The 56,912-nt window shown below is 71.7% G+C and carries 49 protein-coding genes and 1 pseudogene; 31 read left to right on the forward strand and 19 right to left on the reverse strand.

Annotation, left to right across the window (positions count from 1 at the left end; genetic code table 11):
- The 6 genes and pseudogenes from ACWDVW_RS26165 to ACWDVW_RS26190 all read right to left on the reverse strand — a co-directional run.
- Positions 1-262 (reverse strand): annotated as a pseudogene (locus ACWDVW_RS26165) (site-specific integrase); the annotation flags it as partial.
- Positions 263-512: 250 nt separating this feature from the next.
- Positions 513-1,787 carry an ATP-binding protein gene (locus tag ACWDVW_RS26170; RefSeq protein ID WP_449953779.1) on the reverse strand — a complete coding sequence of 425 codons (1,275 nt, stop codon included), beginning with the start codon at positions 1,785-1,787 and terminating at the stop codon, positions 513-515.
- 230 nt (positions 1,788-2,017) lie between these two features.
- The gene (locus ACWDVW_RS26175; protein ID WP_449953782.1) at positions 2,018-2,542 is read right to left on the reverse strand and encodes an SMI1/KNR4 family protein; all 525 of its coding nucleotides are present in this window, start codon (positions 2,540-2,542) and stop codon (positions 2,018-2,020) included.
- Between the two features lie 50 nt (positions 2,543-2,592).
- A complete protein-coding gene (locus tag ACWDVW_RS26180) occupies positions 2,593-5,829 on the reverse strand; it encodes a helicase HerA domain-containing protein (RefSeq protein ID WP_449953785.1) in 3,237 nt (1,078 codons plus the stop codon).
- Complete coding sequence (locus ACWDVW_RS26185; RefSeq protein ID WP_449953788.1) at positions 5,829-6,521, reverse strand: hypothetical protein; 693 nt, start codon at positions 6,519-6,521, stop codon at positions 5,829-5,831. The genes ACWDVW_RS26180 and ACWDVW_RS26185 overlap by 1 nt, the downstream gene beginning before the upstream one ends.
- Positions 6,508-7,476, reverse strand: a complete 969-nt coding sequence (locus ACWDVW_RS26190) for an endonuclease domain-containing protein (RefSeq protein WP_449953790.1) — start codon at positions 7,474-7,476, stop codon at positions 6,508-6,510. Before ACWDVW_RS26190 ends, ACWDVW_RS26185 begins: the two co-directional genes overlap by 14 nt.
- A gap of 429 nt (positions 7,477-7,905) precedes the next feature.
- On the opposite strand from ACWDVW_RS26190, the gene ACWDVW_RS26195 reads away from it, so the two are divergent.
- Genes ACWDVW_RS26195 through ACWDVW_RS26270 form a run of 16 tightly spaced genes read left to right on the forward strand, consistent with a single transcriptional unit; the run spans position 7,906 to position 24,654 of the window.
- Positions 7,906-9,087 carry a cytochrome P450 gene (locus tag ACWDVW_RS26195; RefSeq protein WP_449953793.1) on the forward strand — a complete coding sequence of 394 codons (1,182 nt, stop codon included), beginning with the start codon at positions 7,906-7,908 and terminating at the stop codon, positions 9,085-9,087.
- Between the two features lie 4 nt (positions 9,088-9,091).
- Positions 9,092-9,310: a ferredoxin gene (locus ACWDVW_RS26200; RefSeq protein ID WP_449953796.1), complete on the forward strand. Its 219-nt coding sequence runs from the start codon at positions 9,092-9,094 to the stop codon at positions 9,308-9,310.
- Positions 9,307-11,079, forward strand: a complete 1,773-nt coding sequence (locus ACWDVW_RS26205) for a fatty acyl-AMP ligase (RefSeq protein WP_449953799.1) — start codon at positions 9,307-9,309, stop codon at positions 11,077-11,079. The genes ACWDVW_RS26200 and ACWDVW_RS26205 overlap by 4 nt, the downstream gene beginning before the upstream one ends.
- Positions 11,076-12,680, forward strand: coding sequence for an acyl-CoA dehydrogenase family protein (locus tag ACWDVW_RS26210; RefSeq protein ID WP_449953802.1), 1,605 nt, complete (start codon positions 11,076-11,078; stop codon positions 12,678-12,680). The genes ACWDVW_RS26205 and ACWDVW_RS26210 overlap by 4 nt, the downstream gene beginning before the upstream one ends.
- Positions 12,677-14,362, forward strand: a complete 1,686-nt coding sequence (locus ACWDVW_RS26215; RefSeq protein WP_449953805.1) for an acyl-CoA dehydrogenase — start codon at positions 12,677-12,679, stop codon at positions 14,360-14,362. The genes ACWDVW_RS26210 and ACWDVW_RS26215 overlap by 4 nt, the downstream gene beginning before the upstream one ends.
- A gap of 47 nt (positions 14,363-14,409) precedes the next feature.
- The gene (locus tag ACWDVW_RS26220; RefSeq protein ID WP_350697522.1) at positions 14,410-14,688 is read left to right on the forward strand and encodes an acyl carrier protein; all 279 of its coding nucleotides are present in this window, start codon (positions 14,410-14,412) and stop codon (positions 14,686-14,688) included.
- Positions 14,685-15,617 (forward strand): 3-oxoacyl-[acyl-carrier-protein] synthase III C-terminal domain-containing protein, encoded by a 933-nt coding sequence (locus ACWDVW_RS26225; protein ID WP_449953809.1) that lies wholly within the window; start codon positions 14,685-14,687, stop codon positions 15,615-15,617. The genes ACWDVW_RS26220 and ACWDVW_RS26225 overlap by 4 nt, the downstream gene beginning before the upstream one ends.
- 8 nt (positions 15,618-15,625) lie before the next feature.
- Complete coding sequence (locus tag ACWDVW_RS26230) at positions 15,626-16,996, forward strand: preATP grasp domain-containing protein (protein WP_449953812.1); 1,371 nt, start codon at positions 15,626-15,628, stop codon at positions 16,994-16,996.
- On the forward strand, positions 16,993-18,330 hold the full coding sequence (locus ACWDVW_RS26235) for a type III PLP-dependent enzyme (RefSeq protein ID WP_449953815.1): 1,338 nt from the start codon (positions 16,993-16,995) through the stop codon (positions 18,328-18,330). Before ACWDVW_RS26230 ends, ACWDVW_RS26235 begins: the two co-directional genes overlap by 4 nt.
- Positions 18,327-18,617: an acyl carrier protein gene (locus tag ACWDVW_RS26240; RefSeq protein WP_350697526.1), complete on the forward strand. Its 291-nt coding sequence runs from the start codon at positions 18,327-18,329 to the stop codon at positions 18,615-18,617. The genes ACWDVW_RS26235 and ACWDVW_RS26240 overlap by 4 nt, the downstream gene beginning before the upstream one ends.
- A gap of 2 nt (positions 18,618-18,619) precedes the next feature.
- On the forward strand, positions 18,620-19,492 hold the full coding sequence (locus ACWDVW_RS26245) for a hypothetical protein (RefSeq protein ID WP_449953818.1): 873 nt from the start codon (positions 18,620-18,622) through the stop codon (positions 19,490-19,492).
- Positions 19,486-20,055, forward strand: a complete 570-nt coding sequence (locus tag ACWDVW_RS26250; protein WP_449953821.1) for an acyl-CoA dehydrogenase family protein — start codon at positions 19,486-19,488, stop codon at positions 20,053-20,055. The genes ACWDVW_RS26245 and ACWDVW_RS26250 overlap by 7 nt, the downstream gene beginning before the upstream one ends.
- Positions 20,033-21,184, forward strand: a complete 1,152-nt coding sequence (locus tag ACWDVW_RS26255; protein ID WP_449953823.1) for an acyl-CoA dehydrogenase family protein — start codon at positions 20,033-20,035, stop codon at positions 21,182-21,184. The genes ACWDVW_RS26250 and ACWDVW_RS26255 overlap by 23 nt, the downstream gene beginning before the upstream one ends.
- Positions 21,177-22,535, forward strand: coding sequence for an MATE family efflux transporter (locus tag ACWDVW_RS26260; RefSeq protein WP_449953826.1), 1,359 nt, complete (start codon positions 21,177-21,179; stop codon positions 22,533-22,535). Before ACWDVW_RS26255 ends, ACWDVW_RS26260 begins: the two co-directional genes overlap by 8 nt.
- Positions 22,523-23,878 (forward strand): condensation domain-containing protein, encoded by a 1,356-nt coding sequence (locus tag ACWDVW_RS26265; RefSeq protein ID WP_449953829.1) that lies wholly within the window; start codon positions 22,523-22,525, stop codon positions 23,876-23,878. The genes ACWDVW_RS26260 and ACWDVW_RS26265 overlap by 13 nt, the downstream gene beginning before the upstream one ends.
- Complete coding sequence (locus ACWDVW_RS26270) at positions 23,878-24,654, forward strand: 4'-phosphopantetheinyl transferase family protein (protein WP_449953832.1); 777 nt, start codon at positions 23,878-23,880, stop codon at positions 24,652-24,654. The genes ACWDVW_RS26265 and ACWDVW_RS26270 overlap by 1 nt, the downstream gene beginning before the upstream one ends.
- Here ACWDVW_RS26270 and ACWDVW_RS26275 read toward each other — a convergent pair.
- The gene (locus ACWDVW_RS26275; RefSeq protein WP_449953835.1) at positions 24,586-25,248 is read right to left on the reverse strand and encodes a response regulator transcription factor; all 663 of its coding nucleotides are present in this window, start codon (positions 25,246-25,248) and stop codon (positions 24,586-24,588) included. The two genes, ACWDVW_RS26270 and ACWDVW_RS26275, sit on opposite strands and share 69 nt — an antisense overlap.
- A gap of 233 nt (positions 25,249-25,481) precedes the next feature.
- Between ACWDVW_RS26275 and ACWDVW_RS26280 the strand changes: the two genes are divergently transcribed.
- A complete protein-coding gene (locus ACWDVW_RS26280) occupies positions 25,482-26,393 on the forward strand; it encodes a UbiA family prenyltransferase (RefSeq protein ID WP_449953838.1) in 912 nt (303 codons plus the stop codon).
- 26 nt (positions 26,394-26,419) lie between these two features.
- Here the strand turns inward: ACWDVW_RS26280 and ACWDVW_RS26285 are convergent, their stop codons facing one another.
- Both ACWDVW_RS26285 and ACWDVW_RS26290 read right to left on the reverse strand, forming a co-directional pair.
- Entirely contained in the window at positions 26,420-27,094 is a 675-nt protein-coding gene (locus ACWDVW_RS26285) for a response regulator (RefSeq protein WP_449953840.1), read from the reverse strand.
- Complete coding sequence (locus tag ACWDVW_RS26290; RefSeq protein WP_449953843.1) at positions 27,091-28,176, reverse strand: sensor histidine kinase; 1,086 nt, start codon at positions 28,174-28,176, stop codon at positions 27,091-27,093. The genes ACWDVW_RS26285 and ACWDVW_RS26290 overlap by 4 nt, the downstream gene beginning before the upstream one ends.
- Before the next feature lie 500 nt (positions 28,177-28,676).
- Here ACWDVW_RS26290 and ACWDVW_RS26295 point away from each other — a divergent pair, with 500 nt between their 5' ends.
- A complete protein-coding gene (locus tag ACWDVW_RS26295; protein WP_449953846.1) occupies positions 28,677-29,435 on the forward strand; it encodes a hypothetical protein in 759 nt (252 codons plus the stop codon).
- A gap of 76 nt (positions 29,436-29,511) precedes the next feature.
- On the opposite strand, the gene ACWDVW_RS26300 is transcribed toward ACWDVW_RS26295, so the two are convergent.
- Positions 29,512-29,673, reverse strand: a complete 162-nt coding sequence (locus ACWDVW_RS26300) for a hypothetical protein (protein ID WP_449953848.1) — start codon at positions 29,671-29,673, stop codon at positions 29,512-29,514.
- Between the two features lie 14 nt (positions 29,674-29,687).
- Here ACWDVW_RS26300 and ACWDVW_RS26305 point away from each other — a divergent pair, with 14 nt between their 5' ends.
- Entirely contained in the window at positions 29,688-30,140 is a 453-nt protein-coding gene (locus tag ACWDVW_RS26305) for a hypothetical protein (protein ID WP_350697538.1), read from the forward strand.
- 99 nt (positions 30,141-30,239) lie between these two features.
- On the opposite strand, the gene ACWDVW_RS26310 is transcribed toward ACWDVW_RS26305, so the two are convergent.
- Positions 30,240-32,624 carry a glycoside hydrolase family 65 protein gene (locus ACWDVW_RS26310; protein WP_449953852.1) on the reverse strand — a complete coding sequence of 795 codons (2,385 nt, stop codon included), beginning with the start codon at positions 32,622-32,624 and terminating at the stop codon, positions 30,240-30,242.
- Between the two features lie 82 nt (positions 32,625-32,706).
- Positions 32,707-33,387 (reverse strand): prepilin peptidase, encoded by a 681-nt coding sequence (locus ACWDVW_RS26315; RefSeq protein ID WP_449953883.1) that lies wholly within the window; start codon positions 33,385-33,387, stop codon positions 32,707-32,709.
- 727 nt (positions 33,388-34,114) lie between these two features.
- Between ACWDVW_RS26315 and ACWDVW_RS26320 the strand changes: the two genes are divergently transcribed.
- Genes ACWDVW_RS26320 through ACWDVW_RS26375 form a run of 12 tightly spaced genes read left to right on the forward strand, consistent with a single transcriptional unit; the run spans position 34,115 to position 43,104 of the window.
- Positions 34,115-34,687 carry a hypothetical protein gene (locus tag ACWDVW_RS26320; protein ID WP_449953855.1) on the forward strand — a complete coding sequence of 191 codons (573 nt, stop codon included), beginning with the start codon at positions 34,115-34,117 and terminating at the stop codon, positions 34,685-34,687.
- A 29-nt stretch (positions 34,688-34,716) separates the two neighbouring features.
- Positions 34,717-35,652 (forward strand): hypothetical protein, encoded by a 936-nt coding sequence (locus tag ACWDVW_RS26325; RefSeq protein ID WP_449953857.1) that lies wholly within the window; start codon positions 34,717-34,719, stop codon positions 35,650-35,652.
- Complete coding sequence (locus ACWDVW_RS26330) at positions 35,649-36,317, forward strand: SAF domain-containing protein (RefSeq protein WP_350697541.1); 669 nt, start codon at positions 35,649-35,651, stop codon at positions 36,315-36,317. The genes ACWDVW_RS26325 and ACWDVW_RS26330 overlap by 4 nt, the downstream gene beginning before the upstream one ends.
- Before the next feature lie 2 nt (positions 36,318-36,319).
- Entirely contained in the window at positions 36,320-37,120 is an 801-nt protein-coding gene (locus ACWDVW_RS26335; protein ID WP_350697542.1) for a ParA family protein, read from the forward strand.
- Positions 37,110-38,639 carry a CpaF family protein gene (locus ACWDVW_RS26340; protein WP_396741357.1) on the forward strand — a complete coding sequence of 510 codons (1,530 nt, stop codon included), beginning with the start codon at positions 37,110-37,112 and terminating at the stop codon, positions 38,637-38,639. The genes ACWDVW_RS26335 and ACWDVW_RS26340 overlap by 11 nt, the downstream gene beginning before the upstream one ends.
- The gene (locus ACWDVW_RS26345) at positions 38,600-39,541 is read left to right on the forward strand and encodes a type II secretion system F family protein (RefSeq protein WP_396741359.1); all 942 of its coding nucleotides are present in this window, start codon (positions 38,600-38,602) and stop codon (positions 39,539-39,541) included. The genes ACWDVW_RS26340 and ACWDVW_RS26345 overlap by 40 nt, the downstream gene beginning before the upstream one ends.
- On the forward strand, positions 39,538-40,401 hold the full coding sequence (locus ACWDVW_RS26350; RefSeq protein ID WP_396741361.1) for a type II secretion system F family protein: 864 nt from the start codon (positions 39,538-39,540) through the stop codon (positions 40,399-40,401). Before ACWDVW_RS26345 ends, ACWDVW_RS26350 begins: the two co-directional genes overlap by 4 nt.
- A gap of 27 nt (positions 40,402-40,428) precedes the next feature.
- Positions 40,429-40,656 (forward strand): hypothetical protein, encoded by a 228-nt coding sequence (locus ACWDVW_RS26355; RefSeq protein ID WP_396741363.1) that lies wholly within the window; start codon positions 40,429-40,431, stop codon positions 40,654-40,656.
- Positions 40,657-40,688: 32 nt separating this feature from the next.
- Positions 40,689-41,099 (forward strand): TadE/TadG family type IV pilus assembly protein, encoded by a 411-nt coding sequence (locus ACWDVW_RS26360; RefSeq protein ID WP_396741522.1) that lies wholly within the window; start codon positions 40,689-40,691, stop codon positions 41,097-41,099.
- A complete protein-coding gene (locus tag ACWDVW_RS26365; protein WP_449953861.1) occupies positions 41,084-41,548 on the forward strand; it encodes a TadE/TadG family type IV pilus assembly protein in 465 nt (154 codons plus the stop codon). The genes ACWDVW_RS26360 and ACWDVW_RS26365 overlap by 16 nt, the downstream gene beginning before the upstream one ends.
- Entirely contained in the window at positions 41,545-41,970 is a 426-nt protein-coding gene (locus ACWDVW_RS26370) for a pilus assembly protein TadG-related protein (protein ID WP_449953864.1), read from the forward strand. Before ACWDVW_RS26365 ends, ACWDVW_RS26370 begins: the two co-directional genes overlap by 4 nt.
- A gap of 15 nt (positions 41,971-41,985) precedes the next feature.
- The gene (locus tag ACWDVW_RS26375) at positions 41,986-43,104 is read left to right on the forward strand and encodes a LysM peptidoglycan-binding domain-containing protein (protein ID WP_449953866.1); all 1,119 of its coding nucleotides are present in this window, start codon (positions 41,986-41,988) and stop codon (positions 43,102-43,104) included.
- A 67-nt stretch (positions 43,105-43,171) separates the two neighbouring features.
- On the opposite strand, the gene ACWDVW_RS26380 is transcribed toward ACWDVW_RS26375, so the two are convergent.
- The 7 genes from ACWDVW_RS26380 to ACWDVW_RS26410 all read right to left on the reverse strand — a co-directional run bounded on the left by ACWDVW_RS26380 (position 43,172) and on the right by ACWDVW_RS26410 (position 56,608).
- Positions 43,172-44,023: a Rieske 2Fe-2S domain-containing protein gene (locus tag ACWDVW_RS26380; protein WP_449953868.1), complete on the reverse strand. Its 852-nt coding sequence runs from the start codon at positions 44,021-44,023 to the stop codon at positions 43,172-43,174.
- A 196-nt stretch (positions 44,024-44,219) separates the two neighbouring features.
- The gene (locus ACWDVW_RS26385; protein WP_449953870.1) at positions 44,220-48,506 is read right to left on the reverse strand and encodes a galactose-binding domain-containing protein; all 4,287 of its coding nucleotides are present in this window, start codon (positions 48,504-48,506) and stop codon (positions 44,220-44,222) included.
- Positions 48,507-48,608: 102 nt separating this feature from the next.
- Positions 48,609-51,500, reverse strand: a complete 2,892-nt coding sequence (locus tag ACWDVW_RS26390; protein ID WP_449953873.1) for a discoidin domain-containing protein — start codon at positions 51,498-51,500, stop codon at positions 48,609-48,611.
- A 133-nt stretch (positions 51,501-51,633) separates the two neighbouring features.
- Positions 51,634-53,271, reverse strand: a complete 1,638-nt coding sequence (locus ACWDVW_RS26395; RefSeq protein ID WP_449953876.1) for a glycoside hydrolase family 13 protein — start codon at positions 53,269-53,271, stop codon at positions 51,634-51,636.
- Positions 53,272-53,298: 27 nt separating this feature from the next.
- Complete coding sequence (locus tag ACWDVW_RS26400) at positions 53,299-54,186, reverse strand: carbohydrate ABC transporter permease (RefSeq protein WP_396741377.1); 888 nt, start codon at positions 54,184-54,186, stop codon at positions 53,299-53,301.
- Between the two features lie 8 nt (positions 54,187-54,194).
- Positions 54,195-55,151 (reverse strand): carbohydrate ABC transporter permease, encoded by a 957-nt coding sequence (locus ACWDVW_RS26405; protein ID WP_449953878.1) that lies wholly within the window; start codon positions 55,149-55,151, stop codon positions 54,195-54,197.
- Positions 55,152-55,234: 83 nt separating this feature from the next.
- Positions 55,235-56,608: an ABC transporter substrate-binding protein gene (locus ACWDVW_RS26410; RefSeq protein ID WP_449953881.1), complete on the reverse strand. Its 1,374-nt coding sequence runs from the start codon at positions 56,606-56,608 to the stop codon at positions 55,235-55,237.
- Positions 56,609-56,912 lie beyond the last annotated feature (304 nt).

The following is a 56,912-nucleotide window of genomic DNA, read 5'->3' on the forward strand; positions in this document are numbered from 1 at the left end:
GCGTCGGAGGTGGCCGTTTTCGTCTCCCGGTGCAGCAGTTCGGCACCGACGCGCTGGAGCTGCCGATCGATGGTCAACTCCCCGCGTCGAGATCGGCGTCAGCCCAGGTGAGCCCCAACACCTCGCCCTTACGCAGACCGAGCACCAGGACCAGGACGTGCGCGGCGTAGAGCGGATCATCGTCGGCGCGGGCCGACTCCAGGAACCGTCGCGCCTCGTCGCTCGTCCACGCCTTCCGCTTGCGCTTGCGTACCGGGAGCAGACGCAACCCAGGCAAACCGACGCTAGCCATCGACTAGTGTCGGTTTTTTGTGATCGCGTGGTCACGCAGCGCCCCACACTGCACTTCGAAGATCGGTGTTGAGATCTCGTCAGGACCGGCCATGGCCAGGGATCTTTTCGACTGCGAGTGCTGACAGGGCGGTATGTGGAGCGCAAACAGTGTCGTACCGGGTGCCGGGCTGTGTCGCCAGATGCGGTCGTGCCGGTGTGCTGGCGGCACGCGCCGGTTGTCAGGGTTCGAGCAAGCAGAGCGGGATCACCGCGATCCCGTCAGCGCGGCGGTACGCCTCAGATCCGGTGGTGATGACCGCCGCATCGAGTAGGTCGTCGCCGAGTTGTCCACGTAGCCAGGTGAGGTGACGGACGTCGTCATCGCTCACCGACGGGGACAGCTTGACTTCGAGCGCCACGATTCGTTGATCGGCGCGCTGGATGATGAGATCCACCTCGTGCCGACTGTCCCAGGTACGTAGGTGATGAACCGTGGCTTCGGCTGCCTGCGCGTAGACCCGCACGCTGAGCGTCACCAGCGACTCGAACAAGGCGCCCAGCAGGGGCCCGGGCCGGCGGACGGGCGCGTCCGGTGCTGAATCGTCGAGCAGGGCGGGTACGTCCACGCCGAGGAGTCGGGCGGCGAGGGCCGGGTCGGCGAGGTGGTGTTTCGGTGCGGCGCCGAGTCTGCTGAAGGCGCTGCGGCTGGGCAACCAGCCGGGCACGGGATCGAGCAGCCACAGTTGGGACAGCACGTCGCGGTACACGGTCGTTGTCGTCTTGGCGGGCTTGTTGGTCTCGCCCGGGGTGGCCGCGTCCAGGATGGCGTTGTAGGAACTGGTGGTTGCCGTCGCGGCGGCGTACGCGGCCAGCCACCCGCGCAGGGTGTCGGGGCGGCGTACCAGGTGGCCTTGCTCGGGGAAGTCTCGTTCGACGATTCGGTTCAGGTAGCCGTCGAGCTGTGCCCTGCGAGCGCGCGGCGGCAGTTGGCGGATGGCGGGGAATCCGGAGCGCACGATCTCTTCGGCGTAGTCGACCAGGCCCAGCGCGGTGCTTCCGCTCACGGCCAGCCGCTGTCCGGTGAGCAACTTCCGAAGGCTGACCGTCGGCTCGGCCAGGGCCCGCTCGGCGATGCTCATCGGTCGCATCCGGAGCTGGACGATGCGTCCGGCCCCGGAATGTGTCGGCGCGGACGTGGGGGTGGCGCTGCCGGTCAACAGGAACCGGGCCGGTGCGGGATTACGGTCGACGCTGCGCCGCACAAAGTCCCAGACCGCCGGTTCGCGCTGCCACTCGTCGATGAGGACCGGCGCCGGGGCTCGGTCGAGGCGCTGCGGATCGGCGGTGAGCAGCTCCCGCTGTGTCGCGTCGTCCATGGCGAAGACGGTGGCGGCGCGACGCTGGGCCGTCGCGGTCTTCCCGACGCCCTTCGGCCCCTCGAGACTGATGGCAGGCAAACCGCCGAGCAGCTCATCCAGCTCTTGATCGACGGACCGCAGCTGATATGGCAGCATGCTGAAACACTACCGCAGACGCATCCCGAAGGCTACCGTTCACACATCTGCCACGCTGCCATACAGGCACGACTCCGAGACTCCCAGCGGTGGGGTCGGCTCCGCCCCAGGAGCGTGATGAGCGGCCAAGGCTGCGGCGACTTCTGGGCCGATCCGGGATGACGCGCTAACGGCCGCCGCCAGCAGCATCAGCACTGGCAGCAGCCGTGCTGGTTTCGGTGGAGACCTGGCTATCGACAGAGGGCGTCGATCTGCGTGTCGAAGTCGGGGAACTCCGCCCGCGCCGCCGCGACCACCTCACTCGCCGATCGGCGATGCTCAGGTGCGAAGCGCTGCGCGATCTCGGTGAGACGCGGGTCCGGCTGCGGCTCGTGCTCGTGCTCCGGGTGCTGCGCCGCCTCCCAGGGACCGAAGCCGTCCGCCAGCAGCCACAGGTAGTTCCCCAGGTCCTGCGCCACGACCCCGGTCTCGCCCTCGGAGCCGAGGAACACCACCGGCTGCCTCTCGATCGGCTCATCGGCGCGTACCAGCCAGAATGCGGCGAGGCCGCCGGTGCCGTCCTGCCCGAAGACGCGGAACTCGGACCCGTCCAACTCGGTGTTGCCGGTCCAGGACCGCCACCAGTCGGCGGTCTCGTCCCGGTCCAGGAACTGCGGGTACGGCTCGAAGTCGACGCCGGCTCCGTCGCGGTAGTCGAACTCTCCGGCATGGGCTTCGGCCAGCGCGGCCGGCAACGTACGACGGTCGTCATCCACGCCGGCACCCTAGCGAGCAGCACCGACACCGGTGAGGTGGCGGGGTGGACCTACTCGTCGTGCTCGGGCGGGGTGCGGTCGGTGCCGCGTGCGCGGGTCAGCACCTCCTCGACGGTCAGCGGGCTGCGCGGGTGGTGGCTCAGCGCGAGCGGGGTTCTGATCTTGCGCGGTGCGGCGCCTTCGGCGGCGAGGTAGAACTCGCCGACGGTGAGCCGGGAGATGTCGGGTACGTCCCCGCCCTTGGCGCGGGCCATCTCGCGGGCCGCCTCGATCTGGATCGGGCTGTTCATCAGTCCGTACAGTTGCGTCGCGGCGTTGCCGGGGATGCGGTTGTGCAGGCCCTTCGGCGCCTGGGTTGCGAAGATCAGCCCCAGTCCGTACTTCCGCGCCTGGGCGACCAGGGCCAGCGTGCTCTGGGTGCAGGCGGTCATCGCGCCGGACGGTGCGAACGTCTGTGCCTCGTCCATGATGAGCAGGCCCAACAGAGGCCGGTCGCCGGCCGGGTTCCGCTTGATCCAGGCGAAGAGCGCCATCTGGAGTTGGTTGACGAAGCTCTGGCGTACGTCGTCGGAGGGCAGGCCGACGAGGCTGACCACGGAGATCCGGGCCCGTTTGCCGGGCTCGGGGGTGAGCAGGACGCCGGGGTCCATCGGGGTGCCCTCGCCGCCGAAGAGCGGATCGTTGACCATGGCGGCGGTCAGCGTCTGGGCGAGACCGAGACCGATCTTGTCGGCGTCGTCGAGGTCGATGAGGCCGTCCGGCAGGTCGGCCAGGGTGTCGATGAGGCCCTTCAGGCGGGAGCCGCCGCGTCGGCCGTAGTGTTCGACGGCCTTACGCAGCACGGCCAGACCCAGGTGTGCCTTGGTGGCCCGGCCGGTGACCAGGGCGCGGGGCGCGAGGGACGCGACGGCCGCCTCCACCGCCTCGCCGAACTCGTCCGGGTCGTCGCGCACGCTGGTGAAGTCGGGCAGCGGTTGGAAACTGAGTGGGCGGCCCGAGGTACGCCGTGGCGTCCAGACGACGACGTCGGTGTGGGCGAGGTAGTCCTGCGCCTTGGCCTCGTCGCCGGGCCGCCACTGTGCCGGTGGGGTGGGCCACCCTTCGCCGAGGCGGGCCAGATCGTTGTTGGGGTCGAGGACGATGGCGGAGACGCCCTGGAGGGCGCACTCCTCGACGATGCGGCGGATGAGCACGGTCTTGCCCGAGCCCGAGCCGGCGAAGATCGTGGTGTGTTTGCGGAGTGCTTCGAGCGCCAGCGGCGCGGGCGCGTCGTCGTCGTACCCGTACCCGATGGTGAAAGCCGGCTCACCCGACGACCCGGCGGCGGCCCGCTGGTCACTGTCCGCCGGTGGGGCACCGCCGACCGGCTGGGCGATGGTGGCGGGCGGCGAGGTCGGCCCACCGTCCGAGCCGTCCGAAACGTCCGAGCCGTCTGTCGTCCAGTTGTCCACGTCGGCGAGCGCGTGTTGCAGGAACTTGAGGTCCCGGGTGGGTCGACGGTCGGCCAGCCATCCCTGGAGCTCCATGGTGGCCTCACCGAGCATGACCTGTAGCGCCGAGAGGGTACGCAGGTCCTCGTCGTCGATGCCGATGGTCTGCCCACCGGCCTCGGTGAAGGCGGTGGTGGCCTTCCGGGTGCCCGCGCTCGTCGACCATTCGCGGTTGCGCAGCAGGAACAGCTTGCGTTTGGGCAGGCCGCCGGTGAGGGCGGCGGAGACGCACGCCTTGCGGAGTCGGGCCAGCGCGGCGTTGCCGTGGTGCTCGTCGCTGATCGCCCGGAAGCACCAGTGCACCTGGTCCTCGGTGCGTTCGTCGAGCGTCAGCCGGAGTCGGGCGTGCAGCGGCGGGTTGGTGCTCGGGGGCGGGTCGACGCTGAACGCTTCTCCGGCGTCACCCCGTTCCAGGATCCACGCGGTCAGCCCGGCGGCGAGCAGCGGCGGCATCGCGGCGTCCTCGGACGTACGCGCCAGCGGGGCGGCGATGTCGGCGGCGGCCCTCAGTTCGGCGAACCGGGCGTCGTAGTGGTCCATCTCCCCGGGAGAGGCGGTGACCGGGGCGGGCCGGGGCGCGCGGGGTTCCGCGGCGGGCGGCTCACCGAGACTGACCAGTTCCCGGACCTCGTCGTCGGCGAGGCAGGCCCGGATGTGCTGGTCGATCTCGATGAGGAGCTGTCGGGGCGTGAAGTTCCCCGCCTCGGCGAAGGCACGCGGGGACACCGGCCAGGAGGGGTACGGCGGCGCGAAGCCGACCTCCTGGTAGCGGAGCGTGAAGCGCTTCTCGATGATCGCCCGGGCGAGGTCGGCGTCGTCGATCCGGCGCAGCGTCGGCATCTCCCGGAACCGGTCGGCCACCGTGTCGGCGGCGGTGGACTTGATGATCGTCCACGAGTTGGGGATGCAGGCCAGGACCGTCAGCGTCCGCCGCGTGGTCTGGCGCAGCGACATCAGGCCGTCCGCCATCCGGGCCAGCATCAGCGCCTGCTCGGGACTCATCGCGGCGGCGCCCACCACGCTCGGGTCGCTCTGGATCGCGAGTTGGGCGATCAGCGTGTCGACCTGGTCGATCGCCACCACCGACGGGCCGGTGAGGGCCAGCAGCCAGGAGAGTTCCTGCACGATCTGCTGGGCGGTACGCGGGGCGCGGCGCATGCCCCAGGCCGCGCGTTCACCGGGCGTCACCTCCTCGCCGCAGTTGAAGTAGTTCTCCGCGACGTCGCGCTGGTTGATGTCCTCGGAGCCGTTCAGCGCCAACGCTCGGGCGGTCTCCTGGCACGTCCGGGCCACGTGCCGGTCGAAGGCACCGAGCCCGTTGAGGAAGGCGTCCAACGCCGCCCGGGTCAGCTCGGTCTCGCCCATCACGGCTCGGCGGGCCGCACGAGGTGCGCCCACAAGCGTCGAGAGGCGGCGCAGCAGCAGCTTGAGCTGGGTCTCCCGGGTGCCGGGCACCGGTCGCTGGAGGCCGTCCATCATGGCGGCCAGCACGCTGTCCCAGAACGTACCGGCGTCCAGCAGGCTGACCAGGAAGAAGTAACCGCCCTCGTCCTGCACCTGCTGGCGTACCCAACCGAGCAGGTGGGTCTTGCCGGACCCGCGCTGGCCCTGCACGACCAGGCCGACCGGACTGCCGCCGGTGCCGCTGCCGGCCTCAGCCACGGCGGCGAGCACCTCCCGGAGGACCGGTTCGTGCAGCCCGTCGACGTGGAAGGGCAGCGGCCGCCACACGTCGTCGGGAACCGGTGCCCAGTTGAACCGCAGTGCCGCCAGCGCGGCGCGCTCCGCCTCGCGCATCACACGCCGATCGCCAAGAGGTGGTTGTCCTGCCCGCCGACCCGCAGGGCCGCCGCGATGTCCGCCTCGGTGAGCGTCTTCTGGTTGGACTCGGGGACCAGCGTGACGCCCTCCTCGCGGATGAGCCGGCGCAGCGCGTCGTCCAGGTCGTCCCGGTGCACGTCGGCGAAGAACGGGCGCAGCCGGCGCAGGCTCACCCAGGCACCGGGCTCGGCGGCGAGCGCACGGTAGGCGCTGACCACGCGGGCCCGCAGCGGCCCGACCGGCTCGGCTGGCCCGGCCGGGGTGGACGCCGACCCGACCGGCTCGGACGACGGGGTGGGTGCCGGAGCGCGGACGTCGCTGAGCGCGAAGAGTTCGGTCAGCGTGGCGCAGCCGCTGCGCTCCAGCACGCGGTCACGAAGGTTGCCGTGCAGGGCGGTCAGCGCCGCACCGAGCGCCGACGCCCCGCGCAGCGTGAAGTCGAGCTCGGTCTGCACCCGTACCCAGCCCTTGTCGTCGAGCTGGAGGGCGTAGGTCGAGCCGCTCTTCCGGCTGGCCACGTAGTGCAGGCGGGTGAGCTTGTCCCGTTGCGGCTTGCGGACGTCCAGGCCGTACCGCTGACGTAGTTCGGTGTTCAGCACCTCCCGCGCCTCGGCCATGAGCACGACGAGGATCGCGCTCTCGGATGCGGTCAGGTCATCGCCGGCCATGAAGAGGTCCTTCCGGTATGCCCCGGCGACGGTTCCGCAGATATTCACCGATCTGCTGGACCACGGCGCCGACGTCGTGGATTACTCGTGCGTTGGTGAAGCGCAGGACGGCGTACCCGTCCAGTTGGAGCTGGACGTCCCGTTGCCGGTCGGCCTCGAAGCGATCGGGCCGACAGTGCTCCGGACCGTCGATCTCGACCACGCACCGCTCGTCCGGCCACAGCAGGTCGAGCCGGACCGGTGCGCTCAGCGGATGGGACTGGTGGCTCTGGTTCCATCGCCGCCCGGCCGCCCAGCTCTCGGCGGCCAGGGCCGCTTCGAGCAGCTTCTCGACGTCGCTGGCGGGGTGCGGCTTCCCGACGACCGCCTGGCCCGCCTGGCCGGCCAGTGCGGGTGACGGCGGCGGCAGCTCGACCCGGTACGCCGGGAGTCCCTCGACCCGGGCAGCACCTTCTCCGGTCAGCCACACGGCCGGGCCGCCGTGGTGCACCAGCCACCCGGCCCCGGCCGCGACCACGGCCGCCTCGGCGGCGTCCGGTTCGACCAGCATCACCACCGTGCGCCGACCGAACGCGTCAGCGACGAGGCGGGTCAGCGCGGCGGCCCGGGTACGCAGTGGGAGCGTGGTGGGGGCTCGTCGGGCGCTCACCGCGAAGACGGCCAGGTCCGGCAGGAAGGTGCCCGGGTAGTGGTCACGACGTGCCCGTGCCCCGGCGGCGGCCCGGATCGCGGCCAGGCCGGCGGTGTCCGGCCGGGTGGTCTGCGCCGCTTCCGGCAGCCAGGCCGGCAGCAGCTCGACCGCGACCTGTTCGAGTCGGTCCACGGCCGTGTGCACGACGTCGGCCGGCATCGCGTGGCGCACCGAGGGACGGTGCACGACGGCGACCAGTTCCCTCTGATCACGGGCGATCACCGTGGCCAACGCGTCGATGCGCGCCTCGGGCAGGGCAATCACCCGATCCGAGGGGAGGTCGAAGGGATTCCGGCTCATCGCGTCGGGTCCGAAGAATCAGCGAGCGGGGTGGTGAACAGCGTTATCGACCCCTCCCACCATCGACCCCTGACGTCCGGGAACAGGGTACGAATCCGTTTCGGAAGGCGCTATAGCGCTCGGCACCAGTGAGGTGTCGCCTTCCGGACTTCGGAAGAATTCCCGCCCTCCGATAGCCGCGAACGCTGCGATTACCATTCAGGGCCGGCGCAAGACCGCCTCGGCGGTGGGTACGACCGACCGTCGACCGAACGGCCCATACCCGGTCGGGTATGCCCGGCCGGGCGCTCTTTCCGCCGCCCGGCGGTCTCTTATCGAAACTCTCTCACCTCCGCAGACTCGTCCTCGATGAGACAAGCGGGGGAGAGAGGGGCGGTACCGGTGAGCAGAGCCGTGGCCACGGAAGACATCACGCAGCTACCCGAGCTGCCCCTGGCACGCAGATGTCCGTACCAGCCGCCGGAGGAATACCGGGAGCTGCGGGAACGCGGGACGGTCACCCGGGCACGGCTGTACGACGGCCGTCCGGTCTGGGTGGTCACCGGGTACGCGGCGACCCGGACGATCCTGGCCAGCCCGGACACCAGTGTGGACGTACGGCAGCCGAACATGCCGCTGCCGGTGCCGGGAATGGCGGGGCTGCGGCAGAGCGGTTCGGCGACCATCGAGGCGTTGCTGCGGACCGATCCGCCGGAGCACTCGCGGCAGCGGCGGGCGGTGCTGCCCAGCCTGACCTTCAAGCGGATCAGCGCCTGGGAACCGGAGATCGTCCGGTACACCGACGCCTACCTGGACCGGATGCTGGCCGAGTCGCCGCCGGTGGACCTGCTCGACGTGTTCGCCAAGCCGCTGGTCGCGGAGGTCCTGGGCCGGCTGCTCGGGGTGCCGGAGGCGGACGTCGAGCACTTCCAGACGGTCACCTACAAGCGGTTCAACCCGGTCCGGTCGATGACCGGCTACCTGACCCACCTGCTCACCGACGGTCGGGACGACCTGCGGGACGGTCAACTGCGGGACCTCGCCGAGCGGATCGACGAGGGTGAGCTGACCGTCGAGGAGGCGGCCGGGCTGGGCATCGCCATCGTGCTGGCCGGACAGGACATCACCGTCAACACGCTGGGCATGAGCGTGCTCACGCTGCTCGCCGAGCGTACCCAGCTCGACCTGCTGCGGGCCGAGCCGGAACGCTGGCCGGACGCGGTCGAGGAGCTGCTGCGGTACCTGTCGCTCACCGGCGCCACGGTCCGCGTCGCCACCGCCGACCTGGAGGTGGACGGCGAGCTGATCCGGGCCGGTGAGGGCATCGTGCTGCTGCTGCCCGGAGCCAACCGGGACGCGGAGCGGTTCGCCGACCCCGACGTGCTGGACGTACGGCGGGCGGCGCGCGGCCACCTGACCTTCGGTTTCGGCATCCACCAGTGCGTCGGCCAGCACCTGGGACGGTTGGAGCTGCTGATCGCGCTGCGGGCCCTGTTCACCCGGATCCCCGGGCTGCACCTGGCCGTACCGGTCGAGCAGATCCCGGTCCGGCAGGGCGTGGTGTTCGGGCTCGGTCGGCTGCCGGTGCGGTGGTGATCCGATGACGCCCCTGCTCACCGTCGCGGCGGAGCGCTGTCTCGGTGCCGGGCACTGCGTCCGGCTCGCGCCGGAGGTGTTCGACGAGGACGACCACGGGACGGTCGTGCTGCTGGTGGCCGAGCCGGAGCCGGATCAGGTCCCGGCCGTCCGGGAGGCCGCACAACTGTGCCCCAACCGAGCGATCTCGATTCAGACGACTCAGCAGGAGCGTGAACGGTGACCAGCTTCAGTGCCCGGATGGAGGTCAACGCCGCGCAGTTCGGCGAGCGGACCGCGTTCACCTACGTGGCCGACCCGATGCGCGACGACGCCCCGATCAGCTACTCGTACGCCCAGATCCACGACGCGGCCCGTCGGGTCGGCGCGCTGCTCTCCGACCGGCTGGCCGCCGGTGACCGGGCGATGCTGCTCTACCCGCCGGGGCCACAGTTGGCCCTCGCCGTCCTCGGCTGCCTGTACTCCGGGGTGATCCCGATCGTGGTGCCGGTGCCGGACGGGCAGCAGCACCGCAGCCAGCGACTGACCGCGATCGTCCGCAACGCGCGGGCCGCCGCCCTGCTCACCGAGGAGCGGGTGGCCGGTGACGTGACCACCTGGGCGGAGGCGGCCGGGGTGGGCGACCTGCCGCGTCTGGTGACCGACGCGACCGCGCTGCCCGATGTCGGGCAGTTCCGCGCCCTGCCCGACGATCCGGACCGGATCGCCTTCCTCCAGTACACGTCCGGGTCCACCAGCCAGCCCCGGGGCGTGGTGGTGACGCACGGCAACCTGGCCGACAACGCGGGGGTCTACCAGCGCATCCTCGGCGCGCCGTCGGACGCCCGGCACGGCGGCTGGCTCCCGATGCACCACGACTTCGGCCTGATCGGGCTCTTCCTCTCCCCGCTGTACGTCGGCAGCACCACCGTGCACATGCCCGCCTCGGTGTTCCTGCGACACCCGCAGAGCTGGCTGTTCCTGGTCGACCGCTTCGACGTGCAGATCTCCCCGGCGCCCAACTTCGCCTACGAGATGTGCCTGAACCGGATCGCCGAGGAGAGGCTCGCCGGCCTGGACCTGTCCCGCTGGCGGGTGGCGGTCAACGGCGCCGAGCCGGTCCAGGCGAGCACGCTGACCCGCTTCCGCGACCGGTTCGCGCCCTACGGCCTGCGGCCGGAGGCGGTCGGCCCCGGCTACGGGCTGGCCGAGGCGACGCTTGCGGTCTCCTGCGCCGGGCAGTACCGCCTCCCCCGGATCACCCGGGTCGACGCCGAGCACCTGGGCCGGGGGCAGGCCCGACCGGTCGGGCCGGACGCCGACGAGGCAACCCGTGACCTGGTCGGCTGCGGCACGACGTCCGAGATGGACATCCGGATCGTCGACCCGGAGCGCCACGTGCTGCTCCCCGACGGCGAGGTGGGTGAGATCTGGTTGCGCGGCCCGAGCGTCGCGCGCGGGTACTGGGAGAACCCCGAGGCCACGGCCGCCGTCTTCGACGCGGAGACCGCCTGCGGCGAGCGCGGTTTCCTGCGCACCGGCGACCTCGGGGTACGCCTCGACGACGAGCTGTACATCTCCGGGCGGATCAAGGAGCTGCTGATCATTCGGGGGCGCAACCTGTACCCGCAGGACCTGGAGGCCGAGGCGCGCACGGTGCATCCCGCGCTGGCGCTCGGTGTCGGTGCCGCGTTCAGCGTGCCGGTGCCCGAGGAGCAGGTGGTCCTGGTGCACGAGGTACGGGCCGGCCGGGCGACGCCGGAGGAGTTGGCCCGGATCTCGGCGGCGGTGCGGCACCGGTTGTCCCGCGAGTTCGGGGTGGAGGCGAGCGTGCTGCTGGTCCGCCCGGGCGGGGTGTCCCGGACCACCAGCGGCAAGATCCAGCGGGTCGCGGTCCGTCGCGCCTTCCAGGAGGGCTCGCTCGCCGGCACGTACGCCGACCTCACGCCGGAGGTCCGGGCCCACCTCGACGCCGTCGACCGGGACCGTGAGCTGGCCGGGGTGGCCCGATGAGCGTCCCCACCACCTCGCCGGGCCTGCTGGACACCGCCCTGGCCACGGCCGAGGCGTTCCGCCCGGACCGGGTCGCCGAGCTGGACCGGACCGAGACGTTCCCCACCGACGCCGTCCGGCTGCTGGACGAGTTGGGGGTGCCCGACTGGTACGTGCCGGCGCGCCTCGGCGGCGCGTCGACGGACCACGCGCAGCTCGTCGAGGTGGTCCGGACGATCGCCGGGCACGACCTGACCGCCGCGATCGCCCACGCCAAGACCTATCTGGGTGCGGTCTGCGTCTGGGTGGCCGGCAACCCGGAGCAGGCTGAGCGGCTCGGCGCGCGGGTCCGGACCGGTGCGGTGGTCTCCTGGGCGCTGACCGAGCGGGGGCACGGCAGCGACCTGGTGGCCGGGGAGCTGACCGCCACCGAGTGCCCGGGCGGGTACCGGTTGGACGGCGAGAAGTGGCCGATCAACAACGCCACCCGGGCCGAGACGATCTGCGTGCTCGCCCGCACCTCGGCCGACGGTGGGGCACGCGGCCACAGCCTGTTCCTGGTCGACAAGGACCGGCTCGCCCCGGACAGCTACCGCACGTTGCCGAAGGCGCGTACGCACGGCATCCGGGGCGCGGACATCAGCGGCATCGCGTTCGACGGCGCGGTGGTGCCGACGCAGGCGCTGGTCGGGCGGCCCGGTGCGGGTCTGGAGATCGTGCTCAAGGCACTCCAGTTGACCCGGGTGATGGCGGCCGGGCTCTCGCTCGGCGCCGTCGACCACGCCCGAGAGCTGACCCTGCGGTACGTGCGGGAGCGGGAACTCTACGGCCGTCGACTGATCGAGTTGCCACACGTGCGGCGCAGCTTCGGGGAGATCTCCGCCGCCGCGCTGGTGGCCGAGTCGGTGGTGCTGTTCGCCGGGCGGGCGGCCGGCGCGCTGACCGGCGAGATGAGCGTCTATTCGGCGGTGGCGAAGGCGCTGGCGCCGACCCTGGTCGACGAGGCGATCGCGCGCTGCGGCGAGCTGCTCGGCGCCCGCGCGTTCCTCACCACCGTGTACGCGGACGGCGCGTTCCAGAAGCTGGAACGGGACCACCGCATCGTGGGCATCTTCGACGGCAACACCTTCGTCAACCGGCACTCGCTGATCACCCAGTTCCCGCGTCTGGTGGCCGGCTGGCGGCAGCGGGTCCGGGACGTCGCCGGGCTGCGGGGCGTCGAGGTCGGCGCGCCCACCGACCCGGGCCGCCTGGAGCTGTTCTCGCGCGCCGGATGCAGCCTGGTGCAGAGCCTGCCGTTCCTGCTGGAGCAGGTCCGCACGTCGGCACCGGAGAGCGTGGTCCGGCTCGCCGGGCACGTCCTGGACTCCGCCGAGCGGCTGCACGACGAGATGGCCGCCCTGCCGCCGCAGGGTGTGACGGCCGAGGTCGAGGCGTTCGAGCTGGCCCGACGGTACGAGTGGTGCCTGGCCGCTGCTGCCGTACTGCACCGGTGGTCCGCCGAGCCGGCCCGGCCGGAACTGGCCGCCACGCTGGCCCTGATCGTCGGCCGCCTCGGCGGTCTCCGGCCTGATCCCACCGCCTTCGACCGGCTCACCGACGACCTCAAGGAGCTGTCATGACGGCCCCCGCCCGGCTGGAAGAGCTGGAACGCCTGCTCGGCGACCCGTCCGACGACGGCAACCCGACCGGTGCCGCCGCCGCGCTGGCCGCCGACGAGAAGGACGAGGTGTTCGGGGCCGCCGAGCGGGCCCTCGACGCGTACCGCCTCAACGCCGAGTTCGTGCCGCGCCGCCACGGCGGGCGGCTGGCCGGGGCCGACGACCTGATCCAGGTGCTGCGGACGGTGTTCCGGCGGGACCCGTCGCTGGGCCTCGGCTACGGCGTCAGCTCGTTCATCTCGTCGGTCAACGTGTGGGCCTCCGGCTCGCCGACGCAGACCCGCTGGGTCGCCGACACGCTGCTCTCCAACCAGAAGATCGCCTCGGCGTACCACGAGCTGGCGCACGGCAACGACTTCTCCCGCGCCGAGTTCGCGGCCCGGCCGGGCACGACCGGCGGATGGCGGCTGACCGGGCGCAAGGAGGTGGTCACCAACGTCGAGCGGGCACGCGGGCTGGTGCTGCTGGCCCGCACCGACGAACGGCCGGGCAGCCGCAGCCACTCGCAGATCCTGGTGGACAAGCAGACCGTGCCGGACGGCGCGATGCGCGACCTGGCCCGCTACCCGAGCGTGGGCATGCGCGGTGTGCAGTTGGGCGGCATCGAGTTCACCGACTGCCCGGTGGACGACGAGGCGGTGGTGGGTCGGCCCGGCCAGGGCATCGAGACGGCGCTGCGCTCGTTCCAGCTCACCCGCACCGCGATCCCGAGCATGCTCGCCGGTGTCCTCGACTCGGGCCTGCGGTCGACCATGGACTTCGCCGCCGACCGGCGCCTCTACGGTCACCGCGTCGCCGACCAGCCCGAGGTGCGGCGGCTGCTCGTCGACGCGTACCTGGATCTGCTGATCTGCGACAGCCTCGGCCTGGTCGCGGCCCGCGCGCTGCACCTGCTGCCCGGCCAGACCAGCATGTACGCCTCCGCCGTGAAGTACCTGGTCGCCAAACGGCTGATGGACTCGATGCACCAGCTCTCCCTGGTGCTCGGGGCGCACTTCTATCTGCGCGAGGGCCGGTACGCGATCTTCCAGAAGCTGCTGCGCGACCTGGCCCCGGCCGGGTTCGGGCACGCCGCCCGGGTCGCCTGCCTGGGCACCATGCTTCCCCAGGTGCCGCTGCTGGCACGACGCGGTTGGGTGCACCCGGAGCCGGCCGACCCGGCGCTGTTCCGGATCGGCGAGGAGCTGCCCGAGCTGCCGTTCGAGCGGCTGCGGGTCTCCGCCGGTGGGCTGGACGGCCTGGCCGGGTCGCTGGGCGCGGCCGTCGACCGGCTCGGTGACGGGTCGGAGCAGCAGCGACTCCGTCGGCTGGCCGAGCAGTTCCGGGCCGAACTCGGTGACCTCGCCGAGGCGGGAGCCGCGCTGCACCCCTCGGACCTGGGCGTGGACGCCCGCGTCGAGGTGCTCGACCTGCCCGCCCGGTACGCCACCGTGCTCGCCGCCTCGGCCTGCCTGAACGTCTGGCTGGCCCGCGACGACGACCCGACCTGGGTCACCGCGGCACTGGACCGGCTGGCCCGCAGCCTCGGCCGGGCGGGCGACGACCGCCCCGGCGACCACCGCGAGCCGCTCTATCAGGAACTGGCCGCCCGGCACGCGGAGCGACGCAGCTTCGACCTGTCCCGTCGGGTGTTGCCGGGGTGACCCGGGAGCCAGTCCGCACCGCCAACCATCCGAGGAAGGAAACCCACATGGCATCCAACGCCGAGGGCGCGGGCGACCTGCGTTCCTGGTTGACCCGCTGCGTCGCGGAGTACCTGCGCCGGCCCGAGGACGAGATCGACCCCACCGTCCGCCTCGCCGAGTACGGCCTGGACTCGGTCTATGCGCTCGCCCTCTGCGGCGACATCGAGACGCACCTGGACATGCGGCTCAGCGAGACCCTGGTCTGGGACCACCCGACCATCGACGAACTGACCGCGCACCTGACCGAACTGATCGCCGAGCAGGAACCCGCGGGTGCCCGGTGACCACCATCGAGGCGGTCTCCGCCTATCTCCCGTCGTCGGTCGTGCCGATCGAGGAGATCGGTGCCCAACTGGCGATGGACCCGAAGCAGGTGGCGACGTTCCGCCGCTTCTACGGGCTGTCCGAGGTGCGCTACGACCCGGACGGCGACCTGGCCCAGATGATGATCAACGCGGCCGGCAAGCTGACCGCGCTGACCGGACGCGAGAGCCAGGTCCGGTACGTGCTCCAGGCCCGCACGTTGCAGACCGTGGCGCCGTACCCGGAGAACCCGCTGCACCAGGTCCGCACCGCGCTCGGCCTGGAGCACGCGGTCTCGTTCGCGGTCACCCAGCACGCCTGCGCGTCGGGGCTGCTCGCCGTGCACCTCGCCGGTGAGCTGCTGGCCGCCGACGGCGACCCGGACGCGCTGGCCCTGGTCTTCGCCGGGGAGAAGGCGTTCACCCCCACCGCCCAGCTCATCCCGAACACCACCTTCATGGGTGAGGGCTCGGCCGCCGTCCTGGTCGGCCTCGGCGGCGACCACGACCGGCTACTGGGCTACGCCACCCGCACGTACGGGCAGTTCAACGCCGGTCTGCGGATGGACGCCGCGCGGGCCGCCGAGTTCGAGGCGATCTATCAGGACGGTCTCGCCGAGGTGGTCCTGGCGGCGGTGGCGCAGGCCGGTGTCGCGCTCTCCGACGTGGACCTGATCCTGCCGCACAACGTGAACCGGCTCTCCTGGGTGCGGCTGTGCAAGCAGCTCGGCTACCCGGTAGACCGGGTGCTGCTGGACAACGTCGCCTCGACCGGCCACTGCTTCTGCGCCGACTCCTTCATCAACTACCAGACGGCCCTGGAACTGGAGCGGCTCGCACCGGGCGACCGCTACCTGATGGTCGCCGTCGGGCTCGGCGCGACCTTCTCCGCCATGGTCTTCGAGCACTAGGAGGCATGATGACCACACCGTTCATACCCCGGCTCAAGACCGCGGTGACCGGCGATCCGGACGCGCGTTTCGTCTTCCTCGGCAACTTCGAGGTGGAGGACGTGTGGGGCGAGGACGAGCCGGGCCTACCCCGGATGGCGTTCGGCTCCGGCAGCGCGGTGGTGAACCGGATGGACGAGTTCGCGCTGCTGCTCGCCGGGCCGGGTGACCGGGTGCTGCTCAAGGCCGCCCCCGATCCCGACTACCTGGCCTTCCTCACCGGCCTGGGGGTCCAGCTCCCGGAGATCCACACCGTCTCGGCGCAGAACCCGCAGCACACCGTCAGCCAGGACGTACTCGCCGACTCCGACCTGCTGGGCCGGATGGCGCAGTGGGCGGAGCAGGGCGCGTACCTGTCGGTGCACGGCGTCTCGGTGCTGGAAGAGGAGATCGCCGCCCGCACCGGCGTCCGGATCGCCGGCAGCTCCGCGCAGACCTGCAAGGCGGTCAACAGCAAGGTCTACAGCCGGCAGGTCGCCGACGAGGTGGGCCTGCGGCAGCCGGCCGGTCGGGGCTGCGTCACGATCGCCGAGTGGTCGGCGGCGGTGGCCTGGGCCAAGGAGGTCCTCGCGGCCGGCCGCCGGGTCGTGGTGAAGGACGCGTACGGGGTCTCCGGCAAGGGCATCGTCGTGGTCGACGACCCGCGTCGGCTGGACCAGATGGACCGGATGGTGAGCCGCAAGGCGCGCACCACCGGCTCCGACCGGGTCGCCCTGGTGGTGGAGGAGTTCGTGGCCAAGCGGGCCGACCTCAACTACCAGATGACCGTGGGGCGCGACGGCGACGTCCGGTTCGACTTCGTCAAGGAGGCGATCACCGAGTCCGGCGTGCACAAGGGACACCGCATCCCGGCCCGCCTGGACGCGCGCCAGGAGGCGGAGATCCGGGAGGCGGCCCGGCTGCTCGGCGAGCGGCTGCACGCCGACGGCTACGTCGGGGTGGTCGGCGTGGACGCGATGGTCGGCGACGACGAGCGCCTCTTCCCGGTCACCGAGATCAACGCCCGCAACAACATGTCCACCTACCAGCTCCCGTTGCAGGAGCGCTTCGTCCCCGCCGGCTGGGTGGCGCTGGCCCGGCAGTACCCGCTGCGGCTGCCCGAGCCGCTGCCGTTCAAGCGGCTGCACGGGGCGCTCGGCGATGTCCTGCTCACCCGGGCCGGTGAGGAGGGCGTCCTGGTGAACAACTTCGCCACGGTCAACGCCGCGGCCGGTGGCGAGGGCGGCTTCGACGGCCGGCTCTACGCGCTGGTCATCGCGCCGACCGAGGAGCGGGTGCGCCAGCTCGACGAACACGTGGCCGGCGTGGTCGCCGGCCTGACCGAAAGGACCGGATCATGACCGCCGAGCACGACGTGCAGGGCATCGGCATCACCGAGTTGGCCGAGCGATTCGGCACGCCGATGTTCGTATACGACGGCGAGCAGTTGCGGCGGCAGTACCAGGGCCTGCGGGACCGGCTGCACCCCGCCGTGGACATGTTCTTCTCGCTGAAGGCCAACCCCAACCTGTCGGTCTGCGCGGTGCTGCACGGCTACGGCGCGTGCGCCGAGGTGTCGTCGCTGACCGAGCTGATCACCGCGCGGCGGGCCGGGGTGGCACCCCGGGACATCATCTTCCTCGGGCCCGGCAAGAGCCGCGACGAGCTGGCCGCCTGCCTGCGTGAGCAGGTGTACGCGGTGGTCGTCGAGTCCTTCGGCGAGCTGGAACTGCTCAACGAGGTGGCCGCCGAACACGACGTCGTCGCGCCGGTCGCGCTCCGGGTCAACCCGGAGTTCGCGGTGAAGGGCGGCGGGCTGACCATGGGCGGCAAGCCGCGTCAGTTCGGCATCGACGAGGCGCAGCTCTTCGCCGCGCCCGACCTGGGCGTCCTGTCGAACGTCCGGGTGATGGGCGTGCACGCCTACCTCGGCACCCGGATCCTCAGCGAGGAGGTCATCGCCGAGAACACCGCGCGGATCCTGGACCTCGCCGAGCGGCTGGCGCAGCGGCACGGCTTCCCGCTGGAGATGGTCGACATCGGCGGCGGGCTGGGCGTGGCGTACTTCGAGGGCGAGACCGACCTCGACCCGGCCCTGGTGGCCGAGCGGGTGAACCCGGTGGTCGAGGCGTTCCGCGACCGGCACCCGGACACCCGCGTGATCATGGAGCTGGGTCGGTACCTGACCGCGCCCGCCGGCGTGTACGTGGTGGGCGTCCGCTACGTCAAGGAGTCGATGGGCCAGCGCTTCGCCGTCGCCGACGGTGGCACCAACCACCACATGGCGGCCGTCGGGACCGGCTCCTTCGTCAAGCGCAACTACCCGATGGTCCTGCTCAACCGTCCGGCCGAGCCGGCCGTGGCGGAGTGGCAGGTCACCGGCCCGCTCTGTACGCCAAACGACACCATCGGCAAGAACGTGCCGCTGCCGACGGTCCGTCCCGGCGACCTCATCGGAGTGCTGCGCTCCGGGGCGTACGGGCCGACCGCCTCCCCCGTGCACTTCCTCAGCCACGGCTACCCGGCCGAGGTGCTGGTCCACGAGGGACACGCCTACCTGGTCCGGCACCGGGACGACCCGGAGGACCTGCTCAGCCGACAGCCGACGCACGACGAGCTGGCCGCACCGGCCCGGCTCGTGTCGACCGTCACCAGCAACGGACACCCCTCGAACGAAAGGATTCGCGTGTCATGACCGAGACGATTGTGCAGGGGCAGCCCCAGGCTCCGGTGGTGGACGAGGCCGTGGTGGCCAGCGTCCGGACCGCGCTCGCCGCCGTCCTCAAGCGGGACGTCGCCACCATCACCCCGGACACCCGGCTCTTCGACGACCTCGGGCTCGACTCGACCAGCGTGCTGGAGCTGCTGCTCGAACTGGAGAACGAGCTCGGCGCCGAGTTCGACCCGGACGACCTGGAGCAGCGGCACTTCGAGACCGTCACCACCCTCTCCGAGTACGTCAACGAGCACGTGAGCCGCTGACCGTGTTCACCACAGTCGCACCACGGCTCGCCGCCGACCGGACCGGCCTCCTGCGGGAGTTGCCGGTCCGGCCGGCGGCGTCCGCCGCCCGCACCTTTCGCGGCAACGGGCCGATCGAGGACGACGGCCTGGACCGGTACCTCGCCGACATGGTGGGCGCCTACGGCCGCTCCTACGACCCGGAGTTCCTCGCCAAGGCCCAGGTCACCTCGTACACGACGATGGCGTCGACGGTGGTGGCCGAGCTGACCCCGGGTGTGGACGCGCTGCGCCGGGTCGTCCTCGCGTTCGCCACGCCGGACATCGACTCCCGGGCCTCGGCCGGGTGTTACCTGGTCGAGGCGGCACCCGGTCACCCGACCGTGTTCTGCGTCAGCGACCAGGGCGCCACCGCGCCGTTCACCGCACTGCGGCTGGCCGCCGACCACCTGCGCGACGCCGCAGCCGACGCCCGTACCGCACTTGTCGTCCTCGACCAGCGCAACCTCCCGTGGGAGGTGGACGCGACCGAGCGGGTGCCGGCCGAGGACGTCGCGGTGGCGTACGCCTTCCGGCCGACCGCCCCCGGCGAGGCCGGTGTGCTGCTCGCTCAGCGCACCGGGGTCGACCCGGCGGCGGCAGCGGCGCTGCTGGTCGACGTCCTGGACGAGATCTCGGCCCGGGACGGCCGTCCGTTCGAGCTGGTGGCCGGGTACGACGTGCCGGTCACCGCCGAGGTCGCGTTGCGGGCCGAGCGGGTGCACCGGGTCGCACCGGGCGCGCTCTGCACCGGCATCTGGACCACCGCCCGGCCTCTGACCGGCCGGACCGTGCTGGTCGAGTACGACCCGGTGCTGCGCTACCTCAACGTGCTCGCCTGGGACCCGACGTGGTGACCGCGCAGGCGGTGGTCGCGCTGGCCGACTGCCGGACGGTCGCCCGCCGGGACGGACTGGTGGCGGGCTGGACGGCGCTGGTGACCGCGACCGACGCACCGGAGACGGTGCACGGGCCGCGCGGACACGGGCTGTGCCCGCCCGAGCGGCAGCACCTCTCCGGTGGGACGGACGACCGGCCCGCCGGGTGGGTGCTCGGCCTGACCTGGATGCGGCTCGGTGTCTCGCAGTGGCTGCTCGACCAGGCCCGGGAGTACCTGACCGGCCGGACCACCGGCGGTGTGCCGCTGATCCAGCAGCAACTGGTCCAGGGCAGTCTCGCCGAGATCGTCACCGAGCAGCAGGGCGTCGCCGCGGTCCTCGACGCGCTGGAGCACGACCCGGACCCGTCCCTCGCCGCGTACCTGCACCGGCAGCTCACCGACGCCGACCGCGCGTCGCTGCGGCTGCTCGGTGCCGGCGGCTTCCTCACCGACGGGCCGGGCGGGATCGCGCACCTGTCCGAACTGCTGGCCGACGCGTACCTCGACGGAGTTGACCATGGCGATCATCGAGCCGGATGACCGGCTGCGCGTGCTGCGCGAGCACGCCCGGGAGTGGGCCGCCGAGCTGCGGCCGTACGCCTTCGACCTGGAGCGCGACCCGGACACCGTCTATCGGCACCTGGACCTGCCCGCGGTGGACTACGTGGGCAAGACGATGATCCCCGCGCACCTGCAACCGGACCCGATGCGGATCGGCAGGTACACGTACTACGGCAGCACCGCCGTGGAGCGGGTGGTCGCCGCCGAGGAGATCGCCTTCGGCGACGCGGGGATGTTCCTGGCGTCACCGGGTGCCTCGCTCTCCGGCGTCCTGGTCGGGATGCTCGGCGACGAGGCCCAGCAGGAGTGGTACTTCGGGCGGGTACGGTCGCGTCCCACCTGGACGTTCTTCGCCCTGACCGAGCCGGCACGCGGCTCGGACGCGATGTCGCTGAGCACGCAGCTACGCAAGGCGTCGGACGGGTCGGCGACCCTGCACGGCGAGAAGCGGTACGTCGGCAACGCGACCCGCGCCGAGGTGGGCACGGTCTTCGCGCGTACCGGCTCGGGGCCGCTCGGGGTGGTCGCGGTGCTGGTGGAGACGTCGGCCCCCGGCTACCACGCGGAGGCGCTGGACACCGTCGGTCTGCGCGGCGCGCAGATCAGCGCGATCCGCCTCGACGGCGTGCCGGTGGCACCCGGCCGGATCCTCGGCGCCCACCTGCCGGCCTCGGCGCGCGGCATGTGGAGCGCACTGCGGACGTTCAACCTGCTGCGCCCCGGGGTCGCCGCCATCGCGTTGGGAATCGCGCGGGCGGCCATCGAGTATGCTCGATCGCAGTCCGGACGGGGTCGGGACGAGCTGGACCGGCTGGGTCATCGCGTTCACACCACACGCCAACTGATCCTGCGCGCCGCCCACGAGGTGGACCGGGACGCCCGCAACGGCTACTACGCCTCGGCGGCGAAGGCGCAGGCCGCCCAGCTCGCCGAGGAGGCCACCCAGCAGGCGTTGCGCATCCTCGGCCCGGGCTCCCGGTTCGCCCATCCCTGGCTGGACAAGCTGGCCCGCGACGCACGGGGGGTCGAGTTCATGGAGGGCACCCGCAACGTGCAGCGACTCACCGTGTGTCACGCACTGACCAAGGGCAGGTTCGACGATGACTGAGTACCGCCGCCAGGTGCTGCGCCAGGCCTCGCCGATGGTTCTCGGCGACCTGGTGGGCGTCCTGGTCCCGCTCGTGGTGGTCGCCCTGATGAGCCGGATGGGCGACGACTCGCTCTACATCCGCTCGTTGTTCACCCCGATCATGTTCGTGATCATCGCCCTGCACGCCGGGCTCGCCGTACCGAACCAGGTCGCGTCGGCGCTCAGCGGCGACGACGCCGAGAGCCGCATCCGGGCGCTGGCCGGGTTCGCCCGCATCGGTGCCGTGGCATCGGTCGTGGTGCTGCTGCTGCTCGGCCTGGCCGCCCCGGGGATGGCCCGGTTGTTCGGGGTCGACGCGGGGGCGCAGAGCGACTTCGTGTGGTTCGTCCGGTGGGTCTGCCTGGCCGCGCTGCTCGGACTCGGGTCGGTGCTCTGCGGAGCCACCCTGCGGGGCGCGGGACGCCCCCGGGAGGGAGCGGCGGTGCTGCTCGCCGCCGCCGCCGTGGAGATCGTCGGGGTGGCCGCGCTCGGCCTGCCCGGCGGGCTGGGCCTGGGCCTCTGGTCGGTGCCGATCGCCATCGCCGCGTCCGGCGTGGTCGGCAGCGCACTCGGTGGCTACCTGCTGTGGCGTACCGGTGTGTGGCGGCCCGGCACGTCCCTGGCCTGGCGGCCCGACCTGTTCGGCCTGCTGGCCGGCGTGGGCCTGCCGGTCTTCGCGTCGTACGTGGCCATCTTCGCCAGCAACTTCGCACTGACCTGGGTGGTGAGCGCCTTCGGCGCGACCGTGGTGTCCGGCTTCGCGGTGGCGTACGTGGTGCAGAGCGTGGTGATCGTCGCCGGGGTGGCGATCGGCGCGGCCACCGCGATCGTCGCCAATCAGTACCGGGGTGTCGGGGAGAGCCACCGGATGCCCGGCGTGCTGCGTGCCGGTCTCCAGGTGACCGCCGCGTTCTACGTGGTCTGCGCCCTGGTGGTCTGGACCGGCCGGGACTGGCTGGCCCGGGTGACCGCGGCCGACCCGGCGGTGGCCGCCGAGGCGTCCCGCTACCTCGGCATCGTCGCGCCCACCTTCGTGCTGATGGGCCTGGTCCTCGCCGCGCTCACGGTGCTGGAGCAGGTCGGCGGCGGGCCACTCGCGATCGCCCTGAACGTCGTCTACTTCGGCGGCATCGTGGCGGTCGGCGGCTACCTGGCCCGGTCCGCCGGTGGGCCCGAACCGCTGTACTGGACGATCGCGATCGCCAACCTGTTCGGCATCGCCGCCGTCGTCGCCACCGTCCTCTTCGTCCGTCGGCGAGCGGGCACCGCGACCCCGGAGACCACCGGGCACGACCAGGAAGAGAAGGAGGCGGCGGCATGGCGCGACTGACCCGGCAGGCGGTACGCATCGACGGCGAGCGGGGCGTGCTCGCCCCCGCCACCCTGGGCCAGCGCAGCATCTGGGTGGACATCGACCGGCAGATGCCGGACACCTCCTTCTACAACTCGACGGTCTTCACCCCGGTGCCCGAGGGGGTGGACCTGCCCGGCGTGCTCGCCGCGCTGAACGCCCTGGTCCGCCGGCACGAGGCGCTGCGCACCCTCTTCCACCGGGACCCGGACGGGAACCTGATGCAGCAGGTGATGGCCGCCGGTGAGCTGCCGGTGGAGATCTGCGAGGCCACCGCCGAGGACCCCGACCCACGGGCGCTCGTCGACGACCTGGAGGCACGGGTCCGGGGGCACCGCTTCGACCACACGACCGAGTGGCCGATCCGGCCCGCCGTCGGCGTGCTGGACGGCGCACCCCGGGTCGTGATCACCTGCGTGTCGCACGCGGCCACCGACTACCTGGGTACCCGGGTGATCGGTGCCGAACTGGCCCGGCTGCTGGCCGGCGAGGAGCTGCCACCGCCCGCGATGCAGCCGGTCGAGCTGGCCGAGTTCGAGCGGAGCGAGCCGGGGCGGCGGGTCCAGGAACGCTCGTTGGCCTACTGGCGGGAGCAGTTGGTGACCGCCCCGTCGGCGATCTTCACGCCCCGCGAGCCGGAGGACCTCCGGTACGCCGTCGCCACGCTCAGCTCCAGCGCGGTCAAGCTGGCCCTGGACGCCCTCGCCACCCGGTACGCCACCGGCAGCTCGGTCGTGCTGCTCACGGCCACCGCGAAGGTCCTCGGTCGGCGTACCGGCCACGACCGGGTGCCGATGATCCTGATCGCCGGCAACCGGCACCGGCCGGAGCTGCGGGGCTACGTCGGCAACCTGGTGCAGGACGTACCGGCCACGATCGACGTGTCCGCCGAGGACTTCGCCGAGCTGGTCAAGAGCTGCTGGGGTACGGCCATGAAGGCGTACCGCAGCGGGATCAGCGACCGGCAGGAGATCAGCGCACTGCGGGGCACCGTGGCCGCCACCGCCGACCCGTCCTGCTACTTCAACGACCTGCGGCAGGTCGGGCCGGACACGGGCCGGATCGAGGAGGTGACCGCCGAGCGGCTGCGTACCGCCCAGGCGACCAGCCGGCTCACCTTCGGCCCCGGGTACGAGGTGGACGAGCTGACCTTCTTCCTCAAGGTGATCGAGGACGGGCCGGACCGGCTGGAGCTGACCGTACGGGCCGACACCACCCGGCTCGGCCGCAGCGACGCCGCCGAGATCCTGCGGGAGATCGAGGAGTTGCTGGTGACGGTGGCGGCGCAGGATCGGGTCCTGGCGGCCACCGGAGCACCGTGATGCGTCTCGACGGCGTCGTCCACGTCTGGCGGATACCGCTGGGTCGTCCACTCGCCGGTGATCCGGATCCGGCCCGTCTGCTGGACCCGCACGAGCGTCGCCGGGCCGACCGGCTCGGCGACGCTCGCCACCGCCGCCGCTACGTCCACGCGCACGCCACCAGCCGACTGATCCTCGGCGGCTACCTCGGCGTACCGCCGGAGGAGGTGGTCTGGCAGCGGGGTCGGCACGGCAAGCCGGCGCTGCTCGGGCGGCCGGAGACGAAGGTCAACCTGACCCACTCGGCCGACCTGGCCCTGCTGGCGGTCACCACCGGGCGGGAGGTGGGGGTCGACGTGGAGCGCCTGGCCCGACCGGACCCGGACGGTACGCCGTCACCGTCGGGTCGGCTGGCGACGCGGTTCTATCCGCCGGGCGAGGCGTCCCGGGTCGGCCGCGCTCGCGGTCCGGCCCGGGACTGGTGGTACCTGCGCTACTGGACCCGCAAGGAAGCCTGCGTGAAGGCCAGCGGTGGGCGGCTGGTGCAGGGACTCCGGGTCCGGGTCGCCGGATCGCAGTCGTACGGTCGCGGCCTGCGCTGCCGCGGCGAGACCGGCCTGCCCGGCCCGTGGATGGTGCGGGACCTCACGCTCGGCGACGGGCACCTGGCCTCGGTCGCGTTGACCGGGACCGCCGACTACCGGGTGGTGGTGCGGACCTGGCCGGGGCTACGCCGGTTCGGCCTGGATGAGCCGTTCCCGCAGGGCGATCGCCACGGCGAGCGTGCGGTTCGGTGAGTCCAGTTTGGTCATGATGCTGCCGACCAGCCGCTTGGCGCCGTGTTCCGAGACACCGAGTCGGCGGCCGATCTGCCGGTTGCTCAGCCCCTCGGCGAGCAGCGTCAACGTCTCCCGCTCCCGGGCGGTGAGCACCGCCGCCCGGCCACGCTCCCGCCGCGTCCGGCCGGTGGCCAGCTTGAGCAGGTGCCGGCTCAGTTCCGCGGGCACCACCAACTGGCCGTCGGCCACCTGCGCCAGCGTGCGGTGCAGCGATTCCGGCGTCAGGTCCGTGGCCAGGAGGTAGCCGTCCGGCGTCAGCCATCGCACGATGTCGACCTGGTCCGGCTCGTCGAGCAGCACGAGGAGCTTGTGCTGCCGCCCGTCGTCGTGCCCTCGCAGCGTGTCGGCGCGGCTGAGGGCCCGGGGCGAGGCGATGACCACGTCCGCCCCGTCCGGTCCGGCCAGTAACCGCACCTTCGGCACCTGCTGCACGACGGCCGCCACGCCGCGCCGGGTCACCTCGTTGTCGACCACCACGGCGATCGTCAGGTCGCCGGTCGGCGGTGTCGGCCGGTACCCGGCGGACATCACCGGCCAGATCGTCTTCTGCACCATTTCCCCCGTCTCGCTTCCGCTCGTTGAAATAGCGTCGCAGGGCCACCATAAACATCCGGCAATGGCCGCAGTAGTGGTAGCTACGGAGGTGGTGGTTCCACCGCGCGAAGGTGGCAGACGGTCTACGACCAAAGTAGTAGACGCATCTGCCGTTGTTGACGGAGCCGAATTGCCACCCGGCTGACCGAGAATAGACGCATCATTGCTGTACCGCTATTCGAGGGGCGCCGATGTCTATTCAGTCGATTGCGGATCCACTGTCGAGCGGTTCGCTGTCCCGCGTCGTCGGCCTCTCATTCTCGGAGAGCCGTCCGGTGGTGCAGGCCGTCTTCCAGCTCCGCTTCCTGACCGGCGCGCTGATGGCCGCACCACCATTTCATCCGACCGCGGTACGGGACCTGACAGTCGGCGCGCTGGCCTGGCTCTGCGCCACCTGGCAGGTCTATCTGCTCAACGGCCTCTGCGACCGCACCGAGGACCGGCACAACGGCTCGGCCCGGCCGCTCGCCACCGGGGCGCTGTCCGCCGCCTCCGCCGGTGGGGCGGCGGCTGCCCTCAGTCTGCTCGCGATGACCCTCGGCCTGATGGTCTCCCCCGGCTTCGCCGTCCTGGTGGCGGCCATGCTGGCGCTCGGCTGGCTCTACTCGGCCGCACCCCGACCGCAGAAGGCCAACCTGCCCGGCTTCGTCGGCGTGGTGGTGGCCGGCGGCCTGGTCACCTACCTGGCGGGCTGGCACGCGGCCGGCGGCGGCGTACCGGACCCACGGGCGGCGGCGGTGGCCGTGGCGTTGTCGTTCTGGATGGGCCTGGTGGGCATGACCAAGGATCTGCCGGACGTGGCCGGCGACCGGCTGGCCGGTCGGCACACCCTGCCGATCGTGCTGCCCGAACGCGTCGCGCGGGGGCTGCTCGCCACCGGCGCGCTGCTCGTCGCGGCGGGACTGGCCACGGTCGCCGTCTCCGAGCCGACCCTGGTGCCGGCGGCCGGACTGCTGCTGGCCGGTGCGGTGGTGCTGGGCGTCTGCGTACTGACCCGGATCAGCCACGGCGACCGCAGCCGCCGACGCCGCCCCTACCGGGCCTTCATGGTCACCCAGTACGCGGTGCACCTGACGGTGATCGCCCAGTGCCTCGCGAGCTGAGCGACCGCCCCGCCGCTCCCTCCGGGTCAGCGGGAGAGCCGTTGCCCGTCGGAGATGATCCGGCGGGCGACCGCCTTGCGGATCGCGTCCACCCGGGACACGGCGTTCAGCTTGGCGTACGCGTTGGTCAGGTGCCGTTTCACGGTGGCCTCGGTGATGTGCAGCCGGGAGGCGATCTGTTGGTTGCTCAGCGCGCTCGCGGCGAGGACCAGGACCTCCCGCTCCCGCTGGGTCAGCGCCGTACCCGACCCGCCCGAGCCGGGCGGTCGGCGGTCCAGTTGCTCGACCGTGCCACGCGAGACCGCCAACAGGACGTTCGCCGACGGGCGACGCACCGACCGGACCGCCGCCAGCAACTCGTCGCGCAGGATCGTCTTCAACATGTACGCGCTGGCGCCCGCCTCCAGCACCTCACGGACCAGCTCGGCGTCGTCGTGCATGGTGAGCACGATGATCTGCACCTCACGGCGCTGGTGCAACACCTGCCGGATGGTCTCCGTGACCCCCGCCCCCGGCATCTCCACGTCCAGCAGCAGCACGTCCGGCCGGTGGGCGACGACCAGCTCGATCGCCTCCGGGCCGCTGCCGCCCTCACCGACGATCCGGATGGTCGGGTCCGTGCCGAGCACCTCCTTGAGGCCCTCGCGGAACAGGTTGTGGTCGTCCACCACCACCACGCGGATGGTGTCCGAGGTGTTCATCCTTCCGAGCCGTAGAGCGGCACCTCGACCGCGACAACGGTGCCGCTGCCGGGTGCGGAGGTGATGGTGAACCGGCCGTTGAGCAGGTCGGCGCGCTCGGCCATGGACCGGAGCCCGAAACCGGCGGTCTGCGCGTCGATCAGGTCGAAGCCCCGACCGTCGTCGATCACCTCGGCGTTGATGGCGTCCTCCGTGGCGACGATCGTGATCCGCAGCTCGGTGGCCTCGCCGTGCCGTACCGCGTTGCGGGCGGCCTCGCGCAGGATGAGGTACAGCTCCTCACCGACCTCGCGGGGCATGACCTTGACGTCGCCGGTGACGGTCAGTCCGGTGCGGATGGTGGCCGGCACGCTGGCCGAGAGGTAACCCCGCAGGGCCGGCTCGATGCCGTCCGCGCCGAACGAGCGGCGCAGTTCGGCGGTCAGCTCCTGGACGGTCTGCAACGCCTCCCGCATCTCGTGCATCGCGGCGCCGACCTTGGCGTCGGCCCGGGGCCGGTCGTGCGTGCCGTAGTGGCGGGACAGATCGAGGTTCTGCAGGGAGAGGCCGATCGAGTGACCGAGCCGGTCGTGCAGGTCGCGGGCGATCCGACGACGCTCCTCGCGGCGCGACGCCTGCAACTTCTCGATCAGGTAGTTCACGTACGCCAGTGAGGAGAGCGACACCCGCCGGGAGATGGCGTCGTGCAGGGCGAGGGCGATGGCCGCGACCCGGGCCGGATCGGTGATGACGTATCGACGTAGGATGATCGGCAGCGCGACCTCGAAAAGCAACGCGGCGGCCCGTAACGACTCGATCGGATGGATGTTGCGCAGCGCCCGGTCCACGCCGATCTCGGTGGGCAGCAGCGCGTGATCGACCACCTCGTCGATGTCGTCGACATCCGCGGACGGATCGACCGCCGACGCCGGCAGGTCGAATTGCTCCGCCACGTCGGTGACGATCGCGTGGACGTTGCGCCGCAACTGACCGAGCACCGGTGCATTACGGGTCAGCGCGATCGAGGCGGACTCCAGACGCCTGTGGTGCTCCCGAAAGATCTCTTCGGCCAGTCCGTCGTGCGTACTTGTCTGATAACCCACGTGCTTCCCTGTATTCGATTCCACTGATTAGGCCCACAGATATTCCTACTACGTGTCCCCGCGCGTGGATCCGATTACCGGCTTGTTTCATGGGAGCGCTCCCGAGGCGCTCACTCTAACAGGAGACATGGATCACAGCAAGCAAGGTGCGCGTTTACCGTCGCCGCCCGGGTGCACTCAGCGACCGCCCCACCACGGCAAACCGCCGCCGACCGCAGGCAGGGCCGCCGATTGTCGAGCGCCGGACACAGCGGCCGATAAGACCGTTTTGGACCGACCGGTCGGCAGATATTCGGAAACCGATGTGTGCGACCCGAGAAGTGATCGATCAAATCGTGGACAACCCCACGTCGAACGGCGAGCAACAATTGACCGAAAGGGGGAGCCAGGTGCCCGACGATGCCGACGTCGGACCGCCTTTCGTCCCCTGTGGACATCGACTGCCACCACGCGGCGCGCCGCGCCGACGGACTGTCGGAGGCGTACGCCATGCTGCGGCAATGAACTCGTCGCCGCAGTGGCTCAGCCGCTACCGCAGGGGTCAACGGGAGCAGGTCTGGCACGAGCTGCACCAGTGGGGCAGCAGCATCCGGCTCCGCCCCGAGCTGGCCGAGGAGGCGCAGTCGGTCTGCGACGAGATGGCCCGTCGGGTCCGGCAGAACGTCGAGGTCGTGGTGGCGCGGCTGACCGCCGCCGGCTACCGGTTCCACGAGAACGACGACGAGCAGACACCGGTGCCGCGCCCGTACGTCCCGCCGACAGCGCAGGCCGACGCGTACGCCGACTGGCTCCGGGACCGGTTCGGCGCGGTGCCGATGACGGTGTGCTCCTGGGTCCGGCTGGTGGGTGACGTCTGGCTGGTCGGCACGCACCCGGAGTGGGCCGGCTCCGCGTCGGCCGACCCGCTGGTGATCGAGCTGGAGGGATCCCGCCACCCCGACGGGCCGTCCCTGCGCGACTACCACGACGAGGAGTGGACCGACTGGCAGGAGGCGCAGGCGACCGACGAGGAACCCGGGGTGTTCGTGCTGCCGGTCGCGCCGGACCGGCTGCACAAGGAGAACACCAGCGGCGGCGGGCCGTACGGCTTCGTGCTGCCCGACGGGTGCGTGGACGGGCTCTTCGTCGGCGAGACGACCACCTCGTTCGTCGCCTACCTGAACCAGGTCTTCGGCAGCGGCGGCTTTCCCTGGCCGACCGGCTCGGAGGGCGAGTGGCAGATCAAGCGCGGCCTGGCCGAGGACCTGCTCCCGCTCTGACCGTTCCCCGCGTCACCCCCGGGCGCGCTCAAGGCCGTCGTGGCCGGAGGCGTCGGCTACGTGCTCAACGCGTTAGTCACGTGGCCGTCACCGCGACGCCCCAGTGCGGAGCGGCGACCCGGGTGGGCAGCGGCGACCCGGCCGGTGACGCGCCGATGCGCGGGCCGGTCGGGTCGCCGTGTCGTTGATCCGGTTGTGCCCGCCGCCCGCCGGCCACCACGGTGGGGGCGCCGACCACCGGAAGGGACGCCGATGACCAGTGAACGCGAGACCGTGGAGGTCGACCCCACGCTGTTCCAGGCCGTCTACGACTCACCCGCGTCGCTGCCCGGCCGGCACCGCTGGACCACCCCGGAGGCCGACGTCCGGCGGATCGAGAAGCTGCTCGGCATGCCGCCGCGCACCATCGGTGCACCGCTCTGGGTCAGCGGTGACCAGCCGGACTGTCCCAAGTGCGGTCGCCGGATCACCTGGTACGACATCGTCGCCTCGGCGCTGAAGGGCGTCCACGACCCCGCGATGATCGCCACCGTGATCCTCGGCGACCGTCGGTACGTCAACACCGGGCTGCCCGCCGCCATCCCCGGTGTCCGCTGCACCGACTGCCGCTCGCCGATCGACGGGCTACGCAGCTTCAAGTGCCACAACTGGGCGTACGCCTTCGACGACCTGGCCGCCGTACAGCAGCGGATGGCGGGCAGCTAGATGTTAGGAAGGGACCCTTCCTATACACGAGGCGTTAGTAGGGGACCCTTCCTTACACAGCACCCCTGCACAGCGCCCTCAGCAGCATGCGGCGCCGGCTCAGCCGGCGGCGGCACGGCGGGTGGGGCGGCGGCCGGGGGGTGCGGTCGGCTCGTCGCCGAAGTCCGGCACCGGCGGCATCGGGCGGTGCGTCGGGGTGCCGGCGACCACCCGCACCTGCTCGCCGTGGTGCCACAGGTCGACGGTGGTGTCGGCCGGGGCGTCGGGCAGTTCGTAGCGGGCCTCGTCGGCGGTGATAGTGACCAGCAGCCGGTGGCCGTGCCAGCACAGGCTGAACGCCAGCCGGTCGATCCGGTCCGGCAGCCGGGGATCGAACGAGAGCAGCTCACGGTCGTCGCGCATGCCACCGAAGCCCTGCACCAGCGCCAGCCAGGAGCCGCCCAGCGAGGCCAGGTGCAGCCCGTCGCCCGTCTTGTCGCCGATGTCCAACAGGTCCTGCAACACCGACTCGGCGAACAGGTCGTACGCCAGGTCGAGGTGACCCAGTTCGGCGGCGAGCACCGCCTGCGGCGCGGCGGACAGCGACGAGTCCCGGACCGTACGCGCCTCGTAGTAGGCGAAGTTGGCCGCCTTCTCCTCGGCGGTGAACTCCCCGGGGCAGCGCAGCATGGCCAGCACCAGGTCGGCCTGCTTGACCACCTGACGGCGGTACAGCTCCAGGTAGGGGAAGCTCAGCAGCAGCGGATAGTCGTCGTCACCGGTGTCGGCGAAGTTCCACTCCGGTTGGCTGGTGAAGCCGGCCGCCTGCTGGTGCACCCCGCGCTTGGCGTCGTACGGCAGCACCATCGCCTCGGCCGCCGCCCGCCAACCGGCCACCTCGGCCGGGTCCACGCCCAACCGACCGGCCGCCTCCGGGTACCGCTCGACCGCGTCGGCCGCACCGCGCAGGTTCCGCCGGGCCATCAGGTTGGTGAACGCGTTGTCGTCGACGAGTGCGGCGTACTCGTCCGGGCCGGTGACGCCGTAGATGTGGAAGCCGCCGTCGTCGGTGAAGTGCCCGAAACCGTGCCACAGCCGGGCGCTCTCCACCAGCAGTTCCAGCCCGGACCCGGCCCGGAACTCCTCGTCGCCGGTGGCAGCGGCGTAGCGCAGCACCGCGTCGGCGATGTCGGCGTTGACGTGCAGCCCGGCGGTGCCGGCAGGCCAGTAGCCGGAGCACTCCTCGCCGCCGATGGTCCGCCACGGGAAGGTCGCGCCGGTCAGCCGCAGCTCCGCCGCGCGTTCCCGCGCCTGGGGCAGGTGCGCGTACCGCCAGCGCAGGGCGGAACGGGCCACTCCGGGAGCGACGTACGTCAGCACCGGCAGCACGTACTGCTCGGTGTCCCAGAGCACGTGTCCGTCGTACCCGTTACCGGTCAGGCCCTTGGCCGGGATGCTCAACGCGTCGTCCGACCGGCCCGCCTGGATCAGGTGGAACATGGCGAACCGGATCGCCAGTTGCAATTCCTCGTCACCGTCGAGCAGCACGTCGGCGGTCTGCCAGGCGGTGTCGAGGGCGGCCCGCTGGTCGGCGAGCAGGGTGGCGAAACCGGCATCGCGGGCGGCGTACGCCTCGGCGGTCACCTGGTCGGCGAGTGCCTCGGCGTCGGTGCCGTCGACCGGGGTCCACTCGTACGCCACGTACTTGGTGAGGCGTACCCGCTCGCCGGGCGCGACCGTCCCGGTGAGGGTGAGTCGGATCCGGTCCTCGGTGGCGTCGGTGCTGGTGGCGATCTCGTCGGGGGTCGACAGCCGGTGCGCCACCGCGACGGCGATCCGCTGTTCACTGTGCTCGGTGCGGTGCACCAGGACGCCGTCGGTGCCGTCCGCGTGGTGCCGCTCGGCGATCAGCGGATCGTGGATGGTCGAGGCGGCCCGGGGGTCGTCGGCGCGTTCCGGGACCCGCTCGTTGGCCAGCAGGTCCGCGCAGATCCGCAGCTCCACCGCGTCGTCCAGGGGTTCCACCGTCCAGTCCAGGGCGGCCACCCGGCGACGCGGCAGCGACACCAGCCGGGTGCCGCGGATCCGCACCCCGTGCCCGGCGGGCGAGGTCCACTCGGTGACCCGTTCCACCACCCCGGCCCGCAGGTCGAGCACCTGCTCGTGGGTGCGCAGCGTTCCGGTGCGGATGTCCAGCGGTTCACCGCCGACCCAGAGCCGGACGAGGGTGGCGTTCGGCGCGCTGATCAGCGTGTCGCTGAGCTGCGGGAAGGCGTACCCGTCCTCCGGGTAGTCGAGCTTCCGCCGCTCGTGGAACCCGTTGAGGTAGCTGCCCGGCATCTCGCAGGGGTCGCCTTCGTCGAGGGTCCCGCGCCAGCCCACCCAACCGTTGCTCAGCGCGAAGATCGATTCGGTCTCGCCGAGCCGGTCCAGGTCGTCCTGGGTACGGACGATCCGCCACCGGTCGTCCGGTGCCGGTGACGGCTGGTCGGGGGTGCTCTGCACAGCGCCTCCTGGGGTGCGACGACGAGCCCTGCGGACCGTCATTTCCCCGCCGGCCCACGCACCACACCAGGAGCCGACCCGCTCACCACACCAGCAGCAGCGCCCCCAGGGTGCCGAGCACCAGGTACGGCCCGAACGGCAGGTGGCTCGACCAGCGGGCCCGGCCGGTGACCAGCAGGATCAGCGCCACCAGACCGGAGAGGACCAACGCGAGCAGCAGTCCCGTCACGAGCAGGCTCCAGCCGTACCAGCCGAGCAACGCGCCCGCGCTGAGCGCGAGCTTGGCGTCCCCGATGCCGAACCCCCGCGCACCGAGCAGCAGCGTGGTGACCGCGAAGAAGAGGGCCAGCCCGAGCCCGGCGGCGGTGGCGCGCCCCCAGGGTGCGGCCCCGGCACCGGTCAGCGCGGCGACGCCGAGCAGCAGCCAGGTGCCGGCGGCGGCCGGCCAGGTGAGCCGGTCCGGCAGCCGGTGCACCGCGAGGTCGACGAAGACCAGGGGAATCGCGAAGGCCAGCCACCACGCGGCAGCGGCGGACTCGGCGGCCGGCGGGCGGGTCAGCAGCAGCCCGGCGAGGACGGCCACGGCGACCAGCTCGACGCTGCCCGGTGGCGCGCCGACCCGCGCGCCGCATCCGTCGCAGCGGGCGGTCGGCCCGAGCGCAGGCCACGGCCGGTCCAGGCTGATCGGAGCGCCGCAGGCGTCGCAGCCGGAGTGGTTGCCGACCTCGGCGGGTACGGCGAACCGCGCGATCGCGTACCGCATCAGCGGGGTGATCGCCAGTACGGCCAGGGCGCGCCGACCCGGCCGGCGGGTGGCGGGGGCGTCCGGCGGCGGTGGGTGCTCGGCCGGTGCCCGCTCGCGCAGCGGCGGGTTCGGGTCGGGCCGGCTCATGCGGCAGACTCCGCAGTCGACCCCACCACGGACCGTAGTGTGTCCGCTCGGTGCGGGTGGCGGAACGAACGTCGGGCCGGGGCTCCTCCGGCACTCGCGCAGTGTCGACCGAAACGCGCCCGAGAGACTGATGCAATTCCCATGGAATGCAATTGGCGGGGATTCAAGCCCGATATGACCGGGGACAGATCAGACCACATGCCATTTCCCGTGACATGACGAACGGCTGATTGGCCGCTCCACGAACGACGGTTCGGCACGACCGACCGTACGCGCCTACCCGACGCTCCGGGCGTCGCGACCGACGCCCGCAACCTACCGGTAACCACCCGACACCACCACCATTCATGACTCAGCGTGTTCGGTTGAATTGCCTCTGTTGCATCGGCCGGCATCAGCTTATGCTCGCCCCTTGGACGCGGCGCAACCACGTCCACGGGGGCATCACCAGCCAGGCAGTGCATTTCTAGAGATCCAAGCAGGTAAATGCGGCTGCGATTCGGGCAGGACCGGGGAAAGCCCCTCCGGTCGCACTACCGCACGCCTGGGAAACGCCGGCGACGGCGGTCGCCGGATCAGCACCGAGGAGGGCACGAAGGTGCGAGCACGGCAGCTCAGCCGCTGGACGGCCGGTCTGGTCGCGGTGGCGGCGGTCGGCACGACCACCGCCTGCGGCGGCGCTCAGGAAACGACCACCACCACAGCGTCCGAGCGACGCGGGACACCGGCCGACACGCAGCGGGTGGCCGAGGAGAAGGCCGCCGAGAAGGCGGCGCTGGCGGCCTACGACGGCTATCTCACCGCCTCCCGCACGGCGAGCCGCCGCAGCGACCCGCAATACCCGGAGTTGACCCGCTTCCTCGGTGACCCACTGCTGACCCGGGTCCGGCTCAGCCTGGTCAAGGCCCGCGACAACGGTGCCGTCAGCGCCGGCACGATCCGCTCCGACCCCGCCGTGACCTCGGTCAACCTGGACGCCTCACCGCCCACGGTGGAGATCCAGGACTGCCTCGACGCCACCGGCTACCGGCTGGTCTACCGCTCCGACGAGAAAAAGACCGTGCCCGGCACCCGGGGCTCCCGACACCTGGCCACCGCCACCGCCATGCGCTACCCCGACGGTCGCTGGCTGATCAGCACCGGCGCCGCCCACCGGGACCAGCCGTGCTGACCCCGGGCGCGACGCGAGCCGTTCGGCGCGTGGACGACGCCGGGCTATCACGTCCCGGTCGCCGGCTGGTCCGCCGCGCGCTGCTCGGCAGCGCCCTGGCCCTGCTGCTGACCACCGGGCCAGCGGTGCCGGCACACGCCGACCCCGGCGCCGAGTGCCCACCCGCCCAGCCGAACTGCAACGTCTGGGACGACGACCCCGGCACCCCCGGCAACGGTGGCAACAACGGCGGCGGCAACAACGGCGGTGACAACGGGGGTGGTGGCGGCGGGGTCTGCCAGTGGAACGGACGCACGATCCCCTGCTACACAGATGAACTGGGCTGGTTCAACAGCAACGACGGTTGCTACTACAAGCTCGCGGAGCCGCAGCCGGAGGCCGACGAGGGTCACCGGTGGTACGTCCGCGCCTGCAACGGCGGTGACCTCGGCTCGGTGGTGACCGTCCAACTACCAGAGGCGCCACCGGGCTTCGGGGCTCCGCCGGACCCGGAGGAGTTGGCCCGTCGGGCGTTCGCCTCGATCAGCCTCGTCGCTCCCCGGGCCAGGGTCGCACCCCGCAAGTCCATCGGCCCCGGCCTGGTCGGCCTGCCGGTCTGGATGTGGGCGGAACGCGGGCCCAACCAGTTCGGCCCGCTGACCGCCTCCGCCTCGGACCGGGGCCTGACGGTGAGCATCCGCGCCGAGGTCGACAGGGTCGTCTGGGAGATGGGCAACGGCGTCGAGGTCACCTGCAAGGGCCCGGGCACCGCGTACGACCGGAACGGTCGGCACGCCGGCCAGAAGTCCCCGGACTGCGGCTATCACAGCGGCTACCCGAGAGCCGACACGTACGAGGTCCAGGCGACGACGCACTGGAACGTGACGTGGGAGGGCGGCAACCGGAGCGGCACCATCCCCGGCGTCACCCGCACCACCGGTGTGGTCGAGATCCAGATCAACGAGCTTCAGGTGGTGACCCGATGAGCGTGGCGACCCGCAACGGCAACCCTTCGGTGGACGCGCCGGTCGCCCCACCCCGGGTGGTCCGGCAGCGCCGGGTACGCCCCGGCCTGCTCGGCCTGGCCGTCCTGCTGATCGCCCTCGGCGGCCTGGGCTCGGCGTTCGCGATCACCTCGGTCCGCGCCACCGGCAGCTACCTGGCGGTGGCGCAGACCGTCGAGGTGGGCAGCGTGATCGGCGCGGACGACCTGGTGGCCGTGCAGGTGGCCGGCGGGCAGGGACTCGACCCGGTGCCGTCCGGCCGGCTCGCCGAGGTGATCGGGATGCGGGCGGCCGTCTCGCTCGCCCCGGGGACGCTGCTGACCATGGCTCAGCTCACCGACGACCCGCTGCTCGGCCCCGGTCAGCAGCAGCTCGCCCTCGGGCTGCGCGCGGCCCAGGTCCCCGCACCGAAGCTCCGCCCCGGCGACCAGGTCCTGCTGGTGAGCACCCCGAACAACGACGGCAACAGCAGCGGCGGTGGCTCGTCGAGCGCCACCCGGTTCACCGCGACCGTCACCGACGCGGTCAGCACCGAGGGCCGTGACGAGGTCGTGGTCTATCTGGCCCTGGCCGTTCGGGACGTACCGGCCGTGGTGGCGCTGGCCGCCCAGGATCGGATCGCGGTCGTGTTGACCAAGGCGGCCTGAGCATGGCGATCATCGCGCTGGTCTCGGCCAAGGGCTCGCCGGGGGTGACCACCACGGCGCTGGCCTGCGCGTTGAGCTGGCATCGACGGCTGGTGCTCGCCGAGTGCGACCCGGCCGGCGGCTCGGTGCTCGCCGGCTACCTCGGCGGTGCGCTCGACGGCCCCCGGGGCATCGGCGAGCTGGCCGTCGGCGAGCTGCGCGACGGCAGCCTGGAGTCAACGTTCTGGTCGCAACTGGTCGACCTGGACGCGCCCCGGCGCGAGCGGCTGCTGCTGCCCGGCGTCGTCGACCCGGCCCAGGCGGGCAGCGTCATCCCGCTCTGGCAGCGGTTCGCCGACTACTTCGGCGGGCTGGAGCACGGCGACCCGCCGTACGACGTGCTCGTCGACTGTGGACGGCTGCACGTGGTCGGCACGCCGTGGCCGCTGCTGCGGGCCGCGTCGGTGGTGCTGGTGGTGAGCCGGGCACAACTGCCCGACCTGTCCGGCACCCGCGCCATGATCCAGACCATCGAACGGGACTTCGCCGAGCACCGGGTGCAGCCCGGCACGCTCCGGCTGCTGCTGGTCGGCGGTGGCCACGGCAAGACCGAGGTCAGCAAGGCGTTGCACACGCCGGTCATCGCCCGGTTGCCGCACGATCCGCGTACCGCCGAGGTGCTCAGCCTGGGCGGCACCGTTCGGGCGTCCCGACCGCTGCTGCGCGCGGCCCGGGGCCTGGAGGTACCGGTCGGCGCGCTGCTGGAACGGCGACGGGCCCGACTGGCCTGGCCGGTGACCCAGGGGGTGCCGGATGCGGTTTGAGCCGGTCTCGTCGGACCCCCGCCGGTTGCCACCCGGCGCGACCTCGACCGCGCCGCCGCTGCCACCGGTCAACGGGCGGCACCATCCGCCGATGCCGGTCCCCGTCGCACCGACGGCACCCGAACCGCCGCCCCGGCCCCGGGTGGACTTCCAGATCGTCCGCGAGCTGCGCCGGGAGTTGAGCGAGCGGCTCACCCGCTGGCAGCGCGGCCGGGAGTTCACCGTCGACGAGGAGGACACCGAGCGGGCCCGGCTCGCGGTCGAACTGGTCGCCGAGTACGCCGACTCGGTGCGCCGGGCAGGTACGCCGATGGCCGCGGGCGAGGAGCGACTGCTGCTCGACCAGGTCACCGCCGAGCTGGCCGGTCTCGGGCGGCTCCAGACGCTGCTCGTCGACGACAGCATCGAGGAGGTACACATCCTCGGCTGCGACCAGGTGCGTATCACCCGGCACGGCGGCGGCGTGGACTGGGCCGACCCGATCGCGGACAGCGACGACGAGCTGGTGGAGATCCTCCAGGCAGCCGCCCGCCGGGCCGGCGCCACCGAGCGGTCGCTCTCCACCTCGAAGCCCACCCTGGACCTGCAACTGCCCGACGGCAGCCGGTTGGCCGCCGTGTTCCTGGTCAGCCACCGCCCGTACGCGGTGATCCGCAAGCACAACACGCTCGACGTGACCCTGGACGACCTGGCCGGGGCGCGGGGCGACCTGGACGAGATGGTCGACCCGCTGCTGCGGGACTTCCTCCGCGCGTCCATGCGCGCCGGGCTGAACATCATGGTCGCCGGGCTGGCCGGTGCCGGTAAGACCACCGTCATCCGGGCGCTGATGAGCGAGATCCCGCCGGACGAGCCGTACGTGCTGCTGGAGGAGAGCCGGGAGCTGCTGCCGGCTCGGCGCGGCGCGCGGCACCGGGCGGTGATGAGCTTCGAGGCACGGGAGGGGCACGGCGAACGCGGGCCGGACGGCCGCCCGGCCGGTGAGGTGAGCATCGCCGACCTGATCCCCGTCTCGCTGCGGATGGGCGTGCTGCGGATCATCGTCGGCGAGGTGCGGTCCCGGGAGATCGTGCCGATGCTCCAGGCGATGACCACCAGCCGGGGTTCGATGTGCACGATCCACGCGCGTACCCCCGGCGGGGTGAGCGAACGGATCATCGAGTTGGCGCTGGCGCACGGCCGGGAGATGACCGTCGACCAGGCCCGCCGGATGGCGGGCAACGCCCTCGACCTGATCGTCTATGTCAACGTGGAGGACGAGACCGGGATCGGTGGCCGCAAGCACCGGTTCGTCTCGCACGTCGAGGAGGTCCTCGGCGTCGGCGAGGCCAGCCGCATCACCACCACTCAGGTGTTCGGGCCCGGCCCGGACGGCCGGGCCGTCCCCCGGCACCTGCCGGAACGGATCCGCGACCAACTGCTGCGGGTGGGCTACGACGCCCGGCTGCTGAGCCGCTGGATCGAAGCGGGCCAGGGCGCGTGGCGACGCCCCAAGCAGACCCGACTCGGGCGGCGGTGACCGTGCTCGACAACATCCAACTGATCGCGGTGGTCTCCGGGGCGGCCTGCGTGGCCGGGCTGGTGCTCACGGTCGTCGCGCTGGTCGGCACCCGCCGCCCGCCCGGTCCGGCACCCGGCGCGGGTCCGGGGCTCAGTCGGCTGTGGCGCGGCTCCGGCACAGTGCGCGAACAGCAGACCCACCAGGCGTTGCTGATCGGCGCGGTGGTCGCGGGCGCGCTGGCCTTCCTGGTGACCGGGCTGCCGGTGGTCGGGTTGCTGGTCGCGGTGGCGGTACCCGGTACGCCCTGGCTGTTCTCGGTGGGCCGGGCGGAACGGCGGGCGATCGCCCGGATCGAGGCGGTCGGCGAGTGGACCCGTCGGCTCAAGGACGTCTCCTCCACCGGGCAGGGTCTCCAACAGGCGATCATCGGCACCGTCGGCACCGCACCGGAGGAGATCCAGGAGGAGGTACGCCTGCTCGCCGCCCGGCTCCAGGCCGGGTGGCTGGCCCGTTCCGCCCTGCTGGCGTTCGCCGACGAGATCGGTGACCCGGTCTGCGACCAGGTGGTGGCGGCGCTCATCCTGCACCTGACCGACCGGGGCGAACGCCTCGGCGACGTGCTCGGCTCGATCGCCGCGGCGGCGTCCGCCGAGGTCGCCACCCGACGCGAGATCGAGGCCAAGCGCACCCAACCCCGGTTCGCGGTCCGCTTCCTGACCGGGATGACCCTGGCCACCATCGGGTACGGGCTGCTCAACCGCGAGTACGTGCAGCCGTACGACACGCCGTTCGGCCAGGTGGTGATGGCGGTGCTCGGTGCCGCCTTCGTCGGCCTGCTGGCCTGGGTGCGGTCGATGAGCCAGCCGCCGCGACCGGCCCGCTTCCTGCCCGCCCCCGACCCACGGGAGGTGGTGGCGTGAACCTGCACCTCACCATCGCGGTGCTCAGCGGTGCCGTGGTCGGGCTGGGCGTCTTCCTGATCGTGCGTGAACTGGTGCCGGCGACCCCGGCGCTCGGTCCGGCGCTGCGTCGGCTGCACCAGCCGCCGGGGACGGCCCGGCTCGCCCCGGCCGACCGCCGGCTGGACTGGCTGACCGGGCTGGCCCGCTGGCTGCGTCCGCCGCACCGGCAACTGGCCCTGCTCGACCGCACTCCCGAGCAGTACGCCCTCTCCCTCCTGCTGTCCGCGTTGATCGGGCTCGCCGCACCGGCCCTGCTCGGCTTCACGCTGTTCGCCGTGGGCGTCTCGCTGCCGCTGACCGTGCCGGTGCTGGGCAGCATCGGTCTGGCAGTGCTCTGCGCGCTGGTCGCGCACCGGTCGCTGATCGCCCGCGCCGAGACGGCCCGGGACGAGTTCCGGCAGGCGGTCTGCACCTATCTGGACCTGGTCGCGTTGCAGCTCTCCGCCGCGCACGGCCCGGTGCAGTCGTTGGAACGGGCCGCCGCCATCTGCGAGGGCTGGGTCTTCGACCGGATCTCCGAGGCACTGCGGATGGCCCAGATGCAGATGCACTCGCCGTGGGACGAACTCCGCGACCTCTCCGACCGGATCGGCATCCCGGAGCTGGGCGACGTCGGCGCGATCATGCGTTCGTCCGGCAGCGAGGGCGCCCAGGTGCACGAGACCCTGCGCAGCCGCGCCGACTCGCTGCGCGACCAGATCCGCACCGACAACCTGGCCCGGGCCGAGGGGGTGACCAGCCGACTCGACATTCCCGGCGCGCTGCTGGTCTTCGTCCTGCTCGGCTTCGCCATCTATCCGTTCCTCGCCCGCCTCTGACACACGACCTCGACCGAAGGAGCCCCGATGTCCGTCCTCACCGAACTGAACGCCGCGCTGGGCGTGCGGCTGACCCACGTGCAGACCGCGCTGCGGGCGCGGCTTGTGCACCTACGGGGCGACCGTGGCGACAGCCCGGTACCGACCGCCGTGATCATCTTCGGCCTGGTGACCGTGGCGTTGGCGGTCACGGCAGCGGCCCTGACCGCCGCCAACAACTGGATGGGCCGCATCCCCGGACCGCCGGCCCCATGACGATGCGCCGCCGCCGCTACGCCGAGTGCCGGATGGTCACGGTCATCCGGCACCCTCGGCCGCCCGGTGACGGCGAACGCGGCGGCAACCCGGTGGAACTGGCTGTGGTGCTGCCGGCGATCCTGATCCTGCTGTTCGGCTCAATCCAGGTGGCCGCCGTCTTCGTCGCCAGGTCCACCGCGCTCAACGCGGCACAGAGCGGAGTCAACGCACAGCGGCTCCACCAGGCCCCGGCGGGTGCCGGCGAGGAACGCGCCGCACGCTTCCTCACCCAGGCCGGTGACTGGCTGGTCGACTGGGACGACCCGGGACCGGACTGCACCGTCACGGCAACCGACGTGACCTGCACGGTGACCGGTCGGTCGCTGTCGATCGTGCCGGGAGTCAGCTTCTCCATTCGACAGACCGCACACGGGACGGCGGAACGATGGACCGCACCATGAGCCGGGGCTCGGTGTCGATCGAAGTGGCCGTCCTGGCGCCCGCGTTCCTGGCCATGATGGTGCTGGCCGGAGTCGCCGGGCGTACCGCCGTGGCCAGCGAGGCACTGGAGGCGGCGGCACACGACGCCGCCCGCGCGGCCTCCATTTCCCGCGACGCCCGCACCGCCCGCATCGAGGCCCGCGACGCGGTCCGCAGCCAGCTCGACTGGCGGGGCTTGGCCTGCACCGGCCAGCCGGAGGTGACCTTCAGCGGGTCGGTCGACGGCCAGCCCACCACCTTGGGGCAGGCGTTCAGCAGTTCCGTCGGGCAGGATGCCACGGTCACCGTGCAGATTGCCTGCACGGTTTCCTACCAGGACATCAGGATCTCCGCCCTGAGGATGCCGAGCGGGAATCGGATCACCGCCTCGTTCACCTCGCCGTTGGACCGTTACCGGAGCCGGGGATGACGGCCGGACGGGGGGACGCCGGGCGAGTGAGCATCTTCCTCGCCGTGGCGATGATCGGCGTACTCGGCATCATCGGCATGGCGTTCGACGGCGCCGGTCAGCTCCGCACGCTGCAACGCGCCGAGAACCTGGCTGCCGAGGCGGCCCGGACCGGTGGCCAGGCCATCGACCGGGCGACCGCCATCGAGGGCGGTCCGAAACGCATCGACCAGACCGAGGCCCGGGCGGCTGTGGCCGGATACCTCGCCGCCGCCGGGGTCAGCAGCCACGCCGTGACCTTCCCGGTGGTCGACGGCGAGACCGTCATCCGGGTACGGGTGTCCGTCACCTACCGCCGGGCGATGCTCGGCCTCTTCGGCTTCTCCAACACCGTCACCGTCTCCGGTGAGGCGACCGCGCGGGCGCTGACCGGGGCTCCCTAGGGAAGGAAGGTAGCCATGGCCGCATCGGGTGGCACCGCCGTACGGCGGGTCGGTCGGGTGCTGACCGGATTCGGCGCACTGGTGGTGCTGATCGGCCTGCTGGTCGGCGGTCCGATCGCGTTGCTGGCGTTCGCCGGCAACCCGCTGCCGGACCACGTGCCCACGCTCGCGGAGATCGGCACCACGCTGACCAGCCGGGACGACGGGCAGCTCTTCCTGCGGGCGCTGGCGATCGTCGGCTGGTTCGGCTGGGCCACCTTCGCGCTGTCGGTGCTCGTGGAGTTGGGCGCGCAGTCGCTGCGCCGCCCGGCACCCCGGCTGCCCGGAATGGGTCGGCAGCAGCGGGCGGCGGCGGCCCTGGTCGGCTCGGTCGCGTTGATCATCGCCGCCAGCCCGGCGGCCACCGCCGCCACCACGGCGTACACCGCCCCCACCTACTCCGCGCCGGCCGCCACCGCGTCGTTCGCCGCACCGGCGACGCTCGCCGGGCCGGCCACGGCGTTCGAGCCGGTGACGTCTCGAACGGAACGCACGACGGCCGACGCGCCGGTCTACAAGGTGGCGAAGGGCGACTACCTCGGCAAGGTCGCCGACCGCTACCTGGACGACTTCGAGGACTATCGGAAGCTGGCCGCGCTCAACAACCTGCGGGACCCGGACCGGATCCGCCCCGGCCAACTGATCACGCTGCCGACGGACGCGAACGACCAGGGTGCCCGACCGCACGCCACCGGTCGGCTGGTCGGGGCGCAGGCCCGTCCCGCTCCCGAGCAGTCGCGTCCGACGCCGTCGAAGCCGACGCCGTCGAAGCCGGACGCGGAGCAGCCGGAGTCCGCCACGCCCACGCCGCCGTCTCCCGCCGCCACCCCGCAGGGACGACCGGCACCGCACGACGAGGCACCGGAGGGGCACCCGCCGGTGGTGACGGTGGGTGCGGCGCGGGCCGGTGAACCGGACCGGGTGAACCGCCCGCTCGCCATCTCGGCGGTGCTCGCCGTGGCCAGCATCGTCGGGGCGCAGATCGGTGCGGTGCTCGGTCTACGGCGGCGCCCGGTGCCCGTGGCCGCCACCCGGCAGCCGGTCCGGAGCGGTCCGCCCGCTGAGCTGCCGGTCGGCCGCCACCGCAAGGACTGACCGGCCCTACCGCCCCGGGTGGTCCGGCCGGTGCGCCGCGGATCGACCGTCGCCGGTCGGGCCCGCCTCACGGCAGCCGGGCCTCCACCCGGCCCGCGACCACCCGGGTCGGCAGGGTCTGCTGGTCGTTGCCGGACGGGCCGTGCACCACCTCGCCGCCGTTGAGGCGGAAGGTGCTGCCGTGCCACGGACAGACCACGCAGGCGTGGCCGTCGATCTCGGTGACCTCGCCCTCGCCGAGCGGGCCGCTCTGGTGCGGGCAGCGTTCCAGCATCACGGTGACGTCCTCGCCGTGCCGATAGAGGATCACCGAGACGTCGTCCACCTTGCGGGTCACCAGTTGCCGCTGCGGCAGCGTGGCCATCTCGGCGACCGAGTGCCAGCCGTCGCTGATCAGGTGCAGGTCGGAGACGCTCACGTTCACCTGGGCACCCTGCTTGTACGCCAGATGTCCCCCCAGGTACGCGCCGGCACCGGCCGCACTGAGCCCGAGCCAGCCGAGCGTACGGCCGAGCTGGTGGCGGCCGGAGAACCGCGCGGCCACCGAGCCGGAGTAGAGGACCAGCGCGACGGTGTTCGACGCGGCGTGCACCAGGCCGACCCGACGCTGGTCACGGGAGAGCGCCGCCCAGTCGTTGAGCCCGGCGACAGCCGCCGGCAATGCGCTCACCGTGCCGATCGTGGTGAGCGCGGTGGCCGCCCGCCGCTGACCGGGCATCAGGTCCAGGACGGCCGCGCTCATCCAGGAGCCGACCGGCACCTGCACCATCGCCGGATGCAGCGGATGGCCCAGCCACACCCCGTGCAGCAGGTCCCGGACCCGCTGTCCGCGCAGGGTGCCCTGCACCGCTCGCTGCAACCGGTCACCGAACCGGTCCAGCCCGGACGCTTGCTCGATCTTCGTCAACAACGCTCGCACCCGTACCGACTTCCCGCCGTACGCGGTCGCAAACCGGTCGTCCGGGACGAATCGTCGCGACGGTGGCAGGCCGTCCCCGACGGACCCCTCGCGATCATGGAGTTGTGGCGGACCTTGTGCCCTTTCGATGGGCTCTCGGGAGTGCCACAACTCCATGATCGACGTGAGGGCTAGCGATCGACGTGAGGGCGGGGGGTCAGTTGCGGTTGATGGTGAAGGTGGACGTGGTGTTGCGAATGTCCTGCCAGTTGTCGCTCAGGCGCAGGTTGGTGAAGGTGACCGAGCCGACCGCCGGGCCCTGACCCGCCTCGGGCATCTCGTTGACCCAGATCCCGAAGCCCGACTTGGCGTCGAAGGCGTCACCGCTGCGCCGGGCACCGCTGATCGACACGTTGGTGAAGATCGTGTCGGTGATCGGGTTCTCCGGTTGGCTGCCCGTGTACTTGGTCTGGAACATGATCCCCGAATAGGTCGGGTCCACGATGTCCACGTCACTGACGCGGATGCCTCGGAACTCCTTGGACGCGGAGAACACCCAGATCGCCGGGAAGGTCTGCGCGCCCCAGAAATGGCCACCGGCCCGGACCAACGAGATGTTCTCGAACCGGGTCGGTGGGCTCGACCCGAATCCGACGAACGGATATCCGAAGTCCAGCGAACTGATGGTGATGCCCGAGTACGTCAGCATGTCCGCGATATAGAGGTTGCGGAACACGTTGTCGTAGCCGCCGTACACGGCGATCCCGGCCGCCCGCCAGGTCAACGTGGCGGTCAGGTTCTCGAACACGTTGCCGTGGTTGCCGGTCGACGCCCCCTGGTCGGTCGCGGAGAACAGCGCGAAGGCGTCGTCGCCGTTGGAGCGGCCCTCCGAGTTGCTGACCAGGTTGTCGGTGCTGCCGTTGGTCAGGTTCACCGCGTCGGCGAAGGTGTTCCGGAACCGGCTGTCGGTGATCTTCAGGCCGCTGACGCTCACCCCCCAGTACGCGCAGACCGTGTGCTCGACCCAGACGTTGTCCAGGGTGAGGTCGTCGACGTCCTTGAGTTCGCCCCAGACCTTGCCCGGCCCGTCCTGCCGGACCGTGTAGTTGCCGAAGAACGCCAGGTGGGAGAAGGTCGACCCGCTGGCGCTCGGCTCCACCCGGAACCCGGCGTCGGTGTTCTGCTGCGACGACGGCGTCTGGAACCGGGTGAACCACATGCCGGCGCCAACCACCTTCACCGCCTTGCCGTACACCTGGAACTTCTGCGCGGTCTCGTACGTGCCGGCGGGCAGGTAGACACCGACCAGGTTGCCGGTGGTGTCCATCCGGACCGCGTCCAACGCGCTCTGCACGTCGGCGTGGCTGAACCCGTTGGGTACCCGGTACCGCGCCGGGTCCGGGTTCTCCCGGGGCGTCACCTGCTCCAGGTTGACGAAGTCGACGGCGTACGTGGTGGTGTTCGCCGGGTCCTTCTGCAACCGGATCCGGCTGCCGGCCGGGATGGTGGAGTTGAGCAGCACGTTCGCCTCGTCGTAGAGGTGCCGGGGCGGCCCGGCGCTCGGCGAGTCGCTCGGGCTGGCCTCGGCGCCGTACAGCCAGATGTGCTTCGAGGTGAGGCTGATCGGCTTGTGCAGCACCCCGTTGACATAGATGTTCAGCGTCGAGGTGATCCCGCCGCCGTTCGGGGCGTCCGGGATGGAGAAGCGGGTGACCAGGGCGTTGGCCGGCGCCTTGGTGGTCCACTCGACGTACGCGCCGGTGGTATTGAGGGTCACCGCCCGGCGGCCGGACGCCTCGCCGGCCAGGTCGCCGATGGTCCGGTTCGGTCCGATCACCTGGGCGCCGCCGCCGACCGAGCCCTCCTCGGCCTCGTAGTGGTCGTACGGCAGGTTGGCGCCGCGTCCCACGAACAGCGGCCGCTCGCTGGTGTTGTTGGCCCGCTTCACCGGCAGTTCGTTGGCGTCGGCGGCGATCGCCACCCGGACGGTGTACCGGCCGTTGGCCGCCGTCCAGGTGCCCAGGTCGACCGGGCTCGCCGTGGCGCCCGCGCCCAGGCCGCCGCCCGCCGACCCGGTGAGCGTCCGCACCGCCGTACCGGCGTCGTTGAGCACCGTCAGCGTGATGCCGTGCGACCCGCTCGCCGAGGCGATGGTGCCCTGGTTGCGCACGGTCACCGTGAAGCGGACGGTGGCGCCCGCGCTCGGCGTACCCGGTGACCAGGTGACCGCCGAGGCGACCAGGTCGGAGCTGGCCACCGGGCTCACCGTCAGCCGGGTCGGGTTCGTGTACGCGTTGTTGCCCTCGTTCTGCTCGATGACCGTGTTGGCCGGGTCGACCGTGGCGCTGAGCTGGTAACTGCCCGCGTTCCGGGCCGCGACGGTGGTCGACACGCTCGTCGACGCACCGGCGGCGAGCGCGCCGACGGCCGCCTGGCCCACCTTCGTCCCGTCCAGGGCGAAGTCGACCGTGGTCGCGCCGGAGGCCAGGGTGCCCGCGTTGCGGACGGTGGCGGTGAGCGTGAGCTGGTCGGTCTCCACCGGGTTGGCCGGGGCGGAGGTCACCGTGGTGACGGTGAGGTCCGGGTTCGGTGCCGGGGTGCCGATCACCTGGAGTTCGGCGACCTGCCCGTTGGACGACCCGGTGTTGGCGGTGAAGGAGAGTCGCACGTCGGCGGCGGTCGCCGAGACCGGGATGGTGACCGTGTTGCTGCCCGCCGGACTGAACGAGTAGTTCGCCGAGCCGACCAGCGTGCTGAAGCCGCTGGCGGACTGCTCGCGGCCGAGCACCGAGAAGGTCTGGGTACGCGGACCCCACGCCGGGTCCGGGTTCAGCTTCACCACGATCGCGCTGACGCTGGCATTGGCGCCGAGCGCGACCGTCAGCGTGCTCGGGTACGCGCCCGGCGCACCCTCCCAGTAGGTGGTGACGTCGCCGTCGACGGCGTTGGCTGCGGCGAAGACGTGCACCATCGACGAGGCGGTGGCCGGCTTGCCGGCGGCCAGGTTGGTGCCGCCGGGCGTGCTGCCGACACGGGTCACGGTGTTGCTGTTGGCCGAGACGTTGCCCGCCGCATCCTTGGCCCGGACGAAGTACGACACCGTCGCACCCGCCGACTGCGTGTCCGTGTACGTCAGCGTCGTCCCCGACACACTCGCCCGCAGCGCACCGTTGGCGTACACGTCGTACCCGGTCACCCCGACGTTGTCCGTCGACGCCGACCACGTCAACCGGATCTGCCCACTCCCCGGCTCGGTGTACGCCAGGTTCGTCGGCGCGGTGGGTGCCTGGGTGTCGCCGGAGCTGCCGGTACGGGTCACCGTGTTGCTGTTCGCCGAGACGTTGCCCGCCGCGTCCTTCGCCCGCACGAAGTACGAGACCGTCGCACCCGCCGGCTGCGTGTCCGTGTACGTCAGCGTCGTCCCCGACACACTCGCCCGCAGCGCACCGTTGGCGTACACGTCGTACCCGGTCACCCCGACGTTGTCCGTCGACGCCGACCACGTCAACCGGATCTGCCCACTCCCCGGCTGGGTGAAGGCCAGGTTCGTCGGGGCGGACGGCGGTTGGGTGTCGCCGGTGGCCGGGCCGTACACCTCCAGCTCGGCCAGTTGCCCCGCCGACCAGCCGGTGTTCGCGGTGACCAGCAGCCGGACGTAGCGGGTGGCGGCCGAGCCGACGGTGACGGTCACCGTGTTGTTGGCCGCGGGGTTGAAGGCGTAGCCGGCGGAGGCGACCAGGGTGGTGAAGCTCGTGCCGGTGGTGCTGCCCTGCACGGTCACCGTCTGGGTGCGCGCGCCCCACCCGGCGGGCAGCTTGAGCACCAGCCGGTCGACGGTGACCGTGGCGCCCAGGTCCACCTGGATCCACTGCGGGAAGGCGTTGTTCGGGCTCTCCCAGTAGCTGGCCTGGTTGCCGTCGTTGGCGTTGGCGGCGACGTAGACGTCGGCGTGGCCGCTGGCGGACATGCTCCGACCGGCCGCCAGGTTGGCCGACGACGCGACCGCGCCGTACACCTCCAACTCGGCAAGCTGCGCGGCGGGCCAGCCGGTGTTCGCGGTGATCGCGATCCGCACGTACCGGGTGCTGGTGGCCGGGAAGTCGAGGGTGACGGTGTTGCCGCCGGCCGGGCTGAAGGCGCGGCCCGCCGAACCGACGATCGTGGCGAAGGCGCTGCCGGTGGTACTGCCCTGCACCGACAGCGTCTGGGTACGGGACTCCCATGCTGCCGGCAGCTTCAGCTTGACCTGGTCGACGGAGTGGGCGGAGCCGAGGTCGACCTGCACCCACTGCGGGAGGGCGCCACTGCTCTCCCAGTAGGTGCCGGCGTTGCCGTCGGTGACGTTGGCTGCGACGAACGAGCCGTTGACGCTGCTGGCGGTGGCCGCGCGACCGGCGGCCAGGTTGGGCCCACCGGCTGCGGCGGCCGGTGGGGCGGGGGCGGCGGTGAGGACGAGACCGACCGCGACGAGCACGGCGGTCAGCCGGGTACGGAGTCTGGACATGGCGGATCGACACCTTCTTCCGGGGATGTGGAGAGGCGTTACCGGGTGGCGCTCTTGCGGCGTGGGTGGGCCCCGCTTCGGCGTGCGGGGCCCACCCACGGGTCAGGTGGCGTGGACCTCGAACTCGGCGATCTGCGCCGCCGGCCAGCCGGTGTTGCCGGTGACGCTGAGCCGCACGAACCGGCGGTCACCGGTGGACAGGCCGATCGACACGGTGTTGCCGGTGGCCGGGTCGAAGGTGCGGCCCGCCGAGGCGGCGAGCGTGGTCCAGGTGGTGCCGTCGGTCGAGCCGAGCACCGACACCGTCTGGGTACGCGTCTGCCAGGCCGACGACGGCGGTAGCTTGAGCACCACCCGACCCACCCGACGGGCGGTCCCGAGGTCGACGGTGAGCGTCTGCGGGAACGCGTTGTTGACGCTCTCCCAGTACGTGCCCGCGTTGCCGTCCACCGCGTTGCCGGCCGCGTACACGTCGACGTGGCTGGTCGCCACGACCGGCCGTCCCTGGGCCAGGTTCCCGGTCGGGGGCCCTGTGGTGGGCGGTGGCGTGGTGGGCGGTGGCGTGGTCGGCGGTGGCGTGCTGCCGCCGTACACCTCGAACTCGGCGATCTGCGCCGCCGGCCAGCCGGTGTTGCCGCCGACGCCGAGCCGGACGAACCGGCGGTCACCGGCGGGCAGGTTGATCGACACCGTGTTGCCGGTGGCCGGGTCGAAGACCCGTCCCGCCGAGGCGGCGAGCGTGGTCCACGAGTTGCCGTCGGTCGAGCCCAGTACGGACAGCGTCTGCGTCCGGCGTTCCCAGCCCGCCGGCAGCCTGAGCACGACCCGGTCGACGGAGCGGGCCGCGCCGAGGTCGACGGTGAGCGTCTGCGGGAACGCGTTGTTGACGCTCTCCCAGTACGTGCCCGGGTTGCCGTCCACCGCGTTGCCCGCCTGGTAGGTCTGGTTGTGACTGGACGCGACGACCGGCCGTCCCTGGGCCAGGTTCCCGCCGGGAGGCGGCGTGGTCGGAGGCGGGGTGGTGGGCGGCGGGGTGGTGGGCGGCGGGGTGGTCGGGGGCGCAGTGGTGGGCGGGGGGCTCGTCGGGCCGCCACCCCACTGCGGCTCCGGCCACGGACCGCAGTACGGGTTGGCGGTGTACCAACCGGAGTTGCCGGCACCCTGGGTGATCTGGAAGCCGCTGCCCACGCAGTTGTGGATCGGGTTGGGCTGGGCGACGCCGGTGGCCCGTACGTTGGTGAAGGAGACCTGGCTCGGTGCCTGCACCTGGAGCGCGTACGTGCCGGTGCCGTCGATGCGGACGTTGCTGAAGCTGATACCGCTGCTGGCACCCTCGATCCAGTGCAGCGCCGCGTACGAGCTGTCCAGGATGTCGGTGTCGCTGACCTGGATCGACGCGCCCTGGAGCGGCTCGTTCAACGCGGAGAACCAGATCGCGCCGACCCCGAACCGCCAGTTGTAGTCGGAGTTGCCGTTCCGGATCAGGGTGTTGCGCGCCACGGTGATCGTGCCGGCCACGGCGGTCGGCCCCTGCACCCCGGTGTACCGGTTGGCCACGTGGATGCCACCACCGTTGGTGACCGAGTCGGCGGTCACGTTGTCGGTGATCCGGATGTCCCGGCCGCCGTAGGTGACCAGGTGGTTGGCGAGGACGGTCACGCCGATGGTGTTGCGGGTGAACGAGTTGCCCACGTTCGGCACGGTGTCCGCCCACATCGCCAGCGCGTCGTCACCGGTGTTGCGGACGAACGTGTTGGTCACCGTCGAGTTGGTGACTCCCCAGTGGAAGTTCACCCCGTCGGCGGTCTGGTCCAGGATCCGGCTGTTGCGGATGGTGAAGTTGTCCATCGGCCCGTCCATCCACGCGCCGACCTTGGTGTGCTGGAGCCAGAGGTTGTCCACCACCGAGTCCGACATCGCCCCGCCGATGGCGTTGACCTGGTCGTCGTCGACCCTTTCCCGGATGTCGCCGATGATGGCGAAGTCACGCAGCACCACGTTGCGGCTGGGTCCACCGGCCTCGTGCGGCCGGATCTCGCCCCGGTATCCGCCGCCGGTGACGTACTTTCCGTAGATCCCGGCGGCCCGCTTGCGGTCGGTGGGGTGCCGGCCGCCGAGCACCGAGTGCCACGGGCCAGCCCCGCGCAGGGTCACCCCGTCGACCACCACGTGGTCCCAGAGGGTGAAGGTGCCCGGCGGGATCCAGACCGTACGCCCCTGGGCCTTCCCGGCATCGACGGCGGCCTGGAAGCGGGCGGTGGAGTCGGTCGCGCCGGTCGGGTCGGCACCGAAGTCGGTGACCACGTCGAGCACGTTCGCCGGCTTGGTGATCGGCGCGGCCACCAGCTCGAAGTCGGCCAGGTCGATGGTGAACGTCGGGGACTGCGCGGTCGACGAGACCTGGAGTCTGATCTTCGTGCCGGTCGGGTAGGTGGTGCCGAACAGGGTCCGGGCCTCGTCGTAGAAGTGGTGCGGGTTGACGTCGCCGGGGTTGTTGTTGAACGGGTAACCGCCGTAGTACCAGCCGTACTTCGAGGTCACCGGCACCGGCTTGACCAGGGTGCCGTTGGCCCGCAGGTCGATCGTGGCGTCCCGGCCGGTGCCGACGGCGTTGTCCGGAAGGCTGTAGCGGAACGTCACCGCGTTCGCGGGTGCGGTGAGGGTGAACTCGACGTACTCCCCGACCGCGTCGAGGGTGACCGCCTCCCGGCCGCTGGCCTCCGACGGCAGCGTGCCGTAGCGGCGGTCCGGGCCGATCCGGGTGCCGGTGTGCGCGGCGTTCTCGGCCTCGTGCTCGACGAACGCGACGGTGGCGCCCCGACCGACGATGTCGAACGGGCTGAGCCCGGCGGCCCGCGCCGGGGTCGCGGTCCCGGCGACGGTGACGACCGTGATGGAGGCGGCGGCGAGGGCGGTGCCGGTGAGGGCGGCCAGCGCGGTACGGAACCGGTGTCCGGGTGGGTGGGGGTGGTGCGGGACGGTGTGGTCGGCCATGAGCGGCGCTCTCCCTTTCCTCAGGTGGCCAGGTACCCCCGTGGTGGTGCCGGTGTTGCGGTCACCTCCTCGTCGGTGTCGGCCCGTGGCCGGTGTCGGCGGCGGGACGGAACCGCCGACACCGGGCGCGGGGCTAGGCGGATTCGGGCGCGGTCCGCAGCCAGACGGCAGTGTCCGGCGGCAGCAGGTCGTCGGCGAACGGGCCGCTGGCGAGCAGCCGCTCGGCGTGCGGCGGCAGTGGTACCGCCACCGGGGAGAGGTTCACCACGCAGGCGAAACCGGGGTCCCGCCGGAACGCCAGCACCCCGTCCGGGGTGGGCAGCCAGGCCATCGGGCCGTCGCCGAGCGCCGGTTCGGCCCGGCGGACGGCGATGGCGGCCCGGTACAGCTCCAGCATCGACCGGTCGTCGCCGGCCTGCGCCTCGGCGGTGCGGTCCTTCCAGTCGGCCGGTTGCGGCAGCCACGGCGTGGCGTGCGCGCTGTCCGGACTGAAGCCGAACGGCGGGGACTCACCGGACCACGGCAGGGGTACGCGGCAGCCGTCCCGGCCCGGGTCGATCCGTCCGGACCGCTCCCACATCGGGTCCTGGCGCAGCTCGTACGGGATGTCCTCGACCTCCCACAGCCCCAACTCCTCGCCCTGGTAGACGTAGGCGGCGCCGGGTAGCGACAGGGACAGCAGCGCGGCGGCGCGGGCCCGGCGGGTGCCCAGTTCCAGGTCGGTCGGGATGCCCTCGCGTTTGGCGGCGAAGCTGAACGTGGTGTCCGCGCGGCCGTACCGGGTGACGTGCCGGGTGACGTCGTGGTTGGAGAGGACCCAGGTGGCCGGCGCGCCGACGGGTGCGTGGGCGTTCAGCGTGCCGTCGATGCTCTCGCGCAGCGCGGCGGCGTCCCAGGCGCAGCCGAGGAAGTCGAAGTTGAACGCCGCGTGCAGTTCGTCCGGCCGCAGGTAGGCGGCGAACCGCTGCCGGTCGGGCAGCCACACCTCCCCGATCAGCGCCCGCTCCCCCGGGTACGCGTCGGCGATCCGCCGCCAGTCCCGGTAGATCTCGTGCACCCCGTCGAGGTCGTGGAACGGGTGCGGCCGGTCCGCCGTCACCTCGGGCAGCGTGGCGTCCTTGACCAGCAGCCCGGCGGAGTCGATCCGGATGCCGTCCACGCCCCGGTCGAACCAGAACCGCAGGACGTCCTCGAACTCGGCGCGGACCCGGGGGTGGTCCCAGTTGAAGTCCGGCTGCTCCGGGGCGAACAGGTGCAGGTACCAGTCACCGGGGCGGCCGTCCTGGTCGGTGGTCCGGGTCCAGGTGGGGCCGCCGAACTCGCCGACCCAGTCGGTCGGGGGCCGGTCTCCGTCGGGACCTCGTCCCGGGCGGAACCAGAACAGGTCCCGCTCGGGGGCGTCCGGTCCGCCGGCCAGGGCGGCCCGGAACCAGGGATGCGCGTCGGAGCAGTGGTTCGGCACCACGTCGACGATGGTCCGGATGCCGACCGTGTGCGCCTCGGCGATCAGCGCCTCCACCTCACCCAGCGTGCCGAAGATCGGGTCGATGTCGCGGTAGTCGGCCACGTCGTAGCCGGCGTCGGCCATCGGCGAGGGATACCAGGGGCTGAACCAGATCGCGTCGACACCGAGCGCGCAGAGGTGACCCAGCCGGGATCGGATGCCGGCCACGTCGCCGATGCCGTCACCGTTGCCGTCGGCGAAGCTCCGGGGGTACACCTGGTAGATCACCGCGCCTCGCCACCACGGACCGCTGTCTGCTGGGGACACGAGCACCTGCTTTCTGCGTTTGGGGGGCTAGCCCTTGAGTCCGCCGGTGGTCAGGCCGGACATGATGTTCCGTTGGAAGATCAGGAAGATGACCACCGTCGGTATCGCGGCGATCACCGAGGCGGCGATCACCACGTTCATCGGGGTACCGCCGGCGAAGGCATAGATGCCGACACTGACCGTCCGGGTCTCCGGCGAGGGCATGACCAGCTTCGGCCAGAGGAAGTCCTTCCAGACGGCGGTCACCGCGAAGATCGAGACCACACCGAGGATCGGACGGGACATCGGCAGCACGATCGACCACAGGGTGCGCAGCGGCGTCGCCCCGTCCATCAGGGCCGCCGACATCAGGTCCTCCGGAATGGAGTCGAAGAACCGCTTGAGCAGGAAGATGTTGAAGGCGTTGGCGACCAGTGGCAGCCAGATCGCGAACGGCGAGTCGAGCAGGCTGATGTTCAGGATCGGCAGGTCGATCACGGTCACGTACTGCGGGACGATCAGGACCATCGCCGGGATCATCAGCGTGGCCAGCATCAGGCCGAGGATCGCGGAGCCGAGCACCGGCCGCAGCTTCGACAGCGAGTACGCCGCGGCGGTGTCGAAGACGAGCTGGAACAGCACCGCCCCGGCCGCGTAGTAGAACGTGTTGAACAGCAGCTTGGCCAGGGCCAGGTGGTGCCATGCGTCGACGTAGTTGCGCCACTGCGGGTCCTGCGGGACCAGCGTCGGCGGAGTCTGCGCGATCTCCTGGCCGGACTTGAGCGCGCCGGTGACCATCCAGTAGAGCGGGCCGAGGAAGACCAGCGTGAAGCCGACGACCACGACGGCGAGCAGCGTCCAGTAGATCGCCCGGCCGGGGCCGCGCCGGAGTTGCGCCTGCGAGATGAGGGTACGGGTGCCGGAGTCCTGTGCCATGGCGTGTCCTAGTCCTGTCTGGCGGTCAGCCGCAGGTAGACGGCGGAGAAGCCGGCCAGCACGACGAGCATGATCACGCCGAGTGCGGCGGCACCGTTGAGGTCGTTCTGGAAGAACCCGTGCTGATAGATCAGGTACGCGACCGAGGTCGCCGAGTCCTCCGCGCCCGCGCCGTTGGCGAGGATCAGCGGCTCGATGAAGAGCTGCATGGTGGCGACGATCTGGAGCATCGCCAGCAGGGCGAGGATCAGTCGGGTCTGCGGGATGGTGACGTGCCGGATGCGTCGCCAGATCCCGGCGCCGTCCAGTTCGGCGGCCTCGTACAGCTCACCCGGGATGTTCTGCAGGGCGGCCAGATAGATCAGCACCGCGCTGCCCATGTTCATCCAGGTGGACGCGATGACCATGGCGGGCACGGTCATCTCCGGTGACTGCATCCACTGCGAGGTCGGCAGGCCCAGTCCCTTGAGGATCGCGTTGAACAGACCGGCGTCGCCGGGGTCGTACGCGTAGAACTTGAACAGGAACAGGGCCGAGGCGGGCGGCAGCATCACCGGCAGGTAGACCAGGATCCGCAGGTATCCCCGGGCGTGCCGGAACTCGTTGAGCAGGATCGCCACGAAGAACGGCACCGCGTACCCGAGGACGAGCGCGAGACCGGTGAAATAGAAGGTGTTCTGCCAGGCCGTCCAAAAGCTGGGGTCGTCGAGGATGCGCAGGTAGTTGTCCCAGCCGACCCAGGTGGTCTCGCCGCGCCGGGTGCGCTGGAAGCTCATCACCACACCGCGGACCATCGGATACCAGGAGAAGACCGCGAAGCAGAGCACCGCGCCGATCAGGAACGCGTGCCCGGTGAGGTTGTCCCGGACCTTGCGGCCGAGGCCCGATCGCGCCGGCCCGGCCGGGGCCGGTGAGGGGGTACGCCCCGGGGCTCGGGTGGCGGCCGGGGCAGCGGTGATCGCCAAGGCAACTCCTGGTGGGGTGGGACGACCTGGGTGGTACGGCGGGGCGGGGCGGGAGCCGGCGGACCAGCCCCCACCCGTGCGGGTCAGCCCTGCGCGGCGAGGAGTTGGTTGACCTTGTCCTCGGCCGTCTTGAGCAGCGCGTCGATGTCGGCGTTCCGGTTGGTGAGCACCCCGGACATCGCGGCGTCCAGGACCGCGTAGATCGCCTGTGCGTTGCGCGGCTCGCCCTTGATCGGGACCGGGTTCGCCTCGAAGATGGCGAAGTTCGCGGTGTCCACGTTCGCGTTCGCCTTCCGCAGGTCGAGTTCCTGCTTTTGGGCGTCGCTGCCGTTGGTGAACAGCAGCGGCTGCGGCAGGCCGACCGGGTAGTTCTGCGGCTTGGCCCGGGCGTAGTCGAACTGCCCCTTGCCCGGCGTCAGCTTCTGGTACGCGATCCACTTGAGACCGGCCCTGACCTGCTCCGGGGTGAGGTCCTTCTTGAAGAAGTAGCCTTCGCCGCCGCCGAGCGTGCCCAGCGCCGTGCCGTCCTGGCCGGGCAGCGGTGCCATCGCCCAGTCCTCGAACTTGCCCTGAAACTGGCTGACGATCGCCTGGGTGGCGTCGGGTGCGCCGACGAACATGCCGACCTTGCCCGCACCGGCGTTGGTCAGCAGGTCGCCCCACTGAAGCAACTGGCGGTCGCCCATGCTGTCGTCGCCGTACCGCATGTCCTTGAGGTTCTGCAGGACCTGGCGGCCCTGCGGGCTGTTGAAGGCGGCCTTCGTGCCGTCCTCGGTCAGCACCTGGCCGCCCTGCGAATAGAGCAGGGCAGTGAAGTGCCAGCCGCCGGTGTTGCCGGCGCTGTACTCGGCGTAGCCGGCGATCCCGCTGCCCAACGCGGAGATCTTCTTGGCCGCCTCCCGGACTTCGCCCCACGTCTTGGGCGGGTTGTTCACGTCCAGCCCGGCCTGCTGGAACAGCACCTTGTTGTAGACCAGGCCCATCGAGTAGTTCTTCACCGGGACGGCGTAGAGCTTCCCGTCGTCGGTGAAGACCTCCTTGAGCGCCGGGTCGACGCTGTCCCAGGTCGGGACCGTCTCGGCGGTGGCGTGCTCGGTGATGTCCATCGCCTGGCCGGAGTCGAGCACCTGCTGGAGATCGGTCATGTACCCGTAGAACACGTCGGTCACCGTGCCGCCGGCCAGGCGGGCGGTGAAGTCCGGCGGGTTGTTGCACTGCTCGCCGACGCTGACGCTCTTGACCACGATGTCGGGGTTCTGCCGCTGGAACTCGGCGACGTCCGCGTTCCAGTTCTGGAGCAACTCCTTCTGCGCGCCGACCGGCTGACAGTCGACGGTGATGGTGACCTTGCCGCTCGCGTCGTCACCGGCGTCGTCGCTCTTGGTGGAGCACGCCGTGAGGCTGAGCCCGGCCACGAGCGCCAACGCCGCAGCCTTCCGGTACTGCGGTACGGACATCTGTCCATCCCTTCGGGGGAACGAAGTGTCGCCGTGAAGTTCGCTGAACCGCGGTGATCGCCACCGCCGCGATGCCTGCTGCTGATCGGTGCCCTGACCCCGTGTGACTGACCGGGGGCCGGGTGTGAGTGGAGTCACTGTAGCGAGGGCGACTCATCTCAGCAAGGTTTCGATCAAACAATGAAATTCAGCGACACTGCGTCGAGAGATGCCGACACGACTCCTCGCGGACCCCAACGACAGAGCACCGGACTTCGACGGCGACGGCACCGAGGACGTGACGGTCCAGATCCCGCAGGGCGCG

It is taken from the genome of Micromonospora sp. NPDC003241, assembly GCF_053589795.1.

Bases quoted from the DNA above. Each gene is read 5' to 3' on its own strand.
- ACWDVW_RS26170 (WP_449953779.1), bottom strand. From the start codon at position 1,787: ATGCTGCCATATCAGCTGCGGTCCGTCGATCAAGAGCTGGATGAGCTG.
- ACWDVW_RS26180 (WP_449953785.1), bottom strand. From the start codon at position 5,829: ATGCGCGAGGCGGAGCGCGCCGCGCTGGCGGCACTGCGGTTCAACTGG.
- ACWDVW_RS26185 (WP_449953788.1), bottom strand. From the start codon at position 6,521: ATGGCCGGCGATGACCTGACCGCATCCGAGAGCGCGATCCTCGTCGTG.
- ACWDVW_RS26200 (WP_449953796.1), top strand. From the start codon at position 9,092: ATGACGCCCCTGCTCACCGTCGCGGCGGAGCGCTGTCTCGGTGCCGGG.
- ACWDVW_RS26210 (WP_449953802.1), top strand. From the start codon at position 11,076: ATGAGCGTCCCCACCACCTCGCCGGGCCTGCTGGACACCGCCCTGGCC.
- ACWDVW_RS26215 (WP_449953805.1), top strand. From the start codon at position 12,677: ATGACGGCCCCCGCCCGGCTGGAAGAGCTGGAACGCCTGCTCGGCGAC.
- ACWDVW_RS26220 (WP_350697522.1), top strand. From the start codon at position 14,410: ATGGCATCCAACGCCGAGGGCGCGGGCGACCTGCGTTCCTGGTTGACC.
- ACWDVW_RS26230 (WP_449953812.1), top strand. From the start codon at position 15,626: ATGACCACACCGTTCATACCCCGGCTCAAGACCGCGGTGACCGGCGAT.
- ACWDVW_RS26235 (WP_449953815.1), top strand. From the start codon at position 16,993: ATGACCGCCGAGCACGACGTGCAGGGCATCGGCATCACCGAGTTGGCC.
- ACWDVW_RS26240 (WP_350697526.1), top strand. From the start codon at position 18,327: ATGACCGAGACGATTGTGCAGGGGCAGCCCCAGGCTCCGGTGGTGGAC.
- ACWDVW_RS26255 (WP_449953823.1), top strand. From the start codon at position 20,033: ATGGCGATCATCGAGCCGGATGACCGGCTGCGCGTGCTGCGCGAGCAC.
- ACWDVW_RS26260 (WP_449953826.1), top strand. From the start codon at position 21,177: ATGACTGAGTACCGCCGCCAGGTGCTGCGCCAGGCCTCGCCGATGGTT.
- ACWDVW_RS26265 (WP_449953829.1), top strand. From the start codon at position 22,523: ATGGCGCGACTGACCCGGCAGGCGGTACGCATCGACGGCGAGCGGGGC.
- ACWDVW_RS26270 (WP_449953832.1), top strand. From the start codon at position 23,878: ATGCGTCTCGACGGCGTCGTCCACGTCTGGCGGATACCGCTGGGTCGT.
- ACWDVW_RS26280 (WP_449953838.1), top strand. From the start codon at position 25,482: ATGTCTATTCAGTCGATTGCGGATCCACTGTCGAGCGGTTCGCTGTCC.
- ACWDVW_RS26285 (WP_449953840.1), bottom strand. From the start codon at position 27,094: ATGAACACCTCGGACACCATCCGCGTGGTGGTGGTGGACGACCACAAC.
- ACWDVW_RS26295 (WP_449953846.1), top strand. From the start codon at position 28,677: ATGAACTCGTCGCCGCAGTGGCTCAGCCGCTACCGCAGGGGTCAACGG.
- ACWDVW_RS26305 (WP_350697538.1), top strand. From the start codon at position 29,688: ATGACCAGTGAACGCGAGACCGTGGAGGTCGACCCCACGCTGTTCCAG.
- ACWDVW_RS26315 (WP_449953883.1), bottom strand. From the start codon at position 33,387: ATGCGGTACGCGATCGCGCGGTTCGCCGTACCCGCCGAGGTCGGCAAC.
- ACWDVW_RS26330 (WP_350697541.1), top strand. From the start codon at position 35,649: ATGAGCGTGGCGACCCGCAACGGCAACCCTTCGGTGGACGCGCCGGTC.
- ACWDVW_RS26335 (WP_350697542.1), top strand. From the start codon at position 36,320: ATGGCGATCATCGCGCTGGTCTCGGCCAAGGGCTCGCCGGGGGTGACC.
- ACWDVW_RS26340 (WP_396741357.1), top strand. From the start codon at position 37,110: ATGCGGTTTGAGCCGGTCTCGTCGGACCCCCGCCGGTTGCCACCCGGC.
- ACWDVW_RS26355 (WP_396741363.1), top strand. From the start codon at position 40,429: ATGTCCGTCCTCACCGAACTGAACGCCGCGCTGGGCGTGCGGCTGACC.
- ACWDVW_RS26360 (WP_396741522.1), top strand. From the start codon at position 40,689: ATGGTCACGGTCATCCGGCACCCTCGGCCGCCCGGTGACGGCGAACGC.
- ACWDVW_RS26365 (WP_449953861.1), top strand. From the start codon at position 41,084: ATGGACCGCACCATGAGCCGGGGCTCGGTGTCGATCGAAGTGGCCGTC.
- ACWDVW_RS26370 (WP_449953864.1), top strand. From the start codon at position 41,545: ATGACGGCCGGACGGGGGGACGCCGGGCGAGTGAGCATCTTCCTCGCC.
- ACWDVW_RS26375 (WP_449953866.1), top strand. From the start codon at position 41,986: ATGGCCGCATCGGGTGGCACCGCCGTACGGCGGGTCGGTCGGGTGCTG.
- ACWDVW_RS26385 (WP_449953870.1), bottom strand. From the start codon at position 48,506: ATGTCCAGACTCCGTACCCGGCTGACCGCCGTGCTCGTCGCGGTCGGT.
- ACWDVW_RS26390 (WP_449953873.1), bottom strand. From the start codon at position 51,500: ATGGCCGACCACACCGTCCCGCACCACCCCCACCCACCCGGACACCGG.
- ACWDVW_RS26400 (WP_396741377.1), bottom strand. From the start codon at position 54,186: ATGGCACAGGACTCCGGCACCCGTACCCTCATCTCGCAGGCGCAACTC.
- ACWDVW_RS26410 (WP_449953881.1), bottom strand. From the start codon at position 56,608: ATGTCCGTACCGCAGTACCGGAAGGCTGCGGCGTTGGCGCTCGTGGCC.